We start from the raw sequence: 45,960 nt of genomic DNA, 5'->3' as shown, positions 1-45,960 counted from the left end.
ATAAAAAAGTAATTGTGGAATGAGGCACGACTTGCTAAAGTGATTATGACAAAGTCGCTCGGTAATTAGACCGACAGTTTCCCTTGGTAATCACACTAATACAGCTAAGATAATTTATGGTTTTACCAAGATACTTTTCGGAGGAGACTGACTGTCCGCAGGTATAAAAAAGTGATCAAACTGTCTGCCTTTTGTCAGTACCCTGCCGTCCATCCAGCTTTGCCAGGGTATTTTACCGTAGCAGTGTTTTCCTGAATGGGGTCGTTCTTTATTATAAAACGTCATCCAACAATCAACATCCTGCTGAATCTCATATAAATTTTGATAAATTTTGCTACGAAACATGACGTCATAGCACTCTTTTTTCATTGTTTTATGAAAACGCTCACAAATTCCATTAGTCTGCGGGCTATAGGTTTTGACTTTAGTATGATCAATACCTTTGAGTTTTAAATAGTGTTGATAGTATGCGTTTCTTTTTTACCGCAATATTCAGTTCCCCCATCAGTCTGGATTCGCAGCAAGGGGACATTCTGCTTGTCGAATAAAGGAATGACTCGGTCTTTGAGCAGATCATCAATCATCTGGGCGTTTTTGTCGGCATAGAGTTTGACAATAGCCAGCCGGGAATACGTATCGATAAAAGTCTGTTGGTAGATTTTACCAACGCCTTTGATACAGCCAACATAATATGTATTTTGTATGCCCAGATAACCCAGGTAATGCATATCGACTTCCTCGTACGCTTTTTTTCTTTTCGTTATTTTTTCCAATGTCTGTAACTGAGGTTTTGTCAAAGCACTGCAATCTTGCTTAATTTTTTTTCCAATGCTGACAGCCGTTTCTTGAAACACTCCAGATTATGCCGCAACCAGATTGATCTGACACCGCTAGCAGATACTGTCACCCCCTGAAGTTTTAATTCATTGGCAACTTTGTGCTGTCCAAAGGACGGATATTTATACGCCATATCGACCACCGCTTGCTCAACATACGGCTTTACCCGGTTTTTTTTAATTGGCTTCTTGCGGCTGATTTCTAATAATGCAGCTTCTCCACCCTGATCATGCAGCTTCTTGAATCGATAATAACTGTCTCGACTATAACCCATAATTTCACAGGCTTTCTGAACATTATTGAACTGCTTGACGAGTTTCAACAAACCCAATTTCGGTTTGACAATTTTTGCTTCTAGCTGTTGATTCATTTCCAGCACTCCTTATATTCTTAAGACGCTATGCCACTACTGCAAAGGGAGAACGCGCATTTTTGCACAGACTCTGGCTATCTGATCCAAACGAATAAAAATTTGAGAGAGGAGACTCGGTATCCGATGTCCCCTCCGGCCTCAGGTTGCAAGTTAACCAAACCAGTTTCTAAAAGCTTTTCGCAGGTTATCAAACCGATCACTGATACTTTGAGTCATCATCGGGTCTTTCCCTCTTAACTCCGCCTGCAATTGATGGAAATCCTGCGAAAGCCTGTTGATGTCATCCTTTTCTACTTCAGAGAGCTTCGTGTTGCTGATACTGTCAAGACGCGCATGGACATTCTTAAAGGTCGTACGTGTTTTATCATACTGCTTATTATTTAAGAATGCCTTGGCAAGCGCCAGGTTTTCTGAAATTGCGGCTACTGGCTCATCTATTGTTGTTTCATTGATAACAGATCCCTCAAAAGCTGAGGTAAGCACTTCCTGCGCAATATTGTATTCCTGTTTCTTAATATCTGTTACTGCCGCATCAAGCGCTGCTTTTATTTTATCCAAGTCCATCGAAAGGCTCACGTAAACCACACTGGCACTGGTTTCTCTAAAAGGCAGCCTACTTAATTGATTAAAAATCGGCTCATAATCGCTAATCAGCAACACATCGTCTATCACTGGGACGTAATGATTAATAACTTCCTGGTTTTTCACATAGACTACTTTTCCATAAGTGAATTTAGAATTTATCGTTTGCGATGGATAATCTGTTTCTAATTGGGCATTAAGAAACTGCGCTTTTTCAATATGATGCATTGCCTGGCGCGGAAGTCTGATTCTCAATGCAAGTTTGGCCAGATTAGTGTGCGCCATCATTTTGTGCGCTCGCGACTGCGTGTCTTCATGCTTCAGCCCCATTTGCGCGCTATCTTTTAATGCAGCGCCATTTGACGAATCCGAAGCAAATATCAGGGTTGGTTGCAACAGTATGGCAGCTAGCATTACCCCGCAGGTGAATATAGTTCTGTTCATGTCATTTCTCCTAACTGTTAAAAGGCCCCACGTGGTGACAACAACATATCACCGAACGTGACACAAATTTTAAAAACACTCATGCAAACACCACGCAAAAAACATGTTAAAGTTTTGTTAAAAATGAGTATGTTTTTACAAGTTATCGTAGAAATGTTGAACTATTTTCACTTCATCAGCACTCCAAAAGGAGTTGAATCAGTAAATGTATCCGGCAATCCCCTCCGAAAAATACCACTTATAGCTCTGCATGCGCACAATCCACTTTCTCCACTTTCTTGTGGCTGCACCGGACGACAAAGTCGTAGGTAGAAAGTCTGGAAAGAAAATACCGAGTCAGGCAAACCATCGAAGCGAAACCGCTTTGTCTTCGATTATTTTTCGGGGGGATTACCAAAATATTCATCAATCTCACCGGTTTTGTCCACCAAAAGCCAGGATGAGTATACCCAAAGAATCCAGTATCGAGTCTGATAAGAATTCCAGTGCATTATAGAAAATAGTCAGGTAAGTCCTTTCCTTCTCACAATACCTTCATGAACTATTTTCATTGAAACGATGAGACTTATTGCAATCGCTCATACTGTTTCTCGAAACAACCTTACACTTTTTTTATCCGTTAGCTTGTAGCCGCAACCTCGCACAGTATGTATAAAAGGATGCCCAAACGGTTTGTCTATAATCCGACGCAGATTGGAAATATGAGCACGTAACGCATTACTATCCGGCGGATTGTCCTGCCAGATCGCATACTCAATTTCCTCGCATTTGATGACACGATGGGGATTTTTCATCAAATAAGCCAACAGCCGAAACAACGTTGGATTGAGAATAATTTTCTTACCTGCTCTGTATACTTCACCTGTACTCGGATGAAGCGAGAGATCACCAACTACTAATGGTGAAGTTGCTGGCAGACGGTTAATCCGTTCTGACAATATTTTCACACGCATGGCCAGGTCTTTTAGCGCAAAAGGTTTTATTAAATAGTCATCAGCACCGGAATTGAAGCCTTCTAATTCATTCTCAAACGTATCTCTAGCAGTCAGCATGATAACTGGAACTGCCTGATGCGCATCTTGACGAAGCCGGCGGCATAGCTCGTAACCATCTATACCTGGCAAACCCAGATCCAAAATAATCGCGTTATAGTCCTTTGCAAGCGCCAGATGCAAACCAGTGACACCATCAGCCGCCGTATCGGCTATGTAACCTAATGATTCAAAATAATCATAGATGCTGGCAGCGATATCTTGATTATCCTCTATGATCAGTACTTGCATGAGTGTATACCTGACATAATTTTAAAACTGACAGTTGATATGAAATGACAGCGAAATACCAATTGAATATAGAAGCCCGTGCATACCCACTTTCTCCATAAACAAATGAATCGTCAAAATATTTTACATATATTTTGACAAAAAACTGCTGATGTAAAACTTCATTAAGTGTGCTTACCTACAGCTCATAACTTGTATGTGCTCAACATTATTATAACCAAGACAATGTCAAAACCATGTTAAGAAGCGATTCAAAGTCGGCAAGAAAGCAACTCCGAACGACCATCATTTTGTTGCTTACTCGTTTCAGGTTTACTCTATCAATCCAAAGATGATGAATTGATGGAGTACTAGTGCATGTTTGCGCAACTCAAGCACCTGCGGCGCGTACAGGCAAATGACGAACAGACTGCTTTCTGCTGTTGAGGAAACCGCTGGGATCGGCAATCAGCGTGACATATTAACAAAGTGATGGTGGCAAAATTTATCGCTCAGAGACTGTCCCATTCACTGAATCGACCCGACTTTTTTGGACTATTTGCGCTCTAGGATTAGAATCCTTCCACTCGAACCCTAGATTCTTCCTGTAATTGAAACCACCATCTTAACTGGCACACTTTTAACGCGTTATTTGATACATTTTTGCTCTGTTATTGACAACTTCTTGCCGCGCCGGATGCCTTGTATCCCAAGCTTCTTCATCAACCGTTCGACGGTACAACGCGCAACACGAATACTTTCTCGCAACAGTTGTCGCCATATTTTGTTTGCGCCATAGGCTTTGAAGTTGTTTTCCATACGCGCTGTATATCGCATTCAAGCGCTTTGTCTCGCATAATGCGATCTGGCAACCGATCAGGATCCCGTTCACGCGCTTTGTGCCTATAGTAGTTTGACGGGGCAATCTGAATTGCCTGCAAATCGGCCCGACCCCGTACTGTTTCTTGTGCTGATTAACAAATACCTCTGTCATTTCGGTCGGCTCGAGGTCCGCCTGGGCAAAATAAGCGGATGCCTTGCGTAATATCTCATTTGGCCGCTTCAACTCACGGTTCTCACGCTCCAGCTGTTTGAGTCGCTCACGATCCGAAGTTGACATACCTGCTCGCATACCTTGATCAGTCTCTGATTGCCGTACCCATTTACAGCGCCTCAGCGGCACAACCTATCCTGGATGAAATCGATTCCAATGCGGCCCACTGCGACTCATGCTCTCCCCCTGGTGCGCTTGCAACAGCCGGACAACCCGCTCACGAACCGCCAGCAAACAGCTTACTTATTTTCTCATGACCCTATCCTCTCAAGAAATAGAGTCTGCTGCAAACCCGAGGCGATTCAGCACCAAAATTAATGACAAAATCCTTGCCACGTTCCTTGAAGGAACTAATTAAGCTAAAATGAGCCTTTTACCAGCATGTCTGTAAACGTAAAACTATCAAAGAGCCTGGTGGCCGAGGCCAAACGCTACGCGCAAACACAACACAGCTCGCTACCCAAGCATATCGAATACTGGTCACAAATTGGCAAGATTGCAGAGGAGAATCCTGATTTGCCGTTTACCATGATCCGCGACATACTGATTGCCGATCAGGAAAAGTTAACGGGTGAGTACAAGTTCGGCTGATGCGTTTTATGTCACGCCCACATTTGAGCGTTGTAAAGAAGCAGCATCCACCGCATAAATCTGATCTTGATGAAGCAGTGCGTACCATTGCATCAAACCCTGATTGCGGTGAAGCAAAAGTAGACGACCTGCTTGGAATCCGGGTCTATAAATTCCGTTTATCGGAACTAATACAGTTTATCAAACCAATTGTGCATGCTCGCATATCGTATTCTCGATAAGGCTAGCTTGAAACTACTGGTCTTCGGGTTTTTATCGCCATCTCTAGCGAGATGAGAAGTAATTTTTTTTCTTCAGCATTGAAATAGCTGAACTTTAAATTGGTTCTGGGGGTATTGCCAGGTTAAGTTAAGTTAAATTGGACTGATTTTCCACCTCGAGCCAGTATTATGAGTATTTAACAATCAATGAGTTGAAAATTCGTGTATTGACCAGTTTTTATGCAAATTTACTTAACTTGGTAATACCCTCAAGAATGCTCAGACCAGATGTCAGGTATTTAACATTCCAACATCGAAACTTCTCAGCATCGATTGAAACAAAATACATGTGCATTTTGCTTACCGATTGACAACATGGGCTTTAACCTTCTTTGTTTTATATGATAGTCTATTCAGTTGTTTAAGGTTTTTCTTCATGCAAGGTTTTTCTGTAACTGAATAATATTTCAGCAATGCTTGCTAGAAAGTTTTTACGTTTTAACAGGCCTCAAAACTGACTGTGTCAAATTTGTGCCAGACTTTGACAGAAATACTGCTATTTGAGCATTCCAATTCGAGCAGAAGCGCTGATTCATATAAAAAATGCCTGATTTAACCTTGAGCACCAGCCCCGCCACTTGCCATTCAACTTTAGTGATTCAGCAAATTCAGGTGCAAATAGCAACAGTTCATCAAGCGGTTGTTGGCTAGGCGGGTAGTTTAGTGAGTGTCTCTTTGAGCCGTATGACTGTATCAAAGCCATTACGTTAGCAGCACCAGACAAGATTTAGGGCTTGTCTTATCCGCTTAATTCATCCAGAAATGTTAATTACTAACCGCCGACCGAAGATGGGTAGATTTACTAACCTTTTATATTTTTTATATAATTACATTATATTATTGGCGGAGGCGGTGAGATTCGAACTCACGGTAGAGTCACCCCTACGGCAGTTTTCAAGACTGCTGCCTTAAACCACTCGGCCACACCTCCCCTCGTGAAGCGCGTATCATACCCTTTCATACAAATTTTCGCCAGTACCTTTGTCCGCAAGTATTTATCATGCGGCCAATAAACAGCACTCCACTACGTATGAATTTTCTGTTTTAACAATATAAGAATGTTATTTATTCCAGTATTGAACCACCGCTTTATTTTTCAAGCGATGCCAGACGGTCATTCAGTCGTTTGATTTCTTCATCCGCCTTGACTTGTTCGGTTGCGTCATATTGAACACCCAGGAAATACAGCAGGTTTCCTTTTGAATCAAAGAGCGGCATCATCATCAGATGATTAAAAAATAACTCACCATTTTTTTTATAATTTCTGAGTGTAACTTCGACGGGTTCCTTATTTTTTATCGCCGCTCTTAATTGAGAGACTGCTTCCTGGTCGCGATCCGTGCCCTGCAAAAACCGACAGTTTTTCCCCAGCGTCTCTTCCTGTGAATAACCTGTTATTTTTTCGAATGCTTTATTCGCATATACAAGCGGCAAATCTTCCAGATCGGGATCAGCCAATGTAACACCGTTAATACATGAGTCAAGAATTTTGGATAATACTTGTGGAATCAACCCAGGGTCTTTTTCAACGATAAAGTCCATAATATCTCTCCAAGTTTATATTCAAGTTACACAGCAAAACCATATTTTTCCAATGCAAGATACTGTCAATTAGTTTCTGCACTTTCAGCCTCAATTATTTTTTTTATATTATGCACCGTTCTTTCAGTGCCGTCTTGGACAGCAATGCGAACAAGCTTTTCAAATGGTTTCATATGTAACTCCAGGTCAAGCAGCTCAAAAACAAAAGTGATTCGACTACTTTCCTCATCGACTGCTTCAATAACATAGTCACATCGATAAGGATTTGAAATACCTTCAAAGCAGATGCGTGCGCCGGCATCAAACACATTAACCTTGAATGTTGATTCCGAACGATTTCCTTGATCAACCCTGACCTGACGGCATTGCGTTCCTAATTGAACCGGGCCATCTGTTAGCTTTTCGAGTTCCTTAACTTCTGGCGACCAACGCGGATAGTTGGTCAGCAAATCAACGCCAATGAAATTAAACAGTTTGTCAGACGGACTACGAATCAGCGCATTGGCCTTACCGGCAACAGGGGTTTGTTTTAATAGACCAAACATAAATAGTCTCCTGTGTTAAATTCTTAAACCACATAAGTATCTATCCCCATCAATAATAAATCATATTGCGCCTCTACCAGTTCTTTTATTGCAAGCGCAGGGATACCCGTTACAATATTGCCTTGTGTGATTAACCACCCGACTGCATCTGATGGACCAAGATTAACGACATATCCAATGTCATGATGCAGGTAGGGTTCGAGTATTTTCAGCATGCCTGAATGACGCAAAATATTCCGGCCAACCAGCTTTCCTTTACGCACAGCCGATTGCGCTGATTGAATATTCGAACCAAAAGCTGTATAAACAGAACAATCTCCCGCCACGAAAATATTCTGCAATGTCTGGTGGTTAACTACGGATTGCCCAAACATGTTTGCGGACAAAATATTTTCCTGTTTTTTTCCAAGAAAAAGAAACGTCGCATGCGAAGTCAGCTCAAAAGACCGGCCTGTCTGTTTTTCCTCAAGCATTACGCTACAATCATTCTGTCCACGATAACGTGTATCAGGTATAAAATCAATATTTAAATCCTGCATACAGGATTGTACATAAGCATCGAAACCACGTGGAAACTGCGCAAGCACCTGATCACTTGAGTGAATCAATCGCAATTTCGCTTTAATATTTTGCCTGCACAAAAACTGTTTTATTTCAAACAAAAACTGTATGCCTGTTGCACCCGCACCAACGACAGAAATCAGTGGTTCATCCTGACCGAGCTTACTTAAGTGCTCACGCAACAATTCCGTCCCTGGAGTTTGCATAAAATGCTGCAACGTAAAAACATTTTCTATTTGATCACACTGCTGTGTGCGCGTATCTACACCCGTAGTCACGACCAAATAATCAAAATCAATCCTTTCATCGCCAACCACCAGGCTCTTTTGGTCTTGCCATTGCAACAGCAGTTCATCCGTCACAGCCAACGCAGCCTGAATATGACGACAATTAAAACGTGACTCCAGCACACTGAAAGAAACAAGCAAATCCGATAACGGATAGCGAAACGTCTCATGCAGATGCGTAACTTTAAGATGTTGATCACTGGGATCAATAATGGTGATGTCAACATTGGAGGCATATTGCTTCAGGGTTGTCAGCGCCGTCAATCCGGCATAGCCGCCACCGACAATCACAACTTTTGTCCGTCGTTGACCGGGTATATAGAATGGCAATAGCACCACAAATTCTCCTTATGTCATAAAAACTGTGGGCACGCCTGTTTTTGTCACATTATCCGCATTCCAATGCGAAATGGCCCACTGCCAGAATGTTTTCAGATCACAATCCAGTAATTCCCGCGGTGGATTCTGACCAAGAAATTTTAGTGCAGCTACTAACTGAAATGATACATTGAATTGCGCAACAGGTGCAGCAAAGGTTTGCTTACTGAGTTTCTCGCCTCCGTCATTGGTAACAATTGGCAAATGCATATAAACCGGTGTTGCATACCCCAAAAGCTGCTGCAAAAATATCTGCCGCGGTGTTGAATCCAGCAAATCAGCGCCGCGCACCACATGTGTGATATTCTGCTGCGCATCATCGACCACTACCGCCAACTGATAAGCAAAAATGCCATCGGCACGGTGCAAAACAAAGTCTCCGATATCTTTGCCGATATGCTGGGACAAAACCCCCTGCACACGGTCTGTTAATGCCACAACACGCTGATCGGTTTTAATGCGCACTGAACTTTGCTTTCGATCCTTAACCCAGTTATGCGCATTCCTGAAACTGTCCCGGCAAGTACCCGGATAGATAGGGCCACTGATACCGACTATGCTCGAATCGGCAATTTCCTTTCGCGAACAGACACAAGGATAAACCATCTCCCGTTTATTAAGCAAAGAGACCGCACTACTATATAAATCATGACGCTGACTCTGGTACACTACTTGACCATCCCATTCCATGCCCAATTTCTCCAGCATTACCAGAATATCGCGTGACGCACCAGGCACTACGCGCGGCGTATCAAGGTCTTCCACTCTGATCAACCATTCACCGTGATGCGATTTGGCATCCAGATAACTGCCGACTGCAGTAACTAATGAGCCGAAATGAAGCGGTCCGGTCGGCGATGGCGCAAAGCGCCCACGGTAACAAGAACTTTGAAATTGTGTATCAGTCACCGGCATGTATGAATCGAAGCATACTGTCTTTCTAATTGCATTCGTTATATTAGACTTTGAAAGGCATTTTTGAAAGGCGGACAATTATGGCAACACTTTAATTGCAGCTAACGCATTCACTGTATAATACAAATCCTGCTATTTATACTTTTATTGATTTGAAACTACAGAATTTCAGCTCATATTCATCTGGATCGAATACATATAGCGAAGTAGCATTCATCCACGTCAGTGGAATGGGTCATTGTGTTGCGTAGCTTTTTTCCTCCAGAGTCATCTGCATCACAACTAACACCGAGAACTCCACGCAAAACGCAAAGTGCTGTTTTGGCCAGATTCCCTCATCTTCCTGAAAACTGAAAATTTCTTAATAAAATCTCCTTGATCGTCCAAGGTCCGTCGCTTTAACCGCGACTTCAAATAGCCCCTTGATCATGATGTGTACAGCTCGAGATCAGGTCTATATTAACGGTCAACATTGACTGCGCGCAAAATACTCTTTTACGCAGGATCATTTACAAAACTCCCATGATCAATTTCTGATATCTATTTAGTTGCACGCTCTCAATCAGTTTTTTTATTTATAATCCGTAGTAGAACATAATAACAGCCTCTTCGTAATCAACCGTAACCGGCATACAACATAACTGCAAGGTGGTCTACATTCAATTCACAGAAGGAACATCAGCACCATGCGACAGTGTTTTCGCTTCGCCCTCGGACAAAATAAACACCCTGTCGGCGGCATTGATCACTGCAGGCTGGTGTGAAACGGCAATAATAGTGAGCTGCTTGGACAACTGCCGCAACGTTTCGCAGATTGTTTTTTCGCTCTCTGGATCCAAAGCGCTGGTAGGTTCATCGAGAATCAGAAATACCGGCGCATGCGCCAGCGCACGTGCAATTGCAATACGTTGACGCTGCCCACCGGAAAGTAATCCGCCACGCTCGCCGACAATCGTCTGCATACCGTCCGGTAACGCACTGACAAAATCCCATGCACCTGCCTGACGCAGTGCGCGTTCGGCATCCTCTGCAGTCAGCGCAGGCTCGCCAACCAGTATGTTGTTCATGACTGTGTCATGCAGCAAAATAGTATCCTGTGAAACGTAACCAATCATATGCCGCCATCTACGCATATCGAGTTCATGTAGTGATTTACCGTCAATCAACACTTCACCCGCATTGGGTTCAGCCAAACCGCACAACAAGTCGATTAAAGTACTTTTACCAACGCCGGACGGACCGGTGACAGCTGTAAACGTTTTAATGGGAATTTCAATATCCAGCTGTTTAAATATAGTTTTCTTATCATAGCTGAACCGAATATTGCGTAATAAAATACCCTGCTGCAAGTGCGGCTCGTCCGTTCCCGACCTGCGTTCAGCGGCATCGGCGGCATCTTCTGCGGCCTTACGCAGCGCCCAGTATGCACTTTCCTGTACGGCAAGTTGCTGGTATTTGCGCTGCGTTTTATTGAGCAGACCCAATATACGTGTCAGCAGAAAAACCATCACCATCACTTCAGGCAATGACAGTTGCCAGACCACCAGCGCCAGATACAAGCCGGCCGCAGTAATCGCTGCCAGTATCGGTTCCTGCAGTGCCATTAATGCTGCCCGACTCATCACTTCATGCCGCGTGGCTTTTTCCAGTTGCTTGGTCTGGTCGCGCAGAATCGCATCCGCCACATTGTCACGCGCCATCGCTTTAAGGGATTTAACGGAATTTAAAACATCCGATAGATAGGTGAGCAAATGGCGTAGTAATTGCGTTTGATTTGCACCTGCACGGCGTGTTGCGCGCACCAGACGGTGCAGCACGATCAAGAGAAACAGGCCGATAAAAAGCGATGCCAGCGTTGCCTGCCAGGAAATAAACACGGCCACCAATGCATAGACAAGTACCTGTGTTGCCAGCGCCAGCACATTTACGCTGTGTTCAAAGCCATTGGCTGCTCGATAAGCTTCAGTCGCCACCGAATTCGCCAGCGAACCCACCGGTTGGCGCAAATAATATTGCCAACGACTCGCTAATAAAGCTTCAATCAAATTTAGGCGTAAAGCCGTCGCCACATGTGCAACCGTATATCCCACCTGACGATTCGCCAGCAGCAGTATCAGTCCTTTTGTGAACATGCCGCCCACAATAATAATCAGAATCATATCCAGTGTCGGTTCTATACCGATTTTCCTGAGCGCTTCTTCCATGAACTGACCAATCCCAGAATCACCCGATGACTCACCAACCGCTATCGATAATAAAGGTAATAATGCAGTCAGACTCAGCCCTTCCGCCACACCGGCGACCAACAGTGCCAGTATCACAAATGCACTGCGCCGTGGAAAGACCATGATATATGTAATAAGGGTACGCATCGATTTATTTAAAATTGACTATTGACGATAAGCATTTTGATTGTTATTCAAAAACAACAATGAACAGCCTGCGAAAGCTTTAAAAACCGATTATCAGGATTGCTCTTTACCGGGAATGGCCATTATTCATAAACGCCTTGGGACATTACCGGCGCATCCTGCAATACGCCGTCAATAAGCTGTTTGATACGTCTGGCGCGACTCGCCAGCTTCAAATCATGCGTAACGATAATCAAACTGGCGTTAATCTGCTCATTTAACGCCAGCATCAAATCAAAAACAGCCTCGGCTGTGCGACGGTCCAGATTGCCAGTCGGTTCATCAGCTAGAATACAAGCCGGTTGCGTCACCAGTGCGCGCGCCACGGCTGCCCGCTGGCGTTCGCCACCGGATAACTCGCCCGGTGTATGTGTCAGTCGATGACCCAGGCCTACCTGTTTTAAAACTTCGGCTGCGCGATCCTGCGCTTCGTCTGTCGCCATGCGCCTGATCAACAAAGGCATTGCGACATTCTCCAGCGCCGTAAATTCCGGCAGCAAATGATGAAACTGATAAATAAAGGCCAAGGAACCATTGCGCAGTTTGCACCTCGCAGACTCATCCATTGCTGCAATATCCTGCCCCAAAATATGAATTTCACCGCCACTTGGCTTATCGAGTCCGCCCAGCAAATGCAGCAAGGTACTTTTACCTGAGCCGGACGCACCGACGATAGCCAGCATTTCACCGCTCACGACTTCCAGATTGACGCCTTTCAGCACAGAAACTTCCAGTTCGCCCTGATCAAATTGTTTGAACAGATTGCGGCAGGTAATAACGGCATTATCAGCGAATTTGCTTGCAGCATTATTCATAACGTAGCGCCTCCGCCGGATTCACCTTGGATGCCCGGTAACTTGGATAAATGGTAGCCAGCAGACTCAACACAAACGATACCACTGCTACAGTTACAATATCCGAAGTCTGCGGATCAGTTGGAATCTTACTGATATAATAAATCTCATTCGATAAAAATTCGACACTGAATATCCATTCGATAAACGCAACCACTTCTCCGACGTTATACGCCAGCAGCACGCCACCACTCACGCCCAGGATGGTGCCCGCCACACCGATAAACGTCCCCTGGACAATAAATATTTTCATAATGCTACGTGGACTCGCACCTAACGTACGCAGAATAGCGATATCAGACTGCTTGTCGGTAACCGCCATCACCAGTGTTGAAACAATATTAAACGCCGCGACAGCAATAATCAGTGCCAGAATCAACGACAGCATGCGCTTTTCAATCTGAATCGCGCGAAAATAATTTGCATGTTGTCTGGTCCAATCACTGACATAATAAGCGCCCGATAACATCGTAGACAAGTCATGCACCACCTGTGGCGCCTGAAACAAATCACTCAACTTCAAACGCACGCCTGAAACCGTATCATTTTCCATACGATAAAGTTTTTGCGCGTCAGCCATATGAATCAGCACCAGTCCTGAATCGTATTCGAAGTGTCCGGCTTCAAAAATACCGACTACGGTGAACTGTTTGAGCCGCGGCAAAATGCCTGCAGGCGTCACCTGTCCCTGCGGCGAGATCAGCACGATCTTGTCGCCCCTGAACGCCCCCAGACTGCGCGCAAGCTCCATGCCAATGACAATACCAAAATCACCGGGCAGTAAATTTTCCAGCTCGCCACTAACCATCATATCGGCAAAATCTGCAACCGTATTTTCTTTTTTCGGCACAACGCCTCGTACAATCGCACCATGCACAACCTGATCATAAGACACCATTCCCTGCGCACTGACAAAAGGCGCGGCCGCATCCACAGAGGGATGTTTGGAGGCCTCATCGGCAGTCATCTGCCAATTGGTGAGCTTATTGTCAAAACCAGTGATCTGTACATGCGAAGCAACGCCCAATATGCGTGCGCGCACCTCCTTCTGAAAACCATTCATCACAGACATGACGGTAATTAACGCAGTCATGCCCAGCGTAATGCCCAACAAGGAGATCAAGGAAATAAAAGAAATAAAATGATTACGCTTTTTTGCGCGGGTATAGCGCAAACCAATAAAAAGCTCGTAAGGAGACACGAATAAAAATTACCTAAATCAATCAAAAAGTGGAGTTTGCCACAATTAACAGGATATGAGTAAATATGTGGTCCGTTAAAGTGCCGTATTGAATCCATGGCATTTAATTTTCATGCTCAGAACAAGCTCTTCACTCGGACTGATAATTTTTAACTTAAAATAGATAATGCGAAGTATTAAATTGCTCATCACCAAAAACCATGTTCGCAAACTCTGTTCCAGAGTTAGTCTATGTCTATTTAATCCATCAATGTAATGGGTGTTGCAAACCCAGGCGGCTTGACCGCCAAAACTGAACAATCAATTTGATTGAGAATTTCCTCCGCGGTATTGCCCATAATGAATCCAGGTATACCCGTACGGGCTACTGTACCCATGATGATCAAATCGGTTTCAATCTGTCTTGCCAGTGTTGGAACTACTTTACGCGCTGCACCTTTCACTAAATGGATCCGCGGCTTAAGGTAATCCATTGCATCCTTCCCCAATCGATTCGTCGTCTCCAGCACCAATGTATTCATATTCTGCTGATGCTGCTTTCGAACTTGATCCACATAAATAGCAATCTTTTCATCCGAAGTGTTCATAAAGGGTTCACGCGTACGCATGAGATCCTCACCCACGGCTTCCCATGCATGCACAATATACAGCGAAGCAAACTCCGACAGCGCCAAGGAACCAGCCAATTCCAGAATCTTCTGATTCAATATCTTTCGTGTCTGCAATTCTGATGGCAAATAGTCATAATTCACATCCACAGCTGCCAAAATACGCTGACAAGATTGTGGCGCCCCCGGCTTGATCAGCCAAACGGGACATGGGCACTTACGTAACAGATGCATATCCTCACTGCCGAATATGCGGCCCAGCCAATCCCGGGTTTCGGCCATCTTAATCACCAGATCATATTCGAAACGCAACACTTCACGGACGATCTCCAAAAATGGTATGCCTGTTAGAATTTTGGTCTGGATCTGAATTTTCTTGCGATAAGGTTTAACTAACAACTCCGTTTGTTGTTCATGATGTCGCAACACCATGGCCTGCAGATCAGTTGAAAACGAATCACGCTCCAACGTTTCGATATCACCTGTAATGCGTTCGATCATGTTGATGACCGTGAGGCTGGCCTGATTATTCTCCGCCATTACAGCGGCACGCGCCAGAGCAGGCTTGCAGGCTTTCCCAGATTCAATTACACAAAGAATATTTGTAAATCCTGTCATGTCATTGCCTTATAGCACTGGAATTCAGGGGCATACCGAACAGGCTTACCGGGTATTGTTCTACATACAGATTTGAATCTCGCCATATAATCCTTCTCTTTATTCAGTACAGGCATTTTAGAACACATTGATCCAGTTTATTACTTAATGCACTCGGCAACAAACTGATTATATTAACCATAATCCATATTGACAGGTACGCCTTGTAACACCTGCTCAAAAAGGAGTGCACAACAAAACACAAACCCGATTGATTGATGCCACACCCGCGACACAGCGAAATCCATATAAACAAGGCCGCAGACCATCCAACCCGCCATAACGCCATTCCACTATCGACGAGAACATCCCAGATAGCAAAGAGCAAAATTCCCCACAAACTGATAACCAATCAACTTTTCGATTTCATTACGAATCTCACCGCAATTTCCCCAAAGTTGTCTGTTCAAAAAGACGATCAGCCGCCTCGCGCGCAGCATCCGCAAACGGAACCAGCACGAAATGAGCGCCTGCCTGTTCCAACCCGGCAACTTCATCAAAATGATGGGCGGTAACGGCGATCCTGCCTGCATAACCCAAGTCCCTCAGGGCATGAATAAGCACCTGACTAACATGGTGATCGCGTGCAGTACTGACCACCCATTGAGTACGTGCAAGCGGTAGTGATGCAATAAACTCAGGATCTTCAGCATCTCCATAAATGACGGGGTGTCTTACGGAATCACATGCACGAACAAGTTCTGGATTATAATCGACACTCAATACTCGGCAGCCATGCTCACGCAATGCTTGTGCAATTCCAGCTCCGTAGCACCCTAAGCCAAAAACAATAACCTGTAGAATACCATCAGCAAACGTATCATTCTGCTTGTTTTCCCTATAAGGTTGTCGACGTTCGAATATGCTTAGCCAGGGTGCCAGCCATTCATATAATAAATGTGAATATAGAATCATATAGGTAGAAACACTGATCGTAATAATCCCTACCAGGGTAATCAATCCCACAGTTGCAGCGTCAATATGGCCGAGATGCAAGCCCAATGCGCCCAGAATCAGGGAAAACTCGCTAATCTGCGCTACAGTAAGCCCAGCCAGAAACCCGGTACGTTTGCGATACCCAAGTACGCCCATGATAACCATAACAATTAATGGGTTTCCAATCAGTACGAATAACGAGAATACTAATGATTCAACCAACTGAGCGCCTAACAGCCCAAGCTCCAGAGGTGCTCCCAGATCAAGAAAGAAGAATAACAACAAAAAGTCGCGCAGACTAACCAGACGCGCCCCAAGTACATCCCGTTAAGGCGTGGAAGCTAAAGACACACCCGCGACGAAAGCGCCCACTTCCTTGCTAAAACCCAGCATATCGCCCAAAGCCGCCAGAGCCACAGCCAGGCAATACCGAACAACACCAAAAGCTCCCGCGAATGTGAAAGCAAATGAAGCAATCCTGGCAATATATAACGTATAGCCAATCCAACAGCGATTAGAAAAATAATGCCCTTAATTGACACACCCAAGACTTCGAGGCCCATCGAAGCACCAACGATACTCGCACTGGCCACGGCATTGAGACCTATCATTACAAGCGCGACCACAAGATCCTGCACAATCAGAAAGCCAAGGGCAATGCGTCCATGCAGCGTGTGCATCACGCTTGTCGGAGTGCAACTTGACAATAATAATCGTACTAGAAAATGTCAGAGCAACCGCCACATATAACGCAGTAATCGGCGACATGCCTAATGCCAGTGCGATCAAATAACCGATAATGCTGGTAAAGGCTACGTGACCGAGTCCTGTGGCCAGCGCCACAAGTCCCATAGTGCGGATAATATGGAGATCCAACTTGAGCCCAACAACAAATAACAACAAGGTAATGCCGAGTTTTGCCAGCAAGTCAACCTGATCACTGTCGCTCACCCAATCCAGTGCCGATGGACCGGCCAGAATACCCACTGCAATAAAACCCACAATCAAAGGCTGGCGCAAACGGACACCAAGGGCGCCAATAGTCACAGCCAATAGCAGCAGTAACGCCATCTCGGCAAAGATATCGGGAAGCCCTTCTTCCATTTAACTGCCCTTACAGCCTTCTGACCGAAGACGCAGCCATTTTTCAGTGCCGACCACACTATAAATAACCAGACCACCAGACAAAATGAATGTCCATTCAATCATCTCCAGCGGAGCGCTTCCAAATAATACATTCATTGTCGGAGAATAAGTAAAAAGGATTTGTAACAAAACCATTGTGGTTACCCCTAGTAGCAGCCAGTAATTAGAAAAAACGCCTATCTTAAACATGGAATGCCGCAACGAACGGCAGTTGAACAGATAAAACAATTCACCAAATACAAACATATTGACTGCCATGGTCCGCGCTGTCTCGATGCTCTTTCCATGCCATAAAGCCCACTCAAAAAAACCAAAAGCACCGATCAATAACATCAGACTCACAAGTCCGATACGGAAGCCAAGTTCCCGGGTAAGAACCGATGCCCCCGGATGTCGCGGGGGACGCGTCATAATTCCAGGTTCTTTTCGCTCGAACGCCAGCATTAAGCCTAGCAGTATCGCTGTAGTCATATTGATCCATAGAATCTGGACCGGAGTAATGGGCAGCGTCAAACCCAAAAACACCGCTACCAGTATCAAGAGGCCCTCGCCAATATTAGTCGGCAGTGTCCAGGTGATGAACTTGATAAGGTTATCAAATACTGTTCGCCCTTCTTCAACAGCAGCTTCGATCGTTGCGAAATTGTCATCAGTCAACACCATATCGGCAGCCTCTTTCGCCACCTCAGTACCGGCCACACCCATGGCCACACCAATATCAGCCTGTTTAAGTGCCGGGGCATCGTTGACGCCATCACCAGTCATCGCCACCACATGGCCTTTGGCCTGCAGCGCCTCCACCAGCCGCAGCTTCTGCTCGGGCGCGACACGCGCAAAAACAGCTATCTTTTGAGCAATCGCAATTAATTCCTGATCAGACAAATTTGAAAGCATATGGCCGTTAATTGCAAAATGATCAAGGTTTTGATTTGCAATCCCGTCCAGTCCTATTTGACGCGCAATTGCTGCAGCTGTAACAATATGGTCACCCGTGATCATCTTGACCTGAATACCAGCTTTCTGGCAGGTTTTAACAGCTGCTATTGCTTCCCGTCTGGGAGGATCCATCATTGCCTGCAGCCCCAGAAAACATAGCCCTTCAGCTACATCTGCATGGCTGATTGACTGATTAGGCGTCAACCTTTTCTTGCGCGCAAACGCCAGCACTCGCAGTCCTTTCGCAGCCATTGCTTCCACTTCGCGGTGAATTCTATCCTTATCCAGCAATTCCACTTCAGAGTCAGAACTGCAGTGTTTATCACAACGCGCAAGGACGCTTTCAACAGAGCCTTTCAGATAAACAATAGAAGCTTCTGTATTTACAGCATGCAAGGTAGCCATGTACTGATGCTGAGATTCAAATGGCAATGTATCAATGCGTGGTAACGTGTGTTCCAGCGAATGTTGCGACAATCCACCCTTAATCGCGACAGAGATCAGCGCAACCTCTGTAGGATCGCCCTCAATGCCCCATTGTGTATCATTTTTTTGAAATAAACGTGAATCATTACACAACAAACCTGTTTTCATACATTCCAATAGAACCGGATGAAAATTCAGATCGATTACCGATCCTTCAAGATGAATATCCCCGATGGGAGCATATCCTGTTCCTGATATTTCATAATGTTTTCCATCAGCATAAATCTCCTGGACGGTCATCTGGTTTTGAGTGAGTGTTCCTGTCTTGTCTGAACAAATGACTGTCGTGCTCCCCAAAGTCTCAACAGCCGGCATCTTGCGAATGATGGCATGCCGATGTGCCATCTTGTTAACACCAATTGCCAGCATGATCGTCATGGCAGCAGGCAACCCTTCCGGTATCGCTCCGACAGCCAACGCTACTGCCGCCATGAACGAATCAAGCAGCGGTTCACCATGCATCCAGCCTGCGAGAAAAGCCAAACCAGCCAGTCCCAGAATAACCCAGAGCAGAATCCGGCTGAAATGATTAATTTTCCGGGTAAACGGCGTAGCCAATGCCTCGGCGTTGATAAGTAGAGTATTGATATGGCCGAGTTCTGTACTATTTCCGGTGGCAACGACAATGCCTGCTCCAGTGCCGTAGGTAACCAGAGTGGATGAGTAGGCCATGTTGCTGCGGTCGGCCAATATGTTTTCCAGAGACAGTTGTTCCGGCTGTTTTTGAACCGGAACGGATTCCCCGGTCAATGCCGATTCATCAACCTGAAGTTCCCTGCTGCGCAACAACCTCAAATCCGCAGGTACCTTGTCCCCGGACTGCAGCAACACCAGGTCACCGGGAACCAGTTCTGAAGCGGCGATTCTTTCCTTCTTACCAGCGCGCACAACTGTGGCAGAACCTTCCATTGTATGAGCTAATGCTTCCATCGCCTTGAGTGCCTTCGATTCCTGGACATAACCAATGATGGCATTCATCAGCACGACACCGAAAATAACTCCACTATCCACCCATTCCTGCAACACAAATGTAATGACCACCGCAGCAAGCAGAATATAGACCAACGGTTGATGAAACTGTAACAGAAACAAAACCAGTGGACTCTTCCCCTGCTTGAGTGTGAGCTGATTTGGGCCAAAATGCTGTTGCCGGTGAGTAACTTCGAATCTATCAAGGCCTTTGGCCTCATCTGATTCCAGCAGGACAGCCACCTCATCACGCGGAAGATGATGCCAGTGCTTTGAAAGTAAAGTTTCCATTTAGATATCTCCGGTGCGCTCCAGCTCATGGATTATGACCCTGAGCTATCTCAATAACCAAGCCAAGAGTATAATCACATGATTTGGTTTATCAAACAAATTTCGAAAACCCCGGTGCAGCCAGGATATCAGGTCAAACTTAACGATCATTGAACTACACACACCAAGCACAGGAGAAGTTTTCTATACAGATCAAAGCAAAGGTATAATCAGCTCATGAAATTTGATATTGTCGTAATCGGTGGTGGATTGGTGGGTGCAAGTCTTGCGGCCGCTTTGAAGGATAGCGACCTGAAAATTGCAGTAATCGAATCACGCGAACCACCACCGCAGCCCCAGGATGAAAGCTGGGATAGCCGGATTTATGCAATCAGTCCGGGCAGCGTAGATTTTTTACGCGACCATTCGATTTGGCAGAGAATAGAAACATCCCGTCTCACGCCGGTTTATGACATGGCGGTTTTTGGCGATGACAACAATTCGCATGTTCACTTTAGCGCCTATGAAGTCGGTGTGGCTGAACTGGCCTGCATTGTTGAAAACCGTCAGTTACAGAGCGCCGTCTGGGAAGTACTGCAATCCCAAAAAGACCATGTAGATATCATTTGTCCGGCCAAATGCACCGCCATCAACTGGCATGAATCACATGTTAGCATTCAACTTGAAGATGGCCGCATGCTGGAGACTGCATTGGTTGTCGGTGCAGACGGCGTGAATTCATGGGTACGGGAACAGGCAGGCATTGAAGTTTCTCACCACCCTTATCAACAAACCGGCCTGGTTGCCAATTACATCACTGAATTACCCCATCGTAATATTGCGCATCAGTGGTTTAGGCGTGATGGCGTACTGGCCTTGCTGCCACTGCCTGGAAACCGGATTTCAATGGTCTGGTCTACCAGCGATGACCATGCCGCACAACTGCGCGATCTTTCAGGCGACACATTGTGCAAACGTGTTGCAGATGCTTCCTCGCATGCATTGGGCGAACTGCAGTTAATCACACCACCAGCCGGCTTTCCGCTTAATTTTGTGCATGTTCAGCACCTGATCAGGCCGCGCCTTGTACTGGTAGGCGACGCGGCACACGGTATTCATCCTCTGGCTGGACAGGGAATGAATCTCGGTTTGCGCGATGTGCGCAAACTCACTGAAATCCTTAATCAACGCGGCTTACAATCTGACGTGGGTGATTTTATGCTGCTACGCCGTTATGAGTGTGCACGCAAGGAAGATATTCTGGCGATGGAAGTCATCACCGATGGTTTACAAAAGCTGTTCATCAATCCTGACCCGACACTTGCCCGAATTCGTAATTTAGGACTGGCGATCACCAACCAACTGCCGCTCATCAAAAACCAACTGATGCAGCACGCATTGAATTAATCAGTATTTAACAAGGAGTCATAATGGCTATACATTTGAAGCGATTTATTCTAATCCTGTCATTGAGTTTTTTTTCCGGTACTATCTCGGCGGATGAAAAAGCTGTCAAAAAAGCCATTGAACCCCATTTTCCGGGTGCAAAAATTGAAAGTCTGAGAAAAACACCGTATCTGGGTCTTTATGAAGCGTTGGTCGGTGGCGAACTTTTTTATACCGACGAAAAAGCAGAATATTTTTTCTTCGGTCATATTGTAGATACCAAAACCAGGACCAGTGTCACCAATGAACGCCTGCAGGAAATTAAAGCCGCGCGCCGCGTGCCGCTGGATAGCCTGCCCCTTGAATTCGCCATCAAAACTGTCAAAGGCAATGGCGAACGCAAACTCGCGGTCTTTACCGACCCCAACTGCCCGTATTGCAAGCAACTGGAAAAAGAACTGCTGGAAATCACCGATGTCACGATTTACACGCTGCTCTATCCGGTGCTGAGAGGTTCTGTCGAACTTTCCACCTCAATCTGGTGTGCGCAGGATCAGATCAAAGCCTGGGATGATTTTATGCTTAGAGGCATCGCACCAAAGGATCAGGATTGTGAAACGCCGATTCCAACGCTATTGCGATCCGGTCAGGAAAACAGAGTCACCGGCACCCCTACCCTGATTTTTGCCGATGGTTCAATCGTTGGCGGTATGATTCCGGCGGAAGCGATTGAGGAACAGTTGAAAAGTGCGAGTAACGCAACCAAGAACTGAATACAAAATGTTTCCTGGCATATCAGATGTATAGAAACAATTTTAAGCTCAAATTTTTAATTGTAACGCACCAGTGTGTAACGCTTCGCTGATCACTCTACAAGGTTACACACGACAACACACCGTGCTGTCAAATTTGTTACACTGTTCACTAAAATAAAAATAGAGTGAAGGCAAATAATGCAAACACAAAATTCAAACAAGCCGGCTGTCAAGCGCAACATCTGGCCAAAACTGATCACATTGACTTTAATCCTGACGATCACCGCTTTTGCAGTATCGCTGCTTCCCCGTGGTTTTTCCGGGGATCTTTCATTAATTGGTCAAGGCACGCCTGTATTGTTGATTGTACATGATGACAATATTTTGCAAAGTGGGGCGACGATGGCTGTTATGAATGAAATCAGGGATGAATATGATGAGCGCCTGATTTTTCTTGTCGCCGACATTCAAACGCCCGATGGAAGAACATTCGCCGACCGACATGGTTTCCAGCCGACTGCACTGGTATTTTTTTCAGCCAGCGGAGAAAATCGCCAGACGCTTTATTCTCCCCAAACGGCTGAATCACTGCGCCGGGAGCTAAATACCACGTTCCAGTATTCAAAATAACTTTGCTGATATCAAATTCGCCAGGCACCCATAAAATGACTCTATCAGGTCGTTTAAAAACGTTTTTGAGGTAAACGGAGCAAGGTAAAAGCAAGAAAGAAAGCGGAGTTAATATGTAATAAATGAGATTCTTGAGCTTGTTACTAACGCGGCAACGGCAACGCAGATTGTTTTTCAACAACCTGCCAGACCTTACGCCGCAGTCAGACTCATGGACTTGATGATCAATAAAATTTTGGAGGATACATTTCATGACCAAAATCTGGATTCTTACCGCAAACAGCAGTCAGGCCAGGCTCTTCACTGCGGATTCGCCAATAGGGCCTTTAACCGAGCTCGAAACTTTTGATAATCCCGACGCGCGCGCGAAGCAAATGGATCTCACCAGTGACCGTCAAGGACGCAGTTTCGACAGCCACGGCGACGGACGTCATGCGATGGCGGTCGAGGTCGACCCCAAGGAACAAGAACAGATTCGCTTCGCCAAATTAATTGCGGGCCGGCTCGAGCAAGGGCGTGTGGCAAACACATTCGAGCGCTTGGTCGTGGTCGCAGCACCTGCATTTCTTGGCTTGCTACGCACTCACTTCAATGCTTCATTGAATGCGCTGTTGAGTCTGGAAATTGACAAGGACTACACGGCATGCAAGGCAGAAGAACTACGCGCACGGTTGCCGCAACGGCTTTAACCAGCCGGTTAACTTGAATATCGCATCAGAACAGATTGATTGCAGTATTGGCGTCTGACTTTATTCAGCGGCCTTTCTGGCAAGGATATTGGCAAAGCCATGCCAGAAAGGCCGCTTTGTCTTGCGCGCCATCTGCTTCATCAATTGTATGATACTCAATCAGATTATTTATTTGCGCTGGTGATACGCCAACATTTAAACAAAACGCATGGTACACAGCTTCGCAGTAATGACAGTTTCTCAGAGAGAGATGGTCCACAAAAAACGTTTTACTTGAGACGTCTGCCCACACGTCCGCGCGTTAAAATATGATTCATGACAGGCCAGATGCCTGTCATGGATTCCGGGAAAGCCGCTCATACACGAGCAAACTGTTAGAGCACTTCTTTGGGCCGGGACAAGCTGTACAGCATGCAGTGTTTTTCCGCAATATCCAGCCACCGGCTTTCCACGGCAATTTTAGCAACTGCACATGTGGTCATGAGCTTGCCATCGACTCTCGGTTTTGTCTGTTGTCTGCATAACACCTGTAATAAAGAATCCAGCCCCGGATTGTGACCAATCAGCAATACTGATTTTTCCTGTTCCGGCAACGCTCTGATCATTGCCAATAATGTATCCAGACTGGCATCATAAATCCGGTTGTCAAAATGAATGTCTTGAGCCGGTATATCCAAAGCGTACGCAAATATCGACGCGGTTTGATAAGCGCGCAACGCCGGTGAACTGATAATTGTTGCAGGCATATTGGCCTGTTTGGCCAGCCAAGCGGCCATCTTTGGCGCATTCGATAAGCCACGCTTTGAAAGCGGACGTTCAAAATCGGTAGCGGCTTCTCTTTTCCAGTCGGATTTTGCGTGACGCAGTAAATACAGTAAATGTGACAATCTGATTTTCCTTTAAATTTTAATACGATCGCTTGAATTCATCCCAGAGTGCCTGATAAGCCTTGCCCGCTCTGCTGTTTTTCGCAAAAACACACACCGGCTGACGATGTACGCCCATCAACTCGATATCACTTGCGTAGGGTATGCAGGATTTCAATACCCGTACATTTTGCGGCGGGTTTTCGATAATCTGTTTATGCAGTTTTTTGCGGCTGTCGACCATGGAAAAAAATGTCAGGATTTTGTCGTGTGCAATACCCATTTTCTTACAAAAATCAAGTATCTGATCCAGCGTCCGCAAAGATAATGTTGTCGGAATGGTTGGTGCGATTATCGCGTCGGCTGCAATCAGCGTATTCTCGGATACCAGCGAAATGCTGGGCGGACAATCCAGAAAGATATAATCATATTCCTTATTTAAGGGTTTCAAAATCTTTCGCAGCCGGGTGGCTGATTTTTTAAAATCATCAAGCGCAAGATCAAGATTACGGTAGGAAAAGTCGGATGGAATGAGATCCAGGTACTTATAGTCGGTGCCTTTGATCACATCATCCAGCGCTTTCTTGCCGGAAAGCAAACCTTTGCCGCCTTTTTTGACTTTGGGTTTTATACGAAAATAAAAACTGGCCGCCCCCTGCGGGTCTAAATCCCAAACCAGCGTTCTGGCGCCTTCATATGCCGCGAGATAAGCCAGATTCACTGTCGTCGCTGTTTTGCCGATACCGCCTTTAACATTATAACAAGCAACAATTTTCATGCCGTTTTACCTTCTGGTTGATTAGGTGTCAGTCCGCTTAAGACTAAATGTATGCGAAAATGCCGCCTTTTTATCGGTTTGGATAAATTCCTTGAAACGCTGACCGAATTCAGCACGCACCGCCGCTTTTCGGGCAGTTAGTTTCTGCACCAGCACACCCATCGCCATAATTGTTCTGGTATCAGCCAGTCCTTCTTGCCGCATTTGCTCTGCAAAACAGTTTAACTGATCCACCTGCACACATAAATCCTGAAAATCGCCAAGATTATCTTGCAGCAGTTTCAGTTTTTTAACCAGTCTGCTGATTTGCTTATCCGGATAATAATCATGAAAAAATTCGATCAGATAACGGAATTTTTTACAGGTTTTACGCAATTCATGCAGTGTTTCATCATGTGACTCCGGCGTGATCATCCAGCCTTCTTTGAGTACGCGCTTGTAGAGTTTCCGGATACGCTCACTGACCACCTGTTTGGCGGGCTTTGTGGCATTAAACGTTTCCTGTGGCGAGGTCTGTTGTAACAACACCGTATCCGACTGCGATTGCATGTCCTTGCTGGCAAACATCTGCTGCCATTGACTGATCAGTTTGTGATAACGCCTCGAATCAAGCGCTTGACAAAGACGCGCATGTTCAACTTTCCAGTGGCGTTCAAGAAATAAGCGAAACGGCACAAGATCATTCTGCAAATGCGGCGGCAGTTCGTGCATATATCCATCAAATTTTAGCAAATACATATCCAGATCGCGCGTAGGAGTGGTTATCGTACCCAGCCAGTAAAATTCGCGTTTAAAATAATCGAGCAACTTACCGGGAAATATATGTTTAATTTGACCCAGGATCGAACGGGTACGCCTTACTGCAACCCGATAGTCATGCAAAAATTCCGTGTCGATTGCGTGACGCAATCCAGATTCATTCGCCTGCATCACATTGAGTAAATGCCGCAGCAAAATCTGTGTCGCTTCCCAGGTAGTCAATGAATCCGGCAGTCTCTGTGTCAGGGCAAATGCATTTGAATCAGGTGTTTGATCGATAGCCGCCAGAGCTTCATCAAGCAGCGTATTACCTGCGGGTGGTAATTTTAAGTGCTCGGTGATGTATTGCAGAACCTGCTTGAACACTTTTTTATAGCCACGGATTGGAAAAACAATCAAGCGGTCGTGCAGGCATTTTTCAACAGTATGCCCACTTATGGTATACCTTTCCGCCTGAAGTATCGCTAATGTTTTGTGTTCTTTGTTCAGAACAAGTAGTTGCTTACGCTGAACGGTCATTATAACAACCGGCATGAATGCTCTGATCCCCAATATGTCGTCAAGCATCTGGCGACATGTTTGATGTGAAATATCTTTGGAAAACCTGGGCATATGATCGAATGGAAATTCGTAAAGACTACTGCCGGTATCTTTATTCTGGATAAAAAAAACGCCTTCCTGACTTTTAATATCTTGATTATTATTAACTTTTAAATGGTGTTTATTGTTCGGAACGTCCCATCCGCATACGATGTCTTGCTGATACATGCGCCAATCAAAAGAATCCAGATAATATCTTTTTAATTGCACGTGAAAAGTTTCATGCAGGGAATATTCCCTGCATAACAATTCATAAACAGCATCCATATCTGCTTTTTGTTTAAGAACGAATTCTACGCTGTCGTTATTTGTAGATTCCATATTTTTGGCCGACACTGTTTCCATTTTTTCATTATCCAACCAACAGGCTTGATCAGGAAACATGCATTTGTCCGTTATTCCCGGATAATGACATAGTGTCGAAACCGGCACATACTAGGCTTTGGAACAAAGATGACTAGCTGATTATATAGTAGCAGCAAATAGTTTCTGGTCAAATTGACAATGCACCAATACTCTACCATTCGTTGACGCGCTGTTAAGTGTGGTGAATACTACCCGGCAAGTTTCTTAATCTAGCCAGTTAACAGTGACCGGCCTCTCAAGTTTGTATTGAATCCGGTGGCATCAATACATGTATAGGACTTGCGCTGATACTGAATTTGACGGTATTGTTCGCTTCAATATCGCGGTTGCGAAAATAATCACCGTCTACCTGCATTGGATACGATTGTCCATGCAAGGTACACGCAATCCTCTTACCTGTAAAAAATTGCATCGGCAGATTCGCCGGCTTGCGTTGCAGAATCCTCATGGCCTTGATCAATTCATGCTGATGTCGTGCCCCCGGCAGGAATCCGGCAACCAATTCATGCCTTGAGGGATTAGCAGCCGGAACCAACTGCAAGTTTTTAGCATACGCCGAACTGTTGGCGACGATAATGTAACCAGCCCCACGGTCAATAACGCACTGTCCATCGACACTTATGGAGACCATCGGATGACGCAGTGAACACAAGGCTTTCAGTCCATGCCAGACATAGATTGAATCGTTCAGAGGCCCTTTTCGCTCACCAATATTTTTAACTGTCAACGAGTCCAGACCCATCGAAGCCATATTGAAAAATGGTTTTTTACCTCTTATACCTTGACCGCTGATTAATCCATAGTATTGCTGCAGACAATTTCCAGCCGCTATTGTCCGAAGCAAATCGTCTGTGCTGGTACTCATGCCATATGTGCGTGCAAAAAGCGATTCGTTGCCACCCGGAATCACATAAACAGGTGTCTCGGCCTTGTTGATAATACTTAATAGCTTCCTGACCGTACCGTCTCCACCTACAATGACGACGAGATCACTAGCAACAATTTCTGCTTTCACGCGTTTGTAACCTTTCATCTTCCTCTCAGACGTATATACAGCAACGTTTTTCTTATGAAAGATCAATTCAATCGCCAGTTTTTCTGCAATTTTTTCCGTGTTACCAGCGCTCGATATAGGATTATAAAAAATCAGAATGTTTTGTGGCGTGGGGATTTTAATCAGCACTTCATCGAATTGATTCACAATATCGTCTTTCACAGATGCAATTAAATGTTTGTAAAATTTTGGGAGAAATATTTTTGTGTCGGTGCAGATCAGTACTCCATCAACTGAGTAATAACGAATGACTAGTGCAGATCAACCGGAATAACCTTCACATCTGACCACACCTGGTTGCACCAGTCCTGATCAATCGGTTGCATACCCGCTTTAATCCACTGCACCAGATACCTGGCGGTATTGGGGTAAGTTATACGAACGGCTTTTGTTTCATGAAGCCATTGTTCAATGGCGGTCCGATCAACTCGCTTCATCGCATGACCGTAACCCAGTTCGGTCAATGCAACTGCATTGGAAGCCTGTTCCATCTGTCCATGTACCGGTTTTACCAGAATTTTCTTACCCAGATATAAGGATTCACTGGCCAGTTCAAAGCCTGCATTACAAATAATACCGGCGCAATCATGCATATCTCTCTGGAAACCATACAAAGACAAAGGCTTACAATGAATATTGGCATGATAAGGCGTTCTAGCCGGACAGAATGAATAGATATTAAATTCAAAACCCTTAAATTGGGCCAGCAATTCGATCAGCTGCCGTTGATTTTCGAACGGAAGATAAACAACGATTTTGTTTTTTTGCGTATGTTGCGGCATATCCGGTGTTGCGATAATGGGCGGCAAAATTGGCTGATCGAAATGATACCAATGCAGACCAATACCTGTATCGACAGGGGCGAAATTTCTCATGACCGCTTCTGACAGTGGATCACCGCCTGCACGGGGTATTTTGTACTGAAAAGCATATTGATGACTGACACCGATTGTTTTCTTTTTTTGTTGACGTGCGGCCCAGGCTGTGACGGGTTCGTAATCGCAAATCACAAGATCATAGCCACTCAAGTCCAGTTGCCTGATATCTTTGAACAAGCGAATCGGGCGGGATTTCAAGATTGTTCTGACAGGATTGACTTTGCCGTTTTTAACGCTGAACGTCAGGCCTTCGCACCACTGATGCCCATTAAAAATCTCCATATCAAAAAACTGATCCTGCGATCTGCCGGTAAATTGATAAGTCACTGTAACATCCGCAGCGTATAATTCCCTGGCCATAATCCGGCCACGCGTGATATGGCCATTGCCTGTGCCCTGTATTCCGTAAAATACTTTCATGATACGATTATTAGCATTTCGTCCAGCGACACAGTGTCTAATAAAACGAAAAATATTAAATCATTTACATAAAAGCCTTTGGGTGTAGTCATAATCAATACCTTGAAAAATAATTTAAGACATTTTATGGAATGACTGTGACAGCAAAATGACGTTTGTCTGAGCGTTGCATGACAGTTTTGTTGACTACGTACTGTGCTATTTGTCGAAACATCCTAGCAACGCTGTATACTCAAAAGTCACCTCAATACTTTACAAACTTATTCGCCGGCCAATACTCTAATCCAAAATTTAATTATTTATTTCAATATGCGATCGATTGATCAAACCACCACTGTCGAACAGCCCGATGCGTTATGCCATATGTGTGACCAGGCGATCAGCATCGGCAATCTGGCTTCGGGCATGAAAGCAGCCTGTCCGCGTTGTGACGAGATCATCACGGTTACACACAGAAATTCGTTGGAAAGAATTCTGGTGTTTTCACTATCAGCGATAGTATTGCTGATACTGAGCAATCAATTCGCCTTTATCACGCTGAGTATACGAGGTATGGAACGCTCTATCACCCTGGTTCAATCGGTGAAAGAACTGCTGGCTATGGGCGAAATTAATATTGCTGTCATACTGGTGATGGTCATTTTCGTTATTCCATCACTCATGACTGGCAGCCTGTTGTGGCTGACTCTGCAAGTCAAGCGAAAAACGGTGACGCGCAAATCACTGTTATTGCTACGCTTGATTGGTGGATTGAAATTCTGGAATATGGCAGAAATCTATTTACTCGCTGTTTTAATCAGCATGGTAAAAGTCATGTCTCTGGCAGAGATTACGCTTGGATTCTCGTTCTGGACGTTCGCTCTGTTGACGGTAATGCTGATAGCAGCCATGCTGCATGTCGACAAACATCAACTGACGCAGATAATTAAACAAATTATTGAACAACGGGACGGCATCAAACAACCACCTACTGACACCGAAACGACGCCGCTGGTCAGCTGCATTATATGTGCAACAGTCCAATCTGAAAACAATAAAACATGCTGGTTCTGTTATCATCAACTGGAATCGCGAGAAAAACCCAGCCTGCAACGCAGCTGGTTATTTTTGATTACTGGCATGTTGTTATATATTCCTGCTAACTATTATCCAATCATGGTCACACGCAGTCTGGGCACCGAAGAAACCAGTACAATCATCGGCGGAGTACTTATGCTTTGGCAGCATGGGTCATATCCCATCGCCATTGTCATCTTTATAGCCAGTATCGCCGTGCCCATCGGAAAATTTTTAGTGTTAACCGCACTGTTAACGATGCAGCAGTTTAACTTATACCGCAATCAGCAAAGTAAAATTATCGCTTTTCGCGTGATCGAATTCATGGGTCGCTGGTCGATGGTCGATGTCTTTGTCGTTGCTTTTCTGGCCGGCCTGATTCAAATAGGTAACTTGATGTCGGTATATCCCGGCAGCGCAATACTGGCATTTGCCGGTATGGTGATTACTACCATGCTTGCCGCGGAAAGTTTTGACCCACGCCCTTTCTGGAACAACGATGAATAACAGCACGGAACCCGCTATCGAGAAAGCAGACGTTTCTCGCATTAAGGGTATTTCGGGATTATGGCTGATCCCGCTGATTACAATCGCTGTCGGCGCCTGGATGGTTTACGACCATTGGGCTAACCAGGGGCCTCTAATCACCATCACTTTCTCAAGCGCCGAAGGATTGGCGGTAGAAAAAACCAAAATTAAAACCCGGAACGTCGAAGTAGGCAAAGTTGTCGATATCTCACTGAATGAAGATCTTGACGGTGTAAAGGTTACCGCACGTATGAGTCATGAGGTCAGAGATATGCTGGCTGACGATTCCAGCTTCTGGCTGGTACAACCCACTATCGGTTTTTCAGGCGTATCAGGGCTCAGTACAATATTTTCCGGTCAGTATATTGAATTCCTTCCGGGCAAAAATGACAATATTGCCGAGCATTTTGAAGGACTCGATGCACCGCCACTGACGCCGCCCGGCACCCCGGGCTTACATGTCACGCTGCATACGCACGGTGACTTCAGTTTCAAAGAAGGCGATGTCATTCTCTACAAAGGATTCAACGTAGGACAGATTGAAAAAGTAGATATTAATCTCGACAAGCGGATGATCTATTACGATGCTTTTATCAGGGCGCCTTATCACGAGCTGATTACCACCAACACCCGGTTCTGGAAAATGAGCGGTATAAGTGCAGAGGTCACTGCAGACGGAATCACGCTACAAGCCGGAACGATCCAATCGCTACTTCAGGGCGGCATTGCTTTTTCAGTCCCCGAAAATGAACGATTAGGCAAACGGATCACGGAACATGCCGAATACCATATTTATCCCAGTCAGTCCGCAATTAATGAAAAACATTACGACCATTCACTGCGCTATGTACTACTGGTAAACAGCAATGAACGCGGATTAAGCCCGGGCGCGCCGATCTACTATCGCGGCATCCATGTTGGCAAGGTATTGCGGTCCGGTGATATCGAAGCCGGACAGCATTTGCTCGAACAGTCTATGAAAATTCCCGTTGTACTAGAGGTTTATCCAGGCAGTTTCGGTCTGGAAGATAGTATACAAGGCAAGCTTGAAGCGGAAAAACATATCAACCAACAGTTAACTGAAGGTTTAAGCGCAACAATCAAAGTCAGTAACTTCATTCTCGGGCAGCAACTGATTGAAATCAATCTCCCATCCTCATCAACAAAACAAAGTAAGCAACATAAAATAAATTACCACAATAATCTGGTGATCATACCGGTCACCCTGGATGGTATTAGTCATATTTCTGCACAACTGAGCGAGCTGATTGAAAAAATCAATAACCTGCCTCTGGAATCTGTCGGCAAACACGCAGTACAGCTTCTGGCACAAAGCACGCAAACCTTGCACAGCATTGAAAAAATAGCTGCCGATATGCATGATCGTGAACTCATTGCATCGCTCAACGGAACCTTGCACCATGCCCAAGAATTGATGAGCGGCTTTACCGCAGAATCGTCTACAAACCAGGAACTTAAGCGCGCTTTAGCAACGGTTGCTGATGCATTTGCAGAACTTAAGCCATTACTGACGCAATTGAAAAACAAGCCCGATGCGCTGATTTTTTCAAGTGACGCGCAAAATGAGCCTGAACCGACCCGGAAAGCAAACTAATAAACAAGGAACCACATTGAAACGGACAATCCTGATTCTGGCATCAGCCATTGCTATAACAAGCTGCGCATCGGTACCGGTCACGATAAACTACTACATGCTGCCAGCTGCTACCCAGAAACACAATGTTGTTACGAAACCTGTTCCATCATTATTGATCGAACACATTGAACTGTCCGATTACCTCACACAACCGGGGCTGGTGTTGCAAACCAGTCCCAATAAATTGCATATTTCAAAATCCAATCTGTGGGCGGAGCGCCTGGATAAGGCCTTACCTAAAGCGCTACAGAATTCGCTTCACCAGCGTTCAGACCAATACAGCTACTATCTCAATCATCCGGCACATACGCACCAACCCGATCTTCGGGTGCGACTGCGGGTAGATTCACTTCACCCGACCACCGATGGATTAGCGATTGCCTCGGGACGTTATCAATTAACCATGGCAAAGACCCAAAACAAGCCGATAATCAAATATTTTTATTTTGAGCGCGCATTGGATGATGATGGTTATGAAGCTTCGGTAAAAGAGATGGATATATTGATTGATTTGATAGCGCAGGATATCTTACATACTGTGCAAACTCACTTTACTGTTTCAGATTAATCATTTACACACACCTGTCTCAGACACTCCCGCCAGTCTCTCCGTGTTGATACCGGTTTAAAATTGATCACCCATGACGATTGAAATTTGATCAGGGAAAAACAGTTGTAAATAGCGGAGATGGGATGGACACCTTTCCCCCACTGGGAGCAAGATGCAAATCAGCTTCCAATATTTTTCAGTGCCAGCGTCTGCCCTGTAAGAAATTAAGCATTAAAGACAATGACAATGTAATAAAAATTAAACTGAAAAACTTGATCGCTATTTTTTGAGAAAAACTGGCAAAATTTCAACGCCGATTGACATGCATAAAAGCCACTTTTTACTCGGCACGGATATATGCCTCACCCTTTGGACCGGCTTTCAGCGTATAAAATCTTCTTGCAGTAATTTTGCCACCTGTTTTTGACTTGCATTACCTGTCCCGAAAATGTTTTCCAACAACTTGTTAGACAAACAGTTTAACAACCATTGCCAGCGCAACACAGATCGCCATCCAGGCAAAGCCTTGCTGTAATTTTGTGCTGGAGAAGCGGGTTGACAGTGCGAACCCGATCATCATTCCCGCCAGCGCACCCACCGCAAATGGTGCGGCGATCCACCAGTTCATCGTGCCCAATAAGACAGCGGATACAGTCCCGACAGCTGAAACCACGGCGATCACCGCCAGCGATGTCGCCAGTATGGCCTGCATTTGAAGCAGCGTCACTTTGTTAAGCGCGGGCACAACCACAAAACCACCCCCTACTCCCAGCAGGCCGGATAAAAATCCGGCCAGCGTTCCCGATAACGCCAGCGCGCGCGCGCATGGCCATGTCCAAATCAAACGGCCACTGTCACTTCCAAGCATACAGGGAATCTCGGGGTATGGATGAAGATGCATCACATCGGTCTGGATATCATGATTATTCGACTTTCTTTTTCGTAGCATGCTGATCGCCACATACGCCAACACCAGTGCAAACAGCAAAGTTAACGGCTCATGCGGCAGCTTTTGAGAAAGCCAGAAACCGGCGGGCGCAGCGAGCGAACCGGTTAAAGCGATGAGCCCGGCAGCGCGATAACGCACCCTTCCCTGCTTCAATCCAATCAAAGCGCCGATAGTTGCCGACAGACAAACTGCCAGCAACGCAATCGGAACTGCCTCCGACATATTCATACCCAACCCGAAGATCAGCAATGGTACAGCCAAAATCGCACCACCCGCACCAGTCAATCCAAGCACAATACCGGTAATCGACCCCAGCATGCAAATGATGATAAACGTTTCCATATCATTGCACTCAACGTATCTTACGGGGGTGTGCCAGCCATTCTTTGCCCTTCAACATACCATTCCAGTACAGCCAGGGAAAAACTGTTGTTTTGAAAAACCAGTACAGTTTCCTGGGTACCGAGGGTTTTAACGGAAATGTCGGCATTAATTTACCACCAAAACCAAATTCAGCCAGAACAACTTTACCATTCTCAACAGTAAGCGGACATGCCCCGTAACCTTCGTAAACCAATGGCGGCTCTTTATCTTCCTTGTCTGCCAGCAAGTTCTCAGCCACAACAACAATCTGTTTCCTCGCGGCAGCAGCTGTTTTTGCATTTGGCGATGAACAGGCATCACCGAGAGAAAAAACATTTTTATAATCTGGATTTTGCAATGTTTTCTCATTCACTTTACAAAAACCGGCAGCATCTGCCAAAGGACTGTTACGCAAAAAATCCGGGGCCATTTGAGGCGGTGTAACATGCAGCATGTCGAATTGCTTTTCTTCAATACGCATATTACCATCAGCATCTTTGATTTCGAAATAGGCTGTTCTACTGCTACCGTCCACTTTAATCAAATTGGAATTAAAGTTGAGCTTGGCGTTATAACGTTCGACATATTTCATTAATGAAGGCACAAAATCCGCAACACCGAACAACACTGCGCCCGCTGTATCAAACTCAACCTCGATGCCATCCAGACAATCCGTTTGTTGCCAGTAATCACATGACAGATACATCGCTTTTTGCGGTGCTCCGGCACATTTAATAGGCATGGGTGGCTGGGTAAACAATGCTTTCCCCTTTTTGAGCGCCTGCGTCAGTGTCCAAGTATAGGGCGCCAGATCAAAACGGTAGTTCGACGTCACACCATTTCTGCCAAGCGTATCTTCCAGACCTTCAATTTTTTCCCATGCCAGACGAATTCCCGGACAAACAATCAACTGGAGATAACCAATTTTGCGCCCATCCTCAAGCCGAACCAGGTTGTTATCCGGGTCAAAACCCGCTGCTGTCGCATGTATCCATTCCGCACTTTCGGGCATAACCTCCGACATCCTGCGCACAGTATCGTCCGCAGTGTACGCACCGCCGCCTACCAGCGTCCATGCCGGCTGATAATAATGTTTGTCACTGGGTTCTATAATCGCAATACGCAGCGCCGGACGGCGTTTAAGAAGGCTTGCCGTAACCCCGATACCCGCGGAACCACCTCCTACGACAACCACATCAAATGCATTTCCCCAATTACACGCATCGACAGTTGAGTGATGTATTTCTTCTGCATTCGCAGACGGCTGTGTCATTGCATACAGCGCAGTCGCGCGTCTACCGGAACCGCAAAATGCCAAAACAGGCCCTGGCAGCTCCGCCATTAGATTACTAAACTTCTCACCGCGATCTTCTGATATTGCTCCCAAACGAACAGGCAAATAAACAAACGTCATACCCAGATTATTAGCCTCCTTTTCCAATTGTTCGCTGGTAGGTTGATACTCGCCTCCTTCAAAATCAGGCCGGTTACAAATGATTGACTTGAAGCCGGATGCGGCTATTTCAGCCAGGTCATCCACGCTGATTTGACCAGTTACCGATATTTTTTCATTAAGCCGGGTAATTTCGATACTCATTGGACTCTCCTGTCAAGATTCAATTACTGCTTATTTCGTAGGGTCACTTATGCATGTCAATCACAGTACAGTTCAAACAATGTCTGCATGATACAAACGGCTTCCTGGCTAGCCAAACTATAATATATGTATTTACCCTGGCGCTCAGTAGCTACAAGCCCTTCTTCACGCAAAACCGTAAGTTGTTGAGAAAGGGTTGGCTGGCGAATGTCCAACAATGATTCCAGTTCTCCCACATTTCTGGCGCCCTGACTGAGCTGGCACAAAATAAGAAGACGATCTTCATTTGCCATCGTTTTTAAAATTGCGCACGCTTTCATCGCAGACGTGCGCACAACTTTTATGTCGTGCATCGCTAAATCTGTACTCACATCTAATATTCTTTGTTTTCTTAAATATTCATAAACGCTCTCTATGCCACTGATCTATTGCCACGTTGCCACATTTCAAAAATCCCCATACCCACCAGCATAGCGATTGTAAAAATAATAGCTTTTGTACTGCCGCTACCGGCCATTACCATCGCTGGCCCCGGACAAAAACCGGCAACCCCCCACCCTATACCAAATATAAAACTACCAGTTAACAAGCGTCTATCAATGGTGTGTGATGACGGCAACCTGATAGATAAACCCAGATAAGTGCGTTGATGTTTGGCCGCAACATGAAAGGCTATCGCCGAAATACTGATCGCGCCAGCCATCACCCATAACAACGCAGGATTCCATTCACCGGCAAGATCCAAAAAACCGAGTACGATTGCCGGATTGATCATACCGGACAAGATGAGTCCAAATCCAAATATCAGGCCGGAAAATAAAGCAGTCAAATTATTCATTCTCAACTCTTTTTTACTTATTAACAAAACCAAGTAATAAAATCAAACAACCCTCAAGCAATCACATGACGCAACAAATAAACCATTGCAAATCCGGTCAGCATAAACGTGAATGTTGCAACAATTGAACGTGGCGATAATCTGGCAACCCCGCATACGCCATGGCCACTGGTGCAACCCGAACCATAACGCGTTCCGAAACCAACTAACAATCCCGCAATTACCAGCAGCACTTCGTTTGTCTCAATCTGCACAGCTGGCAACGAAAAGAACTGCTGCCATATATAGGTTGATATCCCCAGTCCAAGAATAAAAGCTACACGCCAGCCCACATCGCCCCGACGCAAACTGAAAAGTCCGCCTGTAATACCGGAAATACCCGCAATACGTCCATTCAATAGTAAAAATAAGGCGGCTGCCAATCCAATTAATACACCCCCCGCCAGAGCAGACCATGGCAACTGAATCCAATTATTCATCATGTTCGCACCCTTTTTAAACTTAATCTCGCAAAGTCCCAGAAGATTGCCGGGTTCATTTAAATTTAATACAGAACAATCAAAAATATAAATAATAATATATTATTGATACATATTATATATTTTGATATATTGATGTCAAGTGTTTCATATTTTCAAACTTTATGTTCATGGAGCTAATAATGCCCCCAAATATCAACCCATTCTTTGACTCTGTTACAGGGACAATCAGCTACGTCGTCTATGACGAATTAACTGGAAGCTGCGCGATCATTGATCCCGTTCTGGATTACGATCCCAGGTCCGGGCGTATCCGTACGACATCTGCTGACAAGTTAACTGACTTTATTCAACTTCAACAATTGACCGTTGAGTGGATACTCGAAACACACGCACACGCCGATCACTTGTCATCAGCACATTATTTGAAAAACAGACTCGGCGGCAAAATAGCAATTGGCGACAACATCCCAGCAGTCCAGGAAACTTTCAAAAAAGTGTTTAATCTGGGCAATGAATTTATACCTGATGGTCATCATTTTGATTATTTATTCGCTGACGAAGAAATTTTCAATGTTGGGAAACTAACTGCCAAGGCACTCTTTGTACCTGGTCACACACCTGCCGATATGGCGTATCAATTTGATGATGCGGTTTTTGTCGGCGATACGCTGTTTATGCCGGATGTTGGTACGGCGCGCGCCGATTTTCCGGGTGGTGACGCGCATAATCTATATCGTTCCATTCGAAAAATATTGTCTTCTCCGTCAGAGACCCGGTTGTTTATGTGTCATGACTACCCACCCAATGGACGTGCCCCAGCCTGGGAATCGACTGTTGCGGAAGAACGTGCCCATAATATTCATGTCCATGACTGTATTGATGAAGAAGTATTCATCAATATGCGTAACGAAAGAGACGCAACACTTGAAGCACCTGTGTTGCTACTGCCATCAATACAGACCAATATTCGGGCTGGTGAAACACCACCGCAGGAAGATAATGGCGTCTCCTATTTTAAAATACCCATTAAAATGGATTAAATTAAATTGACCTGAGTCGAATCAAAACAGCATGATTAACATCAAAATAAACAATAATTGAAATTTGTATTCTACAATATCAATATGCCTGCGCTTCGAAATACCAGTTCGTTTTTAATCGCTCAGACAGAATGTAATGCCATAAGGAGGACACATCATGTCACACCCCGAGTTGTCCAGACGTCAATTTCTTCACTACGCTGCCTGGAGCGCGCTGGCTTCAACCATACCCGGCCCAAGCTGGGCCGAGAACAGACAAATCAACAAAGATCCCGACAAAAACTTTAAACCGGATGTTGAATTGGAACTGTATGCACGAACTGCAGAGGTGCCTATTTTGTCCGGCGCCGAGACGCATGTATTCAGATACAGCGGCAAACTGTTAAGAGGTCCCGTTAACAGCATCAAAAACTTACCGGGTTATCTGGGTCCAATACTCAATTTTGAACGGGGACAGAAAGTTCGCATTTTCTTTTACAATCAGATACCCGAACCTGTGATTACCCATTGGCACGGCTTGCATGTACCTCAAAAGATGGACGGTCACCCTATGTACGAAATTTTCAAAGGGGAACGATATGTCTACGAGTTCGAGATCAACAATCCCGCTGCAACCTATTGGTATCATGCACATACGCATGACATGACCGCCACTCAGGTATATCAGGGTCTTTCCGGTTTGATCACCGTTCGCGACGAAATGGAGCACAAGCTGGAACTACCCGCTGACGAATATGAAATTCCCTTGATCATTCAAGACCGCCGCTTTACTGCGGGCAATCAATTACATTATTTACATGGTATGCATCAGCGCATGATGGGTTTTCTCGGCGACACGATTCTGGTAAACGGACAGGCGAACAGCACAATCTCTGTTAAAACCCGCGCTTACCGTCTGCGCTTGCTAAATGGCTCCAATTCACGGATTTACAAACTTGGCTGGGATGACGGCACGCCACTAACCATCATTGGTACTGACGGCGGCTTGCTGGAAAAACCCGAGTCCATGCCTTATCTCATGCTGGCACCCGCAGAACGTATTGAATTATGGATGGATTTTAGTGGACGCAAGCTGGGCTCAGAACTCACTCTGCAAAGCCTGGAATATCAAGGCGGCGGTTTACCCATGAGAGGAATGGGCGGGATGGGCAGAGGAAGAATGAGTGGAATGCATGGAGAATTAGCGCAAGGCGATGCTTTTCCAGTTGTAAAATTCAATATTACCGAGCAGATAAGTGATTCCCCCCGCTTACCCGAGAAACTGGTTTCCATGCCACGCCTAGGCACGAAAGATGTGACCAATCCTGAAAAAACGATACCAATTGCAATCGGCATGCGGCGAATGTTGTTCCAGCTCAACGGTAGAACATTCAAAATGAATGATTATCTGGATATTGAAAAAATCCCTGTCAATACCATTCAGAAAATGCGTATTTTTCATGATGGTGGCATGGGTGGCGGCAGACATGGTATGAGTGGTGGAGGTCGTGGCATGGGAATGATGGGCATGATGCGCGCCCTGCCCCACCCGATACATCTACATGGCCAGCAATTCCAGATTTTGTCGCGAAAAACAAATAAAGACAGCGACATTTATGATACTGTCAAGGAAGGTTTTATTCACAATGGATGGAAAGATACCGTACTTGTCATGCCCGGCGAGGAAGTTGAGATCATCAAGCCATTCCAGGACTATACAGGATTATTTCTTTATCATTGTCACAATCTGGAACATGAAGACATGGGCATGATGCGCAATTTTTATGTTTCCTGATTAATTTATCAACGTAAAATTCTAAATCGTTCTTTTCTATGTCCATTACACGTCGAAAATTTCTCGGTCTGACAGGTGCAGCAACACTGGTTGCCACCTGTTCACCCAATGCATTGACTGGTCAAACACTGCCGAATGAACGGCCGGATTATGCTCCATCTCCCGATCTCAAAAAACTGCATGCACTGACCCGGCAAAGAACTTCGATGCTGGGTTACCCCATTAACATGAATTATCCGCCCCCTGCATTTTTTGACTGGCGGCAAAAACTGGACGCAGCAGGACTCAACAAGTTCAGTTTTAACAGTGTCGGCGATCCTTTCAAACACAGCCATTTCTTTTTTAATACCCATGATTTTGAAAGAGAATTGATCGAACGGTTTGGCGCGATTTATGGTTTCACGCACAAGCAAGTCTGGGGTTTTCTCACCAACAGCGGAACCGACAGTAACATGCATGGTATTTATATCGGTCGCACATTACTGAAAAGCCGCACTGGTATCATGCCCAAAATTTATTTCACTCGGGAAGCGCATTATTCCATTCAGATTCTCAGGAACCTAATGAATCTGGAGTGGGTGGTTGTCAATACACAAGCTGACGGCTGTATGGATGTCAATGATCTCGAGCAGAAACTAAAAGCCAATCCTGACCACCCTGCATTAGTCGTCGCAACAATTGGCACGACATTCAAGGGCGCCGTTGATCCAGTTGACGACATTCAAAGTAAGTTAAAAGGACGGGATTCTTATCTGCATCTTGATGCAGCATTGTTTGGCGGTTACCTGCCACATACGCCTTTCGCAGACGAAGTATTGCATACTCAAGCACCTGATCAGTCTGCACGTTATCATTCCATCGCTGTTTCGTGTCATAAGTTTTTCGGTTTTCCCTCTCCGGCCGGATTGTTCATTACAACACAATCTATTTTTGACGAATTTGAAGCGCAATTTGGAAAAATTCATGACCCTGAATATATTCTGCAGACACCCGGCACAATTACTTGTTCGCGCGATGCAGTCAAACCGGCCGAATTCCATTTCTTCAGTTCGGAGAGCGATTTCTCCAGACAAGCAATTGATGCTCAAAATATGATGGATAATGCAAATTTTTTGCTGAATGAAATGAAAACACACTACGCCCACCTCGAGCCCACACGCGCCAATAACCTCTCAACAATTATTTATTTCAAAAAACCAGCCGACCGGCTAATCAATCGTTATACGCTTGCCACTATTGGATTGAAACAAAACGATCAGAGTGTTCCCTACGCACATGTTGTTGTCATGCCACACGTCGGCAAAACAATATTGAGTCGTTTCCTGGAAGACCTCACATGATAATTTTACTAAACCTTTACATCCCTTTTCGGAATCACTTACCGAAAAAATGCGAAATATATATGACTCAACAACTCTTATAAAATTGTTTGAATTTCGGCAGGCCAGTCAGATTGGTTTTACTGAATTCAAATACATAAAAAACCACGCGACAAAATAAAAATCCAGGTATCCTGGACTTAAAGTACTCCAGAATAATCTCAGCTAATTCAATTCCACAAAAAAATCGAAACCGTACCTTTCACCTAGTTTATTGACTTATATTAATTCAATCCCGAGATTCGGGAGTGAAAATAATTTGATTGTTTTATTTCTGTTCCTCGGGTGACGGTTTATCTTTTGCTTGATCTTTAACGGTCTTCTCAAAAGACCCAAGTTTGGGTGGCAATATTAGATCGGTCTTCTTAAATGAAAATAAGAATAACACGGTATAGTCGTTATAATGCGTTTCAGCAAAGAATGGAGATGTCGAGCCAACAAATCGGTTTGACGGCAATTCGTAAATATCGAAATATAATTTTACAAATCCCGTCTGGTATTGTGCTTTGTATAAAGCCAGTTCGGGAGTAGCAAAAGGAATCACAACACTCTGAATTGGCGGTGCCCCAATAAACGTTTCTCCAAACTCTGTCCCAAGCGATCCCACGATAACGTTAATACGATGCGTAGCCTTATTAATATCACCTTGAACGTGATAACCTTCCTCGCCAAACCATCCGACCATGACATGATAACCATTTTTTCCCAACCAGCCAGCCATGATCTGGCGTACGATATCTTTGTCTTCACTGATAATTCCTGATGTATCGAGTACGACATTCGCACCCTGAGGAATTGGTAATGCGCTTTCAAGCTGATCGGGAAGACTTTTTATTACTGCTTCACTTAGCAACAATTGCTCAATTGCCGATCTGGCTGTCTGCGTTGGTTTATGTACCGTTGAACAAGCTGACAATATTTCAAGAACCAACAAACTTATAACAAGTATTTTAATTAGTTTAATCATAATATTTGAATGTCCATTTTTTATTTATTGGCATCATATTTTAGTCAACTTACTGACACTGCCAACGATACCTCACACACAGTGCTAAATCCACACATTTTTTTCAGCCTGTGATCGAACCTAACCACTCAAAAAATCTTCTTGTGTGATTTATTATGAAATCAACAATTGTTGCACGATGGGTTAATACGTATTAATATTTCTCCGGCCATAATAAGAATACTGATAATTCAATAGAATAATTGGTTGTCTTAATGCTCTATATAATAAAAGTAAAAGCATCAACGCCCATAAAGCTTGCTGACACTGGGATAAGCATGCGGTTTTTGGCGTTAATTAGTATTAAAACTCTGTTATATGGTCTCTAACATCAACAAAATAAGAAATAGCGTAAAAATGTAAGCTAGTAATTATCATATCAATCCTACCAAGGAGCTTTTATGTCAAATATAGCAGGTAAGGCTTATGCCATGAATGTAATTACACCAATACGTTGGTACATGGTATGGATTAATCGATTAATTTTCAAAATTGCGCTGAACCGCCCATCCACCCTTAAAGGACTGATCACATTATCCCTTATCCATTACGCACGCTGGGTAATCATCCCGCGAAACGCTTTTCCACGTCTTGACGAAAACCAACCGAAGGAAGACCTCAATTACGCATACATGCTCTTCTTCAGTAATTTTAATGGCAGCTGGGATCAATACGTGGATTCATTTACATTCGCCATCCCCGCGGGACTGGATTTATTCTGGAAATGGAACGTCCGATACCCAAAATCAGTGCCACTGACCCCGTTTCACGATTATATCCGGCATAATCAGATCGATACGGCCCATTACTATAATGCTTATCCCATGGCCGCATCCAACGATGTCAAATCCGCAAAAAAAGTCAAAAAAGCACTGATTGATTTTAATGCGGTTTCCAGTGATAAGGCACCTGATGATTTTCTTAAAGACTACAACAAGCTCCTTAATGACCTGCAACTGCAACTTGGTGAAATGAAACCAACGCCAATCGTCAGTTTATCGTCTTATGAAGTGAAGAAACGATACGAACAAACTCAGACGCACTAATTTTTTCAGGGAAAATTCATCATGGCTACAAAAAGTGGAAATGCAACAGCTTTAACGGTGCTGTCTCCAATTAAAAATGGCACAATGGGTGAAACTTCATATGCCGATATGACACGTGAACGTTGCTTACGCTTGCCCATACATGAAAAAAGCCCTTTATCCAAAGTACCCAATACCTATCTGGCGCGCCTGTTCATTCTGGACGATGTATTTTATGAGTCATTGCCCGCCAATGATGCAGTATTCAATTTTTCAGATATCTGGTCTTTTTTTTCAGATTCAGCCCGCAAGAAATCATTACCGCGCAGAGACCATCTAAAATCCAAATATCTTGTTTTTTCAAGTAATTTTTATGGAGACCTGGATGATTATCTGACTGGTTTATGGGACAAGTGGTCGTATACAGACCATGATGGCAACCAACGTGATATCCGTTATATCTGGGAACATTGCGTCGCCTTCGATCGCGTAACCGATTGTGCCGGCTTCATTCAATATATTAAAAGATGCCAGTTGGACGCCAGTTTGTTTTTTAATGGATCAACCGATGATTCTTTACAGGAACAACTCAAAGCGCTCTATTTGAAACAGGAATTCACCAAATTCGCAGTTGCGCACCAAGGAAAAAGCGCTATCGAAATACAACAGGCTTTTAAGGCATTCATTGCACGTGTTCAACCGGACAATCTGTCTTCTCCATCCTGGTTCCCCGGGCAATCCACGCCATAGCTGACTGCGTTGCTCTGTAGCAGTCGATCATTTGTCAACAAACCAACGATAACCGGGCGCTTAAACATGACACAAAATCTAGATTTAACAGATATACAAGGCAATATCATCAAGGCTTATGGCGCATACAATTATCAGAAAGCGCGTTATCTTTTTTTACGCATTGATAAAGGCGACAAGGGCCGTAAATTCGTAGGCGCAATCACGACAAAAGTGACATCGGCCGTTCCCTGGGAGAAATCATCGAAAGATACGGATTCCGCCGTCAAACCACAGGCCACTACTAATATTGCGTTTACTTTTGCCGGTTTGAAAGCACTTGAATTACCGATGGCCTCTCTCAGAGGTTTCCCGGAAGATTTTATAATGGGCATGGCCAAGCGCAAAGACATACTCGGTGATGACGGGCCCAGCGATCCCCAGAACTGGGACAACATCTGGAAAGAAGAAGTACATGCATGGATATCCATCAACGGGCAGTCTATAGATGCAGTTATAAAAAGATATGACTGGGTTCTAGAACAGATCAAAGCTTCGGACGGAGGCGTTACGCTATTAACAGGTCATCGCGGAGAAAATGGCGAGGATGATCTGCCTTATCAGGATGCCAGTGTCTTATATGATGCCACCGGCACACCCACGCCAAAAGAACATTTCGGCTATACAGATGGTATCGGCGATCCTGTTTTTGAGGGCCAGATCAATGTATCCGCGCGCGTTCTGGGTCGAGGCAAATTAACCCGCGAAGGCAATTGGGAACCGCTGGCTACCGGCGAATTTCTGCTGGGGCATGTCGATGAAGCGATGGAGTACCCCCAAACCGCGCCAGCCCCTTGGCTACTTGCACTTAACGGCACCTACATGGTTTATCGCAAGCTTCACGAAAATATCGGCACGTTCAACCGCTTTCTCGAAGAACAAAGCAAGCATTTTCCGGGCAGCAAAGAGATGCTGGCAGCGAAATTCGCGGGCCGCTGGCGCGACAATGGCGCTCCCATTGTCAATGCACCGGACGACGAGAGCAAGGAAAGATGGGATAAGCAGTATGCTGAAGCCGATGAAGCCGGTCGAAAAAAAATGCTGACGGACTTTACGTATAACCAGGACATTACTGGCGCAAAATGCCCTTATAGCGCACATATACGCCGAATCAATCCACGCGGGTCACTGGAGTATGGTGTGAAGGATGCTTACGACACGCCGGGGGCGCTGGTTAATCGACGCAGAATTCTGCGTCGAGGTTTGCCTTATGGCGAGGTAAAGGATGCGACCCGGGACGATGGCAATCACGGCATCATCTTTATGGCGCTAAATGTGGATATTCAGCGTCAATTTGAGTTTATTCAGCAGCAATGGATAAACTATGCCAATGATTTTAAAGAGGGCAATGATAAGGAAGTCCTGCTAGGCAATCATGACGCAAATAACCCAGGCAAAGTTGTGCTGCAGGTTGAACCGGGATCGGGAAAACCGCCGCACTTTGTCAGTAAAATTCCACGTCTGGTCGAAACACGTGGCGGCGATTATTTTTTTATTCCAAGCATCACGGCGTTAAAATTGATTGCGGCGGGCATGGTCGACCCGACCTAGCAGACTGTTAAGTATGCCATGAACGCAATATTTTTTAATGCCAGCCGACGACTTTAACAATGATAAGAGCCGGCATTCAGTCAGAATTAT

43 protein-coding genes, 1 tRNA gene, 1 pseudogene and 1 other annotated feature are annotated in these 45,960 nt (G+C 45.0%); of the genes and pseudogenes, 18 read left to right on the top strand and 27 right to left on the bottom strand.

All coding sequences use genetic code 11. The features are described from left to right. Positions 1-114: 114 nt before the first annotated feature. Positions 115-1,207, bottom strand: a pseudogene (locus C8R11_RS11255) (IS481 family transposase). A gap of 153 nt (positions 1,208-1,360) precedes the next feature. Beyond that, positions 1,361-2,122 carry a YfdX family protein gene (locus tag C8R11_RS11250; protein ID WP_146159105.1) on the bottom strand — a complete coding sequence of 254 codons (762 nt, stop codon included), beginning with the start codon at positions 2,120-2,122 and terminating at the stop codon, positions 1,361-1,363. A 364-nt stretch (positions 2,123-2,486) separates the two neighbouring features. Between C8R11_RS11250 and C8R11_RS15910 the strand changes: the two genes are divergently transcribed. Further along, positions 2,487-2,732 (top strand): hypothetical protein, encoded by a 246-nt coding sequence (locus C8R11_RS15910; RefSeq protein WP_146159104.1) that lies wholly within the window; start codon positions 2,487-2,489, stop codon positions 2,730-2,732. 82 nt (positions 2,733-2,814) lie between these two features. Here C8R11_RS15910 and C8R11_RS11245 read toward each other — a convergent pair whose 3' ends face one another. Further along, positions 2,815-3,519 (bottom strand): response regulator transcription factor, encoded by a 705-nt coding sequence (locus C8R11_RS11245; protein WP_107795778.1) that lies wholly within the window; start codon positions 3,517-3,519, stop codon positions 2,815-2,817. A 619-nt stretch (positions 3,520-4,138) separates the two neighbouring features. Further along, entirely contained in the window at positions 4,139-4,681 is a 543-nt protein-coding gene (locus C8R11_RS16750) for a hypothetical protein (RefSeq protein ID WP_244907643.1), read from the bottom strand. Continuing rightward, positions 4,416-4,529: a sequence feature (AL1L pseudoknot), on the bottom strand. It overlaps the preceding gene by 114 nt. Before the next feature lie 252 nt (positions 4,682-4,933). Between C8R11_RS16750 and C8R11_RS11235 the strand changes: the two genes are divergently transcribed. Both C8R11_RS11235 and C8R11_RS11230 read left to right on the top strand, forming a co-directional pair. Continuing rightward, complete coding sequence (locus C8R11_RS11235; RefSeq protein WP_107795776.1) at positions 4,934-5,143, top strand: TA system antitoxin ParD family protein; 210 nt, start codon at positions 4,934-4,936, stop codon at positions 5,141-5,143. A gap of 8 nt (positions 5,144-5,151) precedes the next feature. Next, positions 5,152-5,364, top strand: coding sequence for a type II toxin-antitoxin system RelE/ParE family toxin (locus C8R11_RS11230; RefSeq protein ID WP_219908590.1), 213 nt, complete (start codon positions 5,152-5,154; stop codon positions 5,362-5,364). A gap of 880 nt (positions 5,365-6,244) precedes the next feature. On the opposite strand, the gene C8R11_RS11225 is transcribed toward C8R11_RS11230, so the two are convergent. The 10 genes from C8R11_RS11225 to C8R11_RS16490 form a co-directional block, all read right to left on the bottom strand. After that, positions 6,245-6,334, bottom strand: a tRNA-Ser gene (locus tag C8R11_RS11225). Positions 6,335-6,492: 158 nt separating this feature from the next. Beyond that, complete coding sequence (locus C8R11_RS11220) at positions 6,493-6,945, bottom strand: PAS domain-containing protein (protein WP_107795775.1); 453 nt, start codon at positions 6,943-6,945, stop codon at positions 6,493-6,495. A 65-nt stretch (positions 6,946-7,010) separates the two neighbouring features. Continuing rightward, on the bottom strand, positions 7,011-7,490 hold the full coding sequence (locus tag C8R11_RS11215) for an SRPBCC family protein (protein WP_107795774.1): 480 nt from the start codon (positions 7,488-7,490) through the stop codon (positions 7,011-7,013). A gap of 23 nt (positions 7,491-7,513) precedes the next feature. After that, the gene (locus C8R11_RS11210) at positions 7,514-8,677 is read right to left on the bottom strand and encodes an NAD(P)/FAD-dependent oxidoreductase (protein ID WP_107795773.1); all 1,164 of its coding nucleotides are present in this window, start codon (positions 8,675-8,677) and stop codon (positions 7,514-7,516) included. A 9-nt stretch (positions 8,678-8,686) separates the two neighbouring features. Beyond that, on the bottom strand, positions 8,687-9,625 hold the full coding sequence (gene gluQRS / locus C8R11_RS11205) for a tRNA glutamyl-Q(34) synthetase GluQRS (RefSeq protein WP_244907642.1): 939 nt from the start codon (positions 9,623-9,625) through the stop codon (positions 8,687-8,689). Positions 9,626-10,290: 665 nt separating this feature from the next. After that, positions 10,291-12,003 carry an ABC transporter ATP-binding protein gene (locus C8R11_RS11200; RefSeq protein ID WP_107795771.1) on the bottom strand — a complete coding sequence of 571 codons (1,713 nt, stop codon included), beginning with the start codon at positions 12,001-12,003 and terminating at the stop codon, positions 10,291-10,293. A gap of 122 nt (positions 12,004-12,125) precedes the next feature. Then, entirely contained in the window at positions 12,126-12,857 is a 732-nt protein-coding gene (gene lolD / locus C8R11_RS11195) for a lipoprotein-releasing ABC transporter ATP-binding protein LolD (protein WP_107795770.1), read from the bottom strand. Further along, complete coding sequence (locus tag C8R11_RS11190; protein ID WP_107795769.1) at positions 12,850-14,097, bottom strand: lipoprotein-releasing ABC transporter permease subunit; 1,248 nt, start codon at positions 14,095-14,097, stop codon at positions 12,850-12,852. The genes lolD and C8R11_RS11190 overlap by 8 nt, the downstream gene beginning before the upstream one ends. A gap of 239 nt (positions 14,098-14,336) precedes the next feature. Continuing rightward, the gene (locus C8R11_RS11185; protein WP_107795768.1) at positions 14,337-15,323 is read right to left on the bottom strand and encodes a universal stress protein; all 987 of its coding nucleotides are present in this window, start codon (positions 15,321-15,323) and stop codon (positions 14,337-14,339) included. A 417-nt stretch (positions 15,324-15,740) separates the two neighbouring features. Next, positions 15,741-16,595, bottom strand: coding sequence for a cation:proton antiporter family protein (locus tag C8R11_RS16490; RefSeq protein ID WP_280523897.1), 855 nt, complete (start codon positions 16,593-16,595; stop codon positions 15,741-15,743). Between the two features lie 37 nt (positions 16,596-16,632). Between C8R11_RS16490 and C8R11_RS16485 the strand changes: the two genes are divergently transcribed. After that, entirely contained in the window at positions 16,633-16,797 is a 165-nt protein-coding gene (locus tag C8R11_RS16485) for a hypothetical protein (protein ID WP_219908588.1), read from the top strand. A 32-nt stretch (positions 16,798-16,829) separates the two neighbouring features. Here C8R11_RS16485 and C8R11_RS16480 read toward each other — a convergent pair whose 3' ends face one another. Both C8R11_RS16480 and C8R11_RS11175 read right to left on the bottom strand, forming a co-directional pair. Then, positions 16,830-17,402 (bottom strand): cation:proton antiporter domain-containing protein, encoded by a 573-nt coding sequence (locus C8R11_RS16480; RefSeq protein ID WP_219908587.1) that lies wholly within the window; start codon positions 17,400-17,402, stop codon positions 16,830-16,832. After that, positions 17,403-20,126: a cation-transporting P-type ATPase gene (locus C8R11_RS11175; RefSeq protein WP_107795767.1), complete on the bottom strand. Its 2,724-nt coding sequence runs from the start codon at positions 20,124-20,126 to the stop codon at positions 17,403-17,405. A 216-nt stretch (positions 20,127-20,342) separates the two neighbouring features. Between C8R11_RS11175 and C8R11_RS11170 the strand changes: the two genes are divergently transcribed. From C8R11_RS11170 to C8R11_RS11150, 5 genes are all read left to right on the top strand, one after another. Next, positions 20,343-21,512, top strand: a complete 1,170-nt coding sequence (locus C8R11_RS11170; protein WP_107795766.1) for a UbiH/UbiF family hydroxylase — start codon at positions 20,343-20,345, stop codon at positions 21,510-21,512. A gap of 23 nt (positions 21,513-21,535) precedes the next feature. After that, positions 21,536-22,264 (top strand): DsbC family protein, encoded by a 729-nt coding sequence (locus C8R11_RS11165; RefSeq protein WP_107795765.1) that lies wholly within the window; start codon positions 21,536-21,538, stop codon positions 22,262-22,264. Between the two features lie 180 nt (positions 22,265-22,444). Further along, entirely contained in the window at positions 22,445-22,876 is a 432-nt protein-coding gene (locus C8R11_RS11160) for a hypothetical protein (protein WP_107795764.1), read from the top strand. A 251-nt stretch (positions 22,877-23,127) separates the two neighbouring features. Next, positions 23,128-23,565, top strand: coding sequence for a host attachment protein (locus C8R11_RS11155; RefSeq protein ID WP_107795763.1), 438 nt, complete (start codon positions 23,128-23,130; stop codon positions 23,563-23,565). A gap of 39 nt (positions 23,566-23,604) precedes the next feature. After that, positions 23,605-23,877, top strand: a complete 273-nt coding sequence (locus C8R11_RS11150; RefSeq protein WP_107795762.1) for a hypothetical protein — start codon at positions 23,605-23,607, stop codon at positions 23,875-23,877. Between the two features lie 62 nt (positions 23,878-23,939). On the opposite strand, the gene C8R11_RS11145 is transcribed toward C8R11_RS11150, so the two are convergent. From C8R11_RS11145 to C8R11_RS11125, 5 genes are all read right to left on the bottom strand, one after another. Further along, positions 23,940-24,452 carry a SixA phosphatase family protein gene (locus C8R11_RS11145; RefSeq protein ID WP_181258237.1) on the bottom strand — a complete coding sequence of 171 codons (513 nt, stop codon included), beginning with the start codon at positions 24,450-24,452 and terminating at the stop codon, positions 23,940-23,942. A 19-nt stretch (positions 24,453-24,471) separates the two neighbouring features. Then, positions 24,472-25,209: a ParA family protein gene (locus tag C8R11_RS11140; RefSeq protein WP_107795760.1), complete on the bottom strand. Its 738-nt coding sequence runs from the start codon at positions 25,207-25,209 to the stop codon at positions 24,472-24,474. Positions 25,210-25,230: 21 nt separating this feature from the next. After that, positions 25,231-26,952, bottom strand: a complete 1,722-nt coding sequence (locus tag C8R11_RS11135; protein WP_107795759.1) for a CHAD domain-containing protein — start codon at positions 26,950-26,952, stop codon at positions 25,231-25,233. A gap of 217 nt (positions 26,953-27,169) precedes the next feature. Further along, a complete protein-coding gene (locus tag C8R11_RS11130) occupies positions 27,170-28,150 on the bottom strand; it encodes a diacylglycerol/lipid kinase family protein (protein ID WP_107795758.1) in 981 nt (326 codons plus the stop codon). Positions 28,151-28,239: 89 nt separating this feature from the next. Further along, a complete protein-coding gene (locus tag C8R11_RS11125) occupies positions 28,240-29,286 on the bottom strand; it encodes an MJ1255/VC2487 family glycosyltransferase (RefSeq protein ID WP_107795757.1) in 1,047 nt (348 codons plus the stop codon). Between the two features lie 309 nt (positions 29,287-29,595). Between C8R11_RS11125 and C8R11_RS11120 the strand changes: the two genes are divergently transcribed. From C8R11_RS11120 to C8R11_RS11110, 3 genes are read left to right on the top strand one after another with little or no spacing between them, the layout of a single operon-like run. Continuing rightward, positions 29,596-30,849, top strand: coding sequence for a paraquat-inducible protein A (locus C8R11_RS11120; protein WP_107795756.1), 1,254 nt, complete (start codon positions 29,596-29,598; stop codon positions 30,847-30,849). Next, positions 30,842-32,485, top strand: a complete 1,644-nt coding sequence (gene pqiB / locus C8R11_RS11115; RefSeq protein WP_107795755.1) for an intermembrane transport protein PqiB — start codon at positions 30,842-30,844, stop codon at positions 32,483-32,485. The genes C8R11_RS11120 and pqiB overlap by 8 nt, the downstream gene beginning before the upstream one ends. Positions 32,486-32,501: 16 nt before the next feature. Beyond that, positions 32,502-33,095 (top strand): PqiC family protein, encoded by a 594-nt coding sequence (locus C8R11_RS11110; protein WP_181258236.1) that lies wholly within the window; start codon positions 32,502-32,504, stop codon positions 33,093-33,095. A 448-nt stretch (positions 33,096-33,543) separates the two neighbouring features. On the opposite strand, the gene C8R11_RS11105 is transcribed toward C8R11_RS11110, so the two are convergent. The 5 genes from C8R11_RS11105 to C8R11_RS11085 are packed head-to-tail and all read right to left on the bottom strand — an operon-like array spanning position 33,544 to position 37,306. Continuing rightward, entirely contained in the window at positions 33,544-34,368 is an 825-nt protein-coding gene (locus tag C8R11_RS11105; protein WP_107795753.1) for a sulfite exporter TauE/SafE family protein, read from the bottom strand. Between the two features lie 10 nt (positions 34,369-34,378). Next, positions 34,379-35,986, bottom strand: a complete 1,608-nt coding sequence (locus tag C8R11_RS11100; RefSeq protein ID WP_107795752.1) for a bifunctional protein tyrosine phosphatase family protein/NAD(P)/FAD-dependent oxidoreductase — start codon at positions 35,984-35,986, stop codon at positions 34,379-34,381. Between the two features lie 56 nt (positions 35,987-36,042). Further along, entirely contained in the window at positions 36,043-36,339 is a 297-nt protein-coding gene (locus C8R11_RS11095) for an ArsR/SmtB family transcription factor (RefSeq protein ID WP_090698227.1), read from the bottom strand. A 59-nt stretch (positions 36,340-36,398) separates the two neighbouring features. Continuing rightward, positions 36,399-36,824 (bottom strand): DUF6691 family protein, encoded by a 426-nt coding sequence (locus tag C8R11_RS11090; protein ID WP_107795751.1) that lies wholly within the window; start codon positions 36,822-36,824, stop codon positions 36,399-36,401. 53 nt (positions 36,825-36,877) lie between these two features. Further along, complete coding sequence (locus C8R11_RS11085; protein ID WP_107795750.1) at positions 36,878-37,306, bottom strand: YeeE/YedE family protein; 429 nt, start codon at positions 37,304-37,306, stop codon at positions 36,878-36,880. 179 nt (positions 37,307-37,485) lie between these two features. Here C8R11_RS11085 and C8R11_RS11080 point away from each other — a divergent pair, with 179 nt between their 5' ends. The 3 genes from C8R11_RS11080 (at position 37,486) to C8R11_RS11070 (ending at position 41,460) form a co-directional block, all read left to right on the top strand. Next, positions 37,486-38,346 carry an MBL fold metallo-hydrolase gene (locus tag C8R11_RS11080; protein WP_107795749.1) on the top strand — a complete coding sequence of 287 codons (861 nt, stop codon included), beginning with the start codon at positions 37,486-37,488 and terminating at the stop codon, positions 38,344-38,346. Positions 38,347-38,503: 157 nt separating this feature from the next. Next, positions 38,504-40,120 carry a multicopper oxidase family protein gene (locus C8R11_RS11075; protein ID WP_107795748.1) on the top strand — a complete coding sequence of 539 codons (1,617 nt, stop codon included), beginning with the start codon at positions 38,504-38,506 and terminating at the stop codon, positions 40,118-40,120. A 38-nt stretch (positions 40,121-40,158) separates the two neighbouring features. After that, positions 40,159-41,460, top strand: a complete 1,302-nt coding sequence (locus C8R11_RS11070; RefSeq protein ID WP_107795747.1) for a pyridoxal-dependent decarboxylase — start codon at positions 40,159-40,161, stop codon at positions 41,458-41,460. A 307-nt stretch (positions 41,461-41,767) separates the two neighbouring features. On the opposite strand, the gene C8R11_RS11065 is transcribed toward C8R11_RS11070, so the two are convergent. Beyond that, positions 41,768-42,466 carry a hypothetical protein gene (locus C8R11_RS11065; protein ID WP_244907641.1) on the bottom strand — a complete coding sequence of 233 codons (699 nt, stop codon included), beginning with the start codon at positions 42,464-42,466 and terminating at the stop codon, positions 41,768-41,770. A gap of 440 nt (positions 42,467-42,906) precedes the next feature. Between C8R11_RS11065 and C8R11_RS11060 the strand changes: the two genes are divergently transcribed. The 3 genes from C8R11_RS11060 to C8R11_RS11050 all read left to right on the top strand — a co-directional run bounded on the left by C8R11_RS11060 (position 42,907) and on the right by C8R11_RS11050 (position 45,870). Then, the gene (locus tag C8R11_RS11060; RefSeq protein ID WP_107795745.1) at positions 42,907-43,551 is read left to right on the top strand and encodes a hypothetical protein; all 645 of its coding nucleotides are present in this window, start codon (positions 42,907-42,909) and stop codon (positions 43,549-43,551) included. A 21-nt stretch (positions 43,552-43,572) separates the two neighbouring features. Continuing rightward, the gene (locus C8R11_RS11055; RefSeq protein WP_107795744.1) at positions 43,573-44,280 is read left to right on the top strand and encodes a hypothetical protein; all 708 of its coding nucleotides are present in this window, start codon (positions 43,573-43,575) and stop codon (positions 44,278-44,280) included. Positions 44,281-44,346: 66 nt separating this feature from the next. Beyond that, entirely contained in the window at positions 44,347-45,870 is a 1,524-nt protein-coding gene (locus C8R11_RS11050) for a Dyp-type peroxidase (RefSeq protein ID WP_107795743.1), read from the top strand. The last annotated feature ends 90 nt before the right edge of the window (positions 45,871-45,960 follow it).

Source organism: Nitrosomonas aestuarii (assembly GCF_003046585.1).
In the GTDB taxonomy this organism is placed as follows: domain Bacteria; phylum Pseudomonadota; class Gammaproteobacteria; order Burkholderiales; family Nitrosomonadaceae; genus Nitrosomonas; species Nitrosomonas aestuarii.
The sequence above is the reverse complement of the archived record's forward strand: the minus strand, read 5'-3'. Positions and strand labels throughout refer to the sequence as shown.

What these genes read in the sequence shown, in the direction of transcription:
- C8R11_RS11075 (WP_107795748.1), top strand. Translation starts at nt 38,504, where the DNA reads ATGTCACACCCCGAGTTGTCCAGACGTCAATTTCTTCACTACGCTGCC.
- C8R11_RS11250 (WP_146159105.1), bottom strand. Translation starts at nt 2,122, where the DNA reads ATGGGGCTGAAGCATGAAGACACGCAGTCGCGAGCGCACAAAATGATG.
- C8R11_RS11055 (WP_107795744.1), top strand. Translation starts at nt 43,573, where the DNA reads ATGGCTACAAAAAGTGGAAATGCAACAGCTTTAACGGTGCTGTCTCCA.
- C8R11_RS11090 (WP_107795751.1), bottom strand. Translation starts at nt 36,824, where the DNA reads ATGAATAATTTGACTGCTTTATTTTCCGGCCTGATATTTGGATTTGGA.
- C8R11_RS11230 (WP_219908590.1), top strand. Translation starts at nt 5,152, where the DNA reads ATGTCACGCCCACATTTGAGCGTTGTAAAGAAGCAGCATCCACCGCAT.
- C8R11_RS11155 (WP_107795763.1), top strand. Translation starts at nt 23,128, where the DNA reads ATGACCAAAATCTGGATTCTTACCGCAAACAGCAGTCAGGCCAGGCTC.
- C8R11_RS11175 (WP_107795767.1), bottom strand. Translation starts at nt 20,126, where the DNA reads ATGGAAACTTTACTTTCAAAGCACTGGCATCATCTTCCGCGTGATGAG.
- C8R11_RS11060 (WP_107795745.1), top strand. Translation starts at nt 42,907, where the DNA reads ATGTCAAATATAGCAGGTAAGGCTTATGCCATGAATGTAATTACACCA.
- C8R11_RS11245 (WP_107795778.1), bottom strand. Translation starts at nt 3,519, where the DNA reads ATGCAAGTACTGATCATAGAGGATAATCAAGATATCGCTGCCAGCATC.
- C8R11_RS11135 (WP_107795759.1), bottom strand. Translation starts at nt 26,952, where the DNA reads ATGTTTCCTGATCAAGCCTGTTGGTTGGATAATGAAAAAATGGAAACA.
- C8R11_RS11070 (WP_107795747.1), top strand. Translation starts at nt 40,159, where the DNA reads ATGTCCATTACACGTCGAAAATTTCTCGGTCTGACAGGTGCAGCAACA.
- C8R11_RS11120 (WP_107795756.1), top strand. Translation starts at nt 29,596, where the DNA reads ATGCGATCGATTGATCAAACCACCACTGTCGAACAGCCCGATGCGTTA.
- C8R11_RS11050 (WP_107795743.1), top strand. Translation starts at nt 44,347, where the DNA reads ATGACACAAAATCTAGATTTAACAGATATACAAGGCAATATCATCAAG.
- C8R11_RS11105 (WP_107795753.1), bottom strand. Translation starts at nt 34,368, where the DNA reads ATGGAAACGTTTATCATCATTTGCATGCTGGGGTCGATTACCGGTATT.
- C8R11_RS11200 (WP_107795771.1), bottom strand. Translation starts at nt 12,003, where the DNA reads ATGCGTACCCTTATTACATATATCATGGTCTTTCCACGGCGCAGTGCA.
- C8R11_RS11065 (WP_244907641.1), bottom strand. Translation starts at nt 42,466, where the DNA reads ATGATTAAACTAATTAAAATACTTGTTATAAGTTTGTTGGTTCTTGAA.
- C8R11_RS11220 (WP_107795775.1), bottom strand. Translation starts at nt 6,945, where the DNA reads ATGGACTTTATCGTTGAAAAAGACCCTGGGTTGATTCCACAAGTATTA.
- C8R11_RS11095 (WP_090698227.1), bottom strand. Translation starts at nt 36,339, where the DNA reads ATGCACGACATAAAAGTTGTGCGCACGTCTGCGATGAAAGCGTGCGCA.
- C8R11_RS16480 (WP_219908587.1), bottom strand. Translation starts at nt 17,402, where the DNA reads ATGGAAGAAGGGCTTCCCGATATCTTTGCCGAGATGGCGTTACTGCTG.
- C8R11_RS11085 (WP_107795750.1), bottom strand. Translation starts at nt 37,306, where the DNA reads ATGATGAATAATTGGATTCAGTTGCCATGGTCTGCTCTGGCGGGGGGT.
- C8R11_RS11170 (WP_107795766.1), top strand. Translation starts at nt 20,343, where the DNA reads ATGAAATTTGATATTGTCGTAATCGGTGGTGGATTGGTGGGTGCAAGT.
- C8R11_RS11100 (WP_107795752.1), bottom strand. Translation starts at nt 35,986, where the DNA reads ATGAGTATCGAAATTACCCGGCTTAATGAAAAAATATCGGTAACTGGT.
- C8R11_RS15910 (WP_146159104.1), top strand. Translation starts at nt 2,487, where the DNA reads ATGCGCACAATCCACTTTCTCCACTTTCTTGTGGCTGCACCGGACGAC.
- C8R11_RS11165 (WP_107795765.1), top strand. Translation starts at nt 21,536, where the DNA reads ATGGCTATACATTTGAAGCGATTTATTCTAATCCTGTCATTGAGTTTT.
- C8R11_RS11125 (WP_107795757.1), bottom strand. Translation starts at nt 29,286, where the DNA reads ATGAAAGTATTTTACGGAATACAGGGCACAGGCAATGGCCATATCACG.
- lolD (WP_107795770.1), bottom strand. Translation starts at nt 12,857, where the DNA reads ATGAATAATGCTGCAAGCAAATTCGCTGATAATGCCGTTATTACCTGC.
- pqiB (WP_107795755.1), top strand. Translation starts at nt 30,842, where the DNA reads ATGAATAACAGCACGGAACCCGCTATCGAGAAAGCAGACGTTTCTCGC.
- C8R11_RS11160 (WP_107795764.1), top strand. Translation starts at nt 22,445, where the DNA reads ATGCAAACACAAAATTCAAACAAGCCGGCTGTCAAGCGCAACATCTGG.
- C8R11_RS11235 (WP_107795776.1), top strand. Translation starts at nt 4,934, where the DNA reads ATGTCTGTAAACGTAAAACTATCAAAGAGCCTGGTGGCCGAGGCCAAA.
- C8R11_RS11080 (WP_107795749.1), top strand. Translation starts at nt 37,486, where the DNA reads ATGCCCCCAAATATCAACCCATTCTTTGACTCTGTTACAGGGACAATC.
- C8R11_RS11140 (WP_107795760.1), bottom strand. Translation starts at nt 25,209, where the DNA reads ATGAAAATTGTTGCTTGTTATAATGTTAAAGGCGGTATCGGCAAAACA.
- C8R11_RS11185 (WP_107795768.1), bottom strand. Translation starts at nt 15,323, where the DNA reads ATGACAGGATTTACAAATATTCTTTGTGTAATTGAATCTGGGAAAGCC.
- C8R11_RS11215 (WP_107795774.1), bottom strand. Translation starts at nt 7,490, where the DNA reads ATGTTTGGTCTATTAAAACAAACCCCTGTTGCCGGTAAGGCCAATGCG.